The sequence below is a fragment of the Rhizobium sp. RCC_161_2 genome (assembly GCF_041355235.1).
Classification (GTDB): Bacteria; Pseudomonadota; Alphaproteobacteria; order Rhizobiales; family Rhizobiaceae; genus Rhizobium.
Window position 1 is genome coordinate 1 of the sequence record NZ_JBFUPL010000007.1, and the last position, 57671, is coordinate 57671.

The window sequence follows — 57671 nt, forward strand, 5'->3', positions numbered from 1 at the left end:
GACTTCGTCGCTAGCAGCGCCGCCGCCCTCGTTCAGTGAGTGGGCTTATAATCCCCACCCCTCGATCAAGTCAACACCAACTCTGTAAAAATTCTGACATTTTTATAACTAATTGATTTTACAAAGGGATTTGTCGAGGCGATTGAACGGCAGTGAAAATCGTCCTCTTAAGCGGCCTTTTCCGGATTCATTTTACGAGTCACCGGGGAATCCATCTTCCTATGAAGGGTGAAGATCGCGGAATCGGGTTCCCTACCGAGTTCACCGCCGGCCAGCGCCAGCAATTGCCACTTTCTCAGCTAGGACCTAATAGAAGTCTCAAGCAATAGAGGAGCGGACAATGCTGGTCCTTAATGAAGAGCAGACACGTACAGCGCTGGCCTGGCCGGCGCTGATCGAGGCGATCGCCTCCATGTTTACCGGCGACTGCGTTATGCCGGTCAGGCATCACCATGATATGGAGGTGCCGGGCGAAAGCGACGCGACCCTGCTTTTGATGCCAGCCTGGCTGCCGGGACGGTATATGGGCGTGAAGATGGTCTCGGTCTTTCCCGATAATGCCATCCGCGCCCTGCCGGCGATCTTTGGAACCTATCTGCTGTCCTCCGGCAAGACCGGTGAGATGCTGGCGGTAATCGATGGCGGCGAGTTGACGGCACGACGCACAGCGGCCACCTCGGCGCTGGCGGCGCGCTATCTTGCGCGCACGGATGCCGAGGAGCTGCTGGTCTGTGGGTCGGGGCGGCTGTCGCTCAATCTGATCCAGGCGCATGCCGAAGGACGGAGCCTGAAGCGGATCGGCATATGGGGCCGCAATTACGACAAGGCGGCAGACATCGTCGGCCAAGCGCGGGCTCTTGGTCTGGATGTCATCGCTGTCACCGATCTCGAGGCCGCCGCCCGCAGTGCCGACATCATTTCCTGCGGGACATTGTCGAGTACGCCCCTGATCAAGGGCGAATGGCTGAAGCTCGGCGCGCATCTCGATCTCGTCGGCGGCTTCAAGCCGGACATGCGCGAGACCGACGACGCCGCGATCCGACGCGCGGACGTTTTCGTCGATACGCGCGCCGGCGCTATGAAGGAAGCCGGCGATATCGTGCAGCCGTTAAAGAACGGCGTGCTGACGGAGGATGCCATCCGCGCCGAACTCAGCGAGCTCGTTCGCGGAACAAAGCCGGGGCGCAGCAACGACGCCGACGTCACCCTGTTCAAATCGGTGGGCGCGGCACTCGAGGATCTCGCCGGCGCAATTCTGGCCTATGAATATGCGCGGGGCCGGCAGGCGTGACATCCATGACGCCTCCGCTGCCCGAGCTGCCGGTCTCGCATGTGCTTGCCGATATCGGCACGGCGCTTGGCCAAGAGCGGCGAGCGGTGCTGTCTGCGCCTCCCGGCGCCGGTAAGACGACGCTGGTGCCACTTTACCTATTGGGCCAGAGCTGGCGCGGCGACGGCAAGATCATCCTGCTGGAACCACGACGGCTGGCGGCACGGGCGGCGGCGGCGCGCATGGCCTCACTGCTCGGCGAAGAGGTCGGCGGTACCGTCGGCTACCGGATGCGGCTCGACAATCGCATTTCGGCCAAGACGCGCATCGAAGTGGTGACCGAGGGCGTGTTCGCGCGGATGATTCTCGACGATCCCGAACTTGCCGGCGTCTCCACCGTCATCTTCGACGAATTCCACGAGCGATCACTGGATGCGGATTTCGGCCTGGCGCTGGCGCTCGACGTGCAATCGGCCCTGCGCGAGGATCTGCGTATCCTGGTGATGTCGGCGACGCTTGATGTCGAACGGGTAGCAGTGCTGCTTAACCATCCGCCTGTGATCGAAAGCATGGGCCGCGGTTTTCCGATCGACATCCGCCATCAGGACCGGCCGGCCGGCGAGCGCATCGAGGATACGGTGACCCGGGCGATCCTCGACGCCCATGCGACGGAACAGGGCTCGATCCTCGCCTTTCTGCCGGGACAGGCGGAAATCACCCGCACGGTCGAAAGGCTTGAGAACCGATTGCCGCCGGACACGGTCATCGCACCGCTTTACGGCAATCTCGGTCAGAAGGAACAGGACGCGGCGATCCGCCCGGCACCCAAGGGCACCCGCAAGGTGGTGCTGGCGACCTCGATCGCCGAGACCTCCATCACCATCGACGGCGTCAGGATCATCGTCGACAGCGGCCTGCAGCGATTGCCCGTCTTCGAGGCATCGACCGGCATTACCCGTCTGGAGACGGTGCGCGTGTCGCGGGCCTCCGCCGACCAGCGAGCCGGCCGCGCCGGACGAACGGAGCCCGGCATTGCGATCCGGCTGTGGCACCCCGGCCAGACAGCAGCGCTGCCGGCCTTCACGCCGCCGCAGATCCTCTCCAGCGATCTCTCAGGCCTGACGCTCGATCTTGCCCATTGGGGCGTGCAGGACCCCGCCACGCTTGCCTTTGTCGATCAGCCGCCGGCGACAACACTCCATGAGGCGCGTGCGCTGCTGCGGCAGCTGGGGGCGCTGGACGCCGAGAACGGCTTAACGGCGCGCGGGAGGCTGATGCGCGATCTGGCCTTGCCGCCACGGCTGTCGGCCATGGTGATCTCGGCGGCAGACTTCGGCCAGGCGCGGGAGGCAGCAATGCTCGCCGTGCTGCTGACGGAACAGGGGCTGGGTGGGCCGAGCGTCAATCTGGAAGAGCGGCTAAGGCGGTTCAAGACGGAAAAGGGCGAGCGGGCCGAGGCGGCACGGCGGCTGGCCGGAAGGCTGGCGACGGCAGCGGGCGGTGGCAAGACCACGACCGCGGGTGCGCCGATATTGGCCGGTTCCCTGCTGCTGCATGCTTTCCTGGATCGTATTGCCCTGCAACGCGGCGGGCGTGGACGTTTTGTCATGGCGAACGGACGTGGAGCCGAACTGCCGGAGGCGGAGCGGCTTGCAGGCGCGCAGATGCTGGTGATCGCCGATTTGACCGGCCGCGCCGCGCAAGCCCGTATCCTGGCGGCGGCGGAGATTTCGCGGGGGGATATCGAGGAGCATCTGCCGGGCGAAATCCGCACCGAGGACCAGAGCGTCTTCGACAAGGCGAGCCGGCAGGTGCGCGCCCGCCGCGTCACCCGGCTCGGCGCCATCATTTTTGAAGAGATACCCTTGCCGCGTCTATCCGGGGAAAAGGCGGCAAAGGCTTTGGCCGAGGGCATTCGCGAGCTCGGGATCGGTGTGCTGCCGTTTTCCAAGGAGGCGGCGCAATTGCGGGATAGGATCGGCTTCCTGTACCGGACGATCGGCGAGCCCTGGCCCGACATGAGCGACGAGGCTCTTCTTTCACGCCTCGACGACTGGTTCACGCCGTTCCAGACCGAGGCGCGCGGCCTTTCCGATATCTCGGCCGGCGGGCTCTCCAATGGATTGATGTCGCTGGTGCCGCACGAGCTGCAGCGCGACCTTGGCCGGATGGCGCCGACACATTTCGAGGCACCGACCGGCCAGCGCCACCCGATCCAGTATGAGGGCGAGGAGCCGCTGTTGACGATCCGTGTGCAGGAACTTTTCGGGCTGAAACAGCATCCGGCGATCGGCGGCGGTCGCTTGCCGCTGGTGCTGGAACTGACCTCGCCGGCGCACCGGCCAATCCAGACGACGCGCGACCTGCCGGGCTTCTGGGCGGGATCGTGGAAGGACGTACGTGCCGACATGCGCGGGCGCTATCCGCGGCACCCCTGGCCGGAAGATCCGGCGGAGGCTGCGCCGACGACACGAACCAAGCCGAGGGGAACCTGAACATGGCCAGCTTCTTCAAAGGATTGGACAAGATCGCGATCGCGGACGCCAAGCTGCAGGACGACTACCACACCAGCCGGCGGCTGAGATTGCAGACATTGGTGCGCCTGCGCTGGCTCGCGGTCGGCGGCCAGACGGCAACGGTGATGATCGTCGCCTTCTGGCTGAAATTTCCGATGCCGCTATTGGCCTGCTGCGTGCTGATCGCCTGCCTTGCCTGGATTAACTTCTTCCTGACCCTGCGTTACCCGCCGACGCACCGGCTCGAGCCGCCGGCCGCCTTTGCACTGCTCGGCCTTGACCTTCTGCAACTCTGTGGGCTGCTGTTGATTACCGGCGGGCTTGCCAATCCGTTTTCGGCGCTGGTCTGCGTGCCGGTCATCATCTCGTTTGCCTCGCAGCCGATCCGCTACAGCATGGTGCTGATCGTGCTGGCGATGATCTGCATCACCGGCCTTGCCTTTTCGCCCTTTCCCCTGCCCTGGTATGGCGGCGTCGAGGTGAACGTCCATAGCGTCATGCAGCTTGGCGTCTGGTGCTCGATCGCATCGACCATGGCTTTTGCCGCCTTCTATGCCTATCGCGTCTCCATGGAGGCGTCGCAGCTCGCCGATGCGCTGGCGGCGACGGAACTGGTGTTGCAGCGGGAAAAGCATCTGTCGCAGCTCGACGGGCTGGCGGCGGCCGCGGCTCATGAGCTCGGCACGCCGCTTGCGACCATCAGCGTCGTTGCCAAGGAGATGGAGCGAGAGCTCCTGCATGACGACCGCTTCCGCGAGGACGTGGCGCTCCTGCGCAGTCAGAGCGAACGTTGCCGGGATATCCTGCGGCGGCTGACGACGCTGTCGGCCGAAGACGAAGCGCATATGCGGCGGCTGACGCTGTCGTCGATGATGGAGGAGGTCATCGCGCCGCATCGGGAATTCGGCATCAGGCTGGAGCTGATCGAAAAGAGCCCGAGGGCCGGCGAGCCGGTGCTCAACCGCAATGCCGGCATCATGTACGGGCTTGGCAATCTCATTGAAAACGCCGTCGACTATGCCCGCAAGACTGTGACCGTCACGGTGGAATACGACCCGGCCCTGCTCATCATCATCATCGAGGACGACGGCAACGGCTATGCTCCTGATATCCTGACGCGGATCGGCGAGCCCTATGTCACGACGCGTCAGCGCGACGACACGGCCGGCGGCCTCGGGCTTGGCCTGTTCATCGCCAAGACCCTGCTGGAACGTTCAGGCGCTGCCATTTCCTTCGGCAATCGCGATCCGGAGACACCGGGCGCCCGTATCCGCGTCGAATGGCCGCGCGTTTTGATCGACAGTAATTCGACAAAATGAGTTTCACGGCTTAAAACACCGGTCGTTAAAATCAGTAGGACTGTGCAGGCGGGATGCCGCCGAGATTGAAGATGATGACGGATAAAGAGCTTGCCGACCCTCACACTGGGGCCAAGGATATTGCGGACCATATCGGCCCGGATGCGACATTGCTGATCGTCGATGATGACGGACCCTTTCTGCGCCGGCTGGCGCGCGCCATGGAGACGCGTGGCTTCACGGTCGAGACGGCGGAATCAGTGGCGGAAGGCGTCGCCAAATCCAAGGCTACTCCACCGAAATATGCCGTGGTCGACCTTCGCCTCGGCGACGGCACCGGCCTCGAGGTCATCGAGGCGATCCGACAGCGGCGCGACGACACGCATATCGTCGTCCTGACCGGCTACGGCAATATCGCAACGGCGGTGACCGCCGTGAAGCTCGGCGCGCTCGACTATCTCGCCAAGCCCGCAGACGCGGACGATGTCTATGCGGCACTGACGCAGCGGCCAGGCGAAAAAGCCGAAGTGCCGGAAAATCCGATGTCGGCGGATCGGGTGCGCTGGGAGCATATCCAGCGCGTCTATGAAATGTGCGAGCGCAACGTTTCCGAAACGGCCCGCCGCCTCAACATGCATCGCCGCACGCTACAACGCATTCTCGCCAAGCGCGCGCCGAAGTAGAAAACACCTTTGGCTAGGCTCCGACTACTCGGAGTTAAAGCTCCTCGGCCCCCTCATCCGCCCTTTGGGCACTTTCTCCCCTCGGAGAGAAGGCAAAATCCTTGCCCGTCGCCCATTCGGCCAATAGCAGCCGCTGGGCGGCGGCGCGGGAGAAGTTCAGCGTCACCGACTTGCGCGTCGCCGGCGCCAAGCGATGCTCGGGCGCCTCGCGGATCATATGCGCGCCATAGCCGTCCGACAGGAACAGCCCGCAATCTTCCGGGAAGATATCGAGCGGCACGTCCTTATGGGTCGCGAAGAACAGGCGGTCGCAATGCTGGCGGTAGTCCGGCCATTTGCGATCGACGCGAAAGTCCTCGATCGAGGTCTTGATCTCGATGATCCAGATCTCGCCCTTTTCCGACAGGGTGAGGAGATCGGCCCGGCGGCCGCTTGCGAGCGGCAACTCCGGCAAGATAGCGTGACGCATCTCATGCAGTAATAGTTGCACGCCCCGACGTACAAGCATCGCCCGTTCTGACTGGCGGCCATCTATTAACGGATTATTATTGTAAACATTCAAAATCGTCATGAATTGCCTCGGGAACCGGCAAGAAACGTTGCAAAAAAGCCATGTCCCTTTAATTTGCGCAGCGGCGCCATTGAACTAGGAGCGCTGCCGCTTGCAAAGCAAAGTTTAATGGAAAATAAACCATATTCAAAGATGGTGAATACCATCCCATTCCCTGCCACAACGCACCAAGAGACTTCCATGCGCACCCGCAATGCTATCACCGCACTCGGCCTTGTCGCGACGCTCGCTATGGCTGGCTATGCCACCACGGCCGCAGCCACGCCGACCGCCACAGCCAATTCCGCAACCGAGACCGTAAAGTCCTTCGATGGTGATTACGGCGTGATCAGTGACAACGGCTACCAGCTGCCGGCGATCCCGATCCAGAAGGTGAAGCCGCAGTTCCGCCGTCAGATCGTGTCCTACCAGTCCAACGAGGCTGAAGGCACGATCATCGTCAACACGCGCGAGCGCCATCTTTATTATATCCTCGGCAATGGCGAAGCGATGCGTTACGGCATCGGCGTCGGCAAGCAGGGTTTCTCCTGGTCCGGCACCGCCTATGTCGCCTGGAAGCAGGAATGGCCGACCTGGCATCCGCCGAAGGAAATGGCAGTGCGCCGTCCGGAGATCGCGAAATATGTCGACGGCGGCATGAACCCGGGCCTCTCGAACCCGCTCGGTGCCCGCGCCATGTATCTCTACAATGAAAAGGGCCAGGACACGCTGTTCCGCCTGCACGGCACGCCGGAATGGGCTTCGATCGGCACCGCCGCTTCCTCGGGCTGCATCCGCCTGATGAACCAGGACGTCATCGACCTCTACAGCCGCGTTCTGCCGGGCCACAGCACCAAGGTCGTCGTGATCCAGTAATTGCTGGCATTCGGAATTTGAAAAGCCGCCGGATCGATATCCGGCGGCCTTTTTTGTTTGGGGAAGTGGACACTGTCCTCCTTCTCCCCTCGGGGAGAAGGAACCTTGCCAAGTAGCGCCCTCCGCGTCACAAACGGATCGTCACTCCGCCTGCTTCGCCTTCAATTCGATGCGGCGGCGATGCAGGACCGGCTCGGTATAGCCGTTCGGCTGTTCGCGACCCTTGAGCACAAGCTCAAGCGCAGCCTGGAAGGCGACCGAGCCGTCGAAATTGCCGGCCATGGCGATGTAGAGCGGATCGCCGGCATTCTGCTGGTCGACCACGGCCGCCATGCGCTTCATTGTCTCGATGATTTGCGCCTCGGTGATGACCTTATGATGCAGCCAGTTGGCCATGTGCTGCGCCGAGATGCGCAGCGTGGCGCGATCCTCCATCAGGCCGATATTGTTGATATCCGGCACCTTTGAGCAGCCGACGCCCTGATCGACCCAGCGGACGACATAGCCGAGAATGCCCTGGCAATTATTGTCGATCTCACGCTGGATCTCTTCCGGCGTCCAGTTCGGGCGCGAGGCGACCGGCACGGAGAGGATATCGGCAAGCTTGGCGCGAGCGCGGCTCTTCAGAGTCTGCTGGACATTGGCGACGTTGACCTTGTGATAATGCGTAGCATGCAGCGTTGCAGCCGTCGGCGACGGCACCCAGGCAGTGTTGGCGCCGGCCTTGGGGTGGGCGATCTTCTGTTCCAGCATCGCCGCCATCAGGTCGGGCATGGCCCACATGCCCTTGCCGATTTGCGCATGGCCGGAGAGGCCGCATTCGAGGCCGATATCGACGTTCCAGTTCTCGTAAGCAGCGATCCAGGCGGCCTGCTTCATGTCGCCTTTGCGGATCATCGGGCCGGCTTCCATCGAGGTATGGATCTCGTCGCCGGTACGATCAAGGAAGCCGGTGTTGATGAAGACGACGCGCTCGCTGGCGGCGCGGATGGCTTCCTTGAGGTTAACCGTGGTGCGGCGCTCCTCGTCCATGATGCCCATCTTGATGGTGTTGCGCGGCATGCCGAGCACGTCCTCGACCCGCGAGAAGATCTCGACGGCGAAGGCGACTTCCTCCGGCCCGTGCATCTTCGGCTTGACGACATACATCGAGCCGGCGCGGGAGTTCTTGCGGCGGCCGTTCGGGCCGACATCGTAAAGCGCGATCAGGCCGGTGACCATGGCATCCATAATGCCTTCCGGCACTTCGTTTCCGTCACGGTCGAGGATCGCCGGATTGGTCATCAGGTGGCCGACATTGCGTATCAGCATCAGCGAGCGGCAATGCAGCTCGAACTTCGAGCCATCAGGTGCCGTGTAGGTCACATCGGGATTGAGGCGGCGGGTAAAGGTCTTGCCGCCCTTGGCGACGTCCTCCGTCAGGTCGCCCTTCATCAGGCCGAGCCAGTTGCGATAGACTTCCGCCTTGTCCTCGGCGTCGACGGCCGCAATCGAATCTTCGCAGTCCATGATCGTGGTGATCGCCGATTCCAGCCGGACATCGGAAATATGCGCCGGATCGGCCTTGCCGATATCGGTGCCGGCGTCGATGACGATCTCGATGTGGATGCCATTGTTCTTCAGGAGAAGATGCGACGGCGCGGCGACATCGCCGAGATAGCCGGCGAAATGCCTGCCGTCCGCGAGAGCGACAGTGCCGCTCTTCGTCGCAATCGCCAGAGCGCCGTCCTTGACGGCAAAGCCCGCGACATCCTTCCAGCTCGCCCCTGCAAGCGGCGCGGCAGAGTCGAGGAAATCGCGCACCCAGGCGATAACCTTTTCGCCGCGCTTCGGATTGTAGCCTTTGCCCTTTTCGGCGCCATCCGCCTCGGAGATGGCATCCGTGCCGTAGAGCGCGTCATAGAGCGAGCCCCAGCGCGCATTGGCGGCGTTCAGCGCATAGCGGGCGTTCATGACAGGGACGACGAGCTGCGGACCGGCAATGGAGGCGATCTCGGGATCGACATTGGCGGTCGAGACTGTGAAGGCTGGGCCTTCGGGGATGATGTAGCCGATCTCGCGCAGGAAGGCTTCGTAGGCGGCGAGATCCACCGGCGCGCCGTTCTTGCGATACCAATCGTCAATGGCAGCCTGCATCCGGTCGCGCTTGGCAAGCAGCTCGCGGTTCTTCGGAGCGAGATCGTGGACGATCGCCGAGAAACCGGCGAAGAAGGCATCCGCGTCGATGCCGGAGCCCGGCAAGGCTTCCTTGACGAGGAAATCATACAGGACCGGTTCGATCTGCAGCCCATTTTTCTCGATGCGGCTCATACACTCAACTCCTCACGGCCGTTCAACGGCTCAATTCTGACATGGTGCCACTTTGCGGGTGGTTTCGCCTTCCGTCAATTTGGCAATAGTTCGAAAGATTTATGCAATTTTGGAAACAATCAATCTGCGGCAATACGCGGGCGGCCGCTGGCCGTCGCGATAAAGCGGGCCTCGATCAGCTTGCGATTGCCCTCAACCTCCGGCGCATCGACCTGCTCATCCACAGCGATGACGGGATCGACAGCGCCATTCAGCCGCGCCTGCGCCATCGCCATCTCGATCGCCCGCTCCCGTGCCATGGAGAAACTCTTCTCTTCGTCGGTAAACCGCAAGGTCTCGCCGGCGCCGTTCAGCACATAGATGCCGTCCTCGGGCATGGTGACGAAGACGGTGGCGCTGGTGCGGACCTGGCCGACGACAGCACCAATGGCATTGGCGACGTCCGAATCAGCGGGAATGGCGCTCTCGCTCGCCAGCATTTCGGCGATGGCGGGATAATAGACCGGGGCGGAGGCGCCGAGGCCGACCAGGGGACGATCGAGCGAGATGGCGAAACGAGCGATGCCTGGGGCACGACGAAGCGCACGGTCGATCGAGATCGACCTGGCCGGATCGAGATCGGCAACGCCGTCCTCGGCAAGGCAAGCGGCGAGAATGACATCGGCGGACTGCCGGGTCAGGCGATCGACGATCTTTTGCGCCAATTCCTCGACGGATGCCGCGATTGGGCGGCCGGAACCGTCCTTCATCCGCATTGCCAGTGCGAGGCCGAGCCGTGCGGCTTCCCCGTTCCACTGGCTCTGCCGGCCGAGCATATGCATGGCATCCGATGGCGTCAGGCCGCTAAGGTGCACAAGACCGCGCGCCACCAGCCGATCCAGCGTCGCCTTCTGCGATGTCGAGGTCAGAAGCTGGTCAAGCGCCAAGGGTGCGGCACCGATCTTGTCGAACAGCACCTGCTCCAACGGCGTGAGTCCGCTTGCCAGATGATCCGGCACACCGGTACGCACGGCAAAACGGCCAGCGTTGCGGCCAAGATGCGGCGCGCGCAGCTGCTGCTCCAGCACAACGATAATGGTCTCACCATGCGTATGGGCGACAAGGCTGAGCGGCAGTAGCCGGCGCGGTCCAAGCTCAAAGCCGGCGACAAGGCCGCGGTCGTTGATCTTCACCTCGGAATCGCCGCCGAGCCCATAGGTGCGCATGGCAACCGCTTCGACCATGGTGCGATAACCACCGACCACGGCGCCATCGGCATCGAGCCGGGGCCGACCGGCCTCCATGACGGCGACATCGGTGGTGGTGCCGCCGATATCGGACACCACGGCACTGTCGAGACCGGTCAAGTAGCGCGCGCCGACAAGGCTCGCGGCCGGGCCGGAGAGGATGGTCTCGATCGGACGGAGTTTGGCCTCGGCGGCTGAGATCAGCGCACCATCACCCCGCACCACCATCATTGGCGCCGCGATGCCGCGTTCGGCGAGAAACCCTTCGCAGGCGCCGACCAGGCGGTCGATCATCGAGACGAGGCGCGCATTCAGCAGCGTCGTCAGCGCCCGGCGCGGGCCGCCGAGCTTGGAGGAGAGTTCGTGGCTGCAGGTAACCGGCAGATGCGACAGCTCGCGAATGGCGTCACGCACGCGGATTTCATGGGCTGGATTCCGCACGGCGAAATAGCCGGCGATAGCAAAGGACGACACGCTCTTCGAAAGCTCCGGCAGCGCTTCTTCCAAGGCCGTCAGATCGAGCGGGCTCTCATTGCCGTGGACATTATGCCCGCCAGGCAAAAACAGCACGGGATCGGATCCCAGCGCCTCGGCCAAACCATCGCGCTTCAGATCATCCGGCCCGAAGCCGATCATCACCAGCCCGGCGCGGCCACCCTGCCCTTCGACCAGCGCGTTGGTGGCAAGCGTCGTCGACAGCGAAACGAGGCCGATGGCGGAAACCGGGACGCCGGCCTTGGCGATGACCGTATCGACGGCGCCGGCGATGCCGACGGCCAGATCATGCCGCGTGGTCAGCGACTTCGCCTTGGCGACGATGCCATCGGTTTCATGAAGAAGAACGGCATCGGTATAGGTTCCACCCGTGTCGATGCCGAGCAGGAAGTGAGATGTCACGCTGATATCTAACCTTTTGAACGGAAGGTGACCTGTTATTGCACCCTTCCCGCCTGACCCGCTAGCTGCGAAGCGGCAAAAATAATCCTACCGCCTCGACACCCGCATCGGCAGGCCGCCTTGCGGCTGCGTCGTCAGCTTCTGCACCGGCCAGGGATTGGTCTCGTCGGTGAGATCGAAGCGGAAGCGGTGCATCATCACGGCAAGGGCGATGACGGCCTCCTGCAGGGCGAAGGTGGCGCCGATACAGACGCGCGGGCCGGCGCCGAAGGGCAGGTACTGGAAGCGGTTGATCTTGCCGCGATTCTCCGGAAGGAAGCGTTCAGGCATAAAAGCGCGTGGCTTGTCCCAATAGAGCGCGTGGCGATGCAGCGTCCAGGGCATGATCAGCACGGTGACCCCGGCCGGGATCTCGACACGCTCGCCACTGGGGCTTGTCCATTCATCATCGGCGATGGAGGCGCGGTTGATCGAGGGGGCCGGCGGATAAAGCCGCATCGCCTCCTCGAAAGCAGCGCGGACATTCGGCATCAGATCAAGCCAGGCGACGGGCTCGGCACCGGTGGCGAGCACGCCGTCGATTTCCGCTTCCATGGCCTCGCGGATATGCGGACTATTGGCAACACAATAGAGCGTCCAGGCGAGCGCGCGGGCCGTCGTCTCATGGCCGGCGCCGATAAAGGTGAGAATATTGTCCTCGATCTCCTCCATGGTCAGGCCGTCGGGGCCGGTCTTCTCCAGGAGCAGCGTCAGGAAATCGTCGGGTGCGGACGCGCGATCCCGGCGCATCTTGCCGAGGCGCAGGTTCATGGTATCGCGGACGATGCCGCGAAACTTGTCGAGCACCTTCTGGCCGCCGATGCGGGTGACACGCGGCACCCAGGATGGCGCGCGCAGGAGGTCCATCGGATCGACCCGACCCATGCGATGCAGCAGCTGGTTGACGTCATCGGCGAAACTGGCGCCTTCCGTGACGATCTCACCGGAGAACAGCGTCTCGGCGAGAATGGCAAAGGTGAGCTCGGTCATATCGACAGCTATATCGAAGACCTCACCCTCGTTGCCGACATCCTCGTATTTGCGGACGTAATCCTCGCTCTGGCTCAGCATCTGGCCGGCGAAGCCCTGGGCATGGCGCGGCGTGAAGACCGGAGCAACGGCCTTGCGCGAACGCTTCCAGACCGGGCCTTCCGCCGTCAGTAGACCGTCACGCAGGATCGGCCGGAGTATGAGCTGGCGGATATCGGACATGCGGTAGTTGGAAGCATTGTCGACCAGCACATGCTTGATCAGGCCGGGGTCGTTGACGATCAGCGTGCGCTCGCGAATGAAGCGCGTCATGATCCAAGGCAGCGTATAGGAAGGCTCGCCCCAAAGTTCGAGCGGATTGCGCAGGATGGTGCGGATGATCGTCAGCCGCGACGGCGGCACGGTGCGTGGGATCGGGGCCGGCGGAGAAAAGGCTTCCGGGATCATATCCATGAGATCAATTCTCCTCGAAAACCGGCCTGCTTGGCCCGCAGCGCCCTTGGCGGCGTCAGGTATCCGATATGGTGAGCGCCGCCCGCGAAGTCTATAGCAGCGACTTCAGGTCGCTCAGCTTATCATTGATAAGCCAGCCATAGTAATTTTCTTCCGGCCAGACCGGCTGGCTCGCGCCCCGGTTCCTGGCGGCAAGTGCCGCAGCGCGCTGGCGGGAATTCCCGACATTATAGAGCGTCGCCGTGAGGCCGGGATTGCCGGAAATATCCATGCCGGCGATCGAACGATAATCGTCGATCGACTTGCGGATCGAGCCAGCGACGAAGGCGAGCGAGAGATCCGGATCCATGATCGCCTTGTAGACGCCGCTGGCATCCTTCTCATCCAGCTTCGCAATGCCCGAAGTGGAGCTCACGAGATCGGAAAGCTCCAAAGCGGTCAGCGGATTGATCTGGCCGAGGCCGAAGGTCTGACCGGCATAGAAGGGCTGGAAGAACACGGCGCTGAAACGATTGTCGGGGAAAGATTTCCCATCGACCTTCTTGCCCCGGAAAGCACTGTCCCAGACATCCTCGCGGCAGGTCCAGAGGCTGTAGGAATCCTTCTTTGCCTTGCAGACGTCGAATTGCGGCCGGGCAACGAAATCATCGATATTTTCGCCGCTATAGGCAAAGCGGAAGCTCTGGCCGGCATAGGACGCGGCCTTGACGTAGTAGGACTGCAGGCCGTCATAGGCGTCGACATTATAGGTATGCTCGCCGACCAGCGCGCCGACGATGTGGATCGGATCGATGCCATAGGCGCGCGCCGTCGACTTTATCTTCGACATCAGTCGAGTGTCGGTCGCAAGCAGCTCGCGGACCTTCTGGTATTTGCGGTCGAAGGTCGAATTCGTGCCCCTCGTGCGGCGCACGGAGGCGCCGGGGATCGCCGGTTGCTCGGCGTTGCGATTGCCCGGCGGCACCATGGTTGCCGCGTCCGCATAGGCCGGTATCCAGGAAAAGCTGACAATCGCCAGGAGAAGGGGGATCAGTATGCGTCGCACGATGGCTGCCCTATCGAAGTTTTATCCGATGCTTCCATGCGGCTGCCTGACGGACAATCTTGGCCGATTGAAGCCAAGTCACGCAAAGAAACAGGCCCCTAACTAAAAAGTTAACGGCCCGCTGTCGAGTGATTAATATTTCAAAATGCCGATGCCGGCATCCTTCGCACTAAAGAATGAAGCGCGACAGGTCGGTATTGTTGGCGAGATCGCCGACATGTTCACGGACATAGGCGGCATCGATGGTCACCGATACGCCGGCACGGTCCGAGGCATTATAGGAAATCTCGTCCAGTACCCGCTCCATCACCGTCTGCAGGCGACGGGCGCCGATGTTCTCGACGGTGGAGTTCAGATGCACGGCGACATCGGCGAGCGCATCGATGGCATCGTCGGTGAAGTCGAGCTTCAGGTCTTCCGTCTCCATCAGCGCCTTGTACTGGCGGATGAGGCTGGCTTCCGGCTCGGTCAGGATGCGGCGGAAGTCCTCCTTGGTCAGCGGCCGAAGCTCGACGCGGATCGGCAGGCGGCCCTGCAATTCCGGCAGGAGATCCGAAGGCTTCGAGACGTGGAAGGCGCCAGAGGCGATGAAGAGTATATGGTCGGTCTTGACCGGACCATACTTGGTTGAAACCGTCGTGCCTTCGACCAGCGGCAGCAAGTCGCGCTGCACGCCTTCGCGGGAGACGCCGGCGCCCATGCCGCCGTCGCGGGCCGCGATCTTGTCGATCTCGTCGAGGAAGACGATGCCGTCATTCTCGGCGGATTGCACGGCCTCGCGCTGGATCGCCTCATTGTCGATCAGCTTGTCGGATTCGTCGCGCACCAGTTCCTTATAAGAATCCTTGACCGTGGTGCGGACCTTCTTGGTGCGGCCGCCCATGGCCTTGCCGAACATCTCGGAGAGGTTGAGCACGCCGATATTGGCGCCGGGCATGCCGGGAATCTCGAAGCCGCCGGGCATGCCGGAGCCAGTGTCGGCCACTTCGATGTCGATTTCCTTGTCGTCGAGCTGGCCGTCGCGCAGCTTCTTGCGGAAGCTGTCACGCGTCGCCGGCGAGGCGGTCGCGCCGACCAGGGCGTCGAGCACGCGCTCTTCGGCGCTCATATGCGCCTTGGCCTGCACCTCGGCGCGCTTCTTTTCGCGCACCAGGCCGATGCCGACTTCGACGAGATCGCGGACGATCTGTTCGACGTCACGGCCAACATAGCCGACTTCGGTGAACTTGGTGGCTTCGACCTTGATGAAGGGAGCGCCGGCGAGCTTGGCGAGGCGACGGGAGATTTCCGTCTTGCCGACGCCGGTCGGGCCGATCATCAGGATGTTCTTGGGCATGACTTCGTCGCGCAGATCGGGCTCGAGCTGCTGGCGGCGCCAGCGGTTGCGCAGCGCAATCGCCACGGCGCGTTTGGCCTCATGCTGGCCGACGATATAACGGTCGAGTTCGGAAACGATCTCGCGGGGGGAAAAAGTGGTCATTTCGTGTGTTTCCCGTCAGGGCTGGATACGATCAAGATAGGAATTAGGCGTCGGCATCGAGCGTTTCGATCACCACATTATGGTTGGTGTAAACGCAGATGTCGGCGGCGATATCGAGGGCGCGGCGGGCGACCTCCTCGGCGGATTTGTCGGTATCCATCAGCGCACGCGCAGCGGCGAGCGCATAATTGCCGCCAGAGCCGATCGCGAGCGCGCCGTGTTCCGGCTCAAGCACATCGCCGTTGCCCGTAATGGCGAGCGTCACTTGTCTGTCGGCCACCAGCATCATGGCTTCGAGATTGCGCAGATATTTGTCCGTGCGCCAGTCCTTGGCGAGCTCGACGGCCGCACGCATCAACTGGCCGGGATATTGTTCGAGCTTCTTTTCAAGCCGCTCCAGCAGCGTGAAGGCATCGGCGGTCGCGCCGGCGAAACCGGCGATCACGTCGCCCTTGCCGATGCGGCGAACCTTGCGGGCATTGCCCTTCATTACCGTCTGGCCAAGACTGACCTGGCCGTCACCGGCCATCACAACCTTGCCACCTTTGCGAATAGTCACAATTGTCGTCATGTAACACCTGTTTGCCCCCATTCTGGCGGGCGTTCTGCCGGGCCGCGTTTCGGCCCCGTCGTGATCTATGTAAGAGGGCTTTTTGCGATTGCAAATGCCTCCCATTTTGGAATGATGCCTGGAAGCCGGCTAGATAAGTCATTGGAGACTTAACTTCTGGATATTTGCCGATGTGCCTGATAAGGAACGGCCGTCATCCCGATGGAGCAGCCCATGGCAGAGACTGTAGCGAGCCGCACGGCAAGCGTTTCCCGCAAGACCAACGAGACCTCGGTCTCCGTATCCGTCAACATCGACGGCAGCGGCAAGTCGACCATTTCGACGGGCGTCGGTTTCTTCGACCATATGCTGGAACAGCTGTCGCGACATTCGCTGATCGACATGGAGATCGACACCAAGGGCGACCTGCATGTCGACGATCACCATGCGGTTGAAGATACCGGCATCGCCATCGGTCAGGCCATCGCCAAAGCGCTGGGCGACCGGCGCGGCATTACGCGCTATGCCTCGATCGATCTCGCCATGGACGAGACGATGACCAAGGCGGCCGTCGATCTCTCAGGCCGGCCCTTCCTCGTCTGGAACGTTGCCTTCAGCGCCCCGAAGATCGGCACCTTCGATACCGAACTGGTGCGCGAATTCTTCCAGGCCTTGGCGCAGAATGCCGGCATCACGCTGCATATCCTCAACCATTATGGCGCCAACAATCACCATATAGCCGAGACATGCTTCAAGGCCGTTGCCCGCGTGCTGCGCACGGCAACCGAGATCGACCCGCGGCAGGCAGGCCGTGTGCCCTCGACAAAGGGCACCCTCGCCTGAGCCCCATCATGGGGGAAGTGAAGAGATGGCAAGCTATCTGATTTTGACGCCACCCGGCGGGCCGGACGGCAACCAGGACAAGACGCGCTTCATCCGCGACGGCTTTTCCTGGCTAGCCTTTCTGTTTCCGACGCTTTGGATGATTTACCATCGGCTGTGGCTGCATGCCGCCGCCGCCTTTCTGCTGCAGGGCGTCGCGCTGGAGCTGCTCCGCCGGCCGGGATTTTTCGCCGCAGGCATCGCGATTCTCATCGGCGTCCGCATCCTTGCGGCGCTCGAAGGCCCGAATGCCGTCTACCGTCGTCTTGCCGATGGTGGATGGAGGACGGAAGGGCTGGTTTCGGCGCAGAATCTGGCAATGGCGGAAGAAGTCTATTTCTCGGGCATCGAGCCGAAGGTGCAGGAAAATATCCACGTGAACAACTGGGATATCCCTTCCTATCCAAACAATAATTCCGGCCACGGCGGATCGACATTCGGTCTGCCCGGCTATGATGGAGGACGCTGACTATGCGCGTCGCGATTATCGACTACGGCTCGGGCAATCTGCGCTCGGCCACCAAAGCCTTCGAACGCGCCGCTCGCGAAGCCGGCATCGACGCCGAGATTGATCTGACCGATGATGCCGAGCGCGTCGCCACCGCCGACCGCATCGTGCTTCCAGGCGTCGGTGCCTATGCCGATTGCCGCCGCGGGCTCGACGCCGTTTCCGGCATGGCGGAAGCCATCATCGATGTCGTGGAAAACAAGGCCCGCCCCTTTCTCGGGATCTGCGTCGGCATGCAGCTGATGTCGTCGCGCGGGCTGGAAAAGACGATCACGCAAGGCTTCGGCTGGATCAAGGGCGACGTCAAGGAGATGACGCCGAGCGATCCGAGTCTGAAAATCCCGCAAATCGGCTGGAATACGCTGGATCTGAGGCATCCGCACGCGCTCTTCGACGGCATCCCGACCGGCCCGGACGGGCTGCACGCTTATTTTGTGCATTCCTACCATCTGGCCGCCGACCACGCCGACGACGTCATCGCCACGACCGGCTATGGCGGAGCGATGACCGCCTTCGTCGGCCGCGACAACATGGCCGGCTCGCAGTTCCACCCGGAAAAGAGCCAGAAGCTCGGCCTCGCCCTGATTGCCAATTTCCTGCGCTGGAAGCCGTAAGGCTCGCGCTTCAAGGACAGAAACCATGATTCTTTTCCCCGCCATCGATCTGAAAGACGGCCAGTGCGTACGCCTGAAGCTCGGCGATATGAACCAGGCGACCGTCTATAATCCAGACCCCAGCGCCCAGGCCAAGGCCTTCGAGGACCAGGGCTTCGAATGGCTGCATGTGGTCGACCTCAACGGCGCCTTTGCCGGCGAAACCGTCAACGGCGCTGCCGTCGATGCAATTCTCAAGGCTACGAAGAACCCGGTACAGCTCGGCGGCGGCATCCGCACGCTCGACCATATCGAGAACTGGCTGGCGCGCGGGCTCACCCGCGTCATTCTGGGCACGGTTGCCGTGCGCGATCCGGCGCTGGTGATCGAGGCTTGCAAGAGATTTCCGGGCCATGTCGCCGTCGGCATCGACGCCAAGGGCGGCAAGGTGGCAGTCGAAGGCTGGGCGGAAGCCTCCGAACTCGGCATCATCGAGCTGGCGAAGAAATTCGAAGGCGCCGGCGTTGCCGCGATCATCTATACCGACATCGACCGCGACGGCATTCTGACCGGCATCAACTGGGCTTCGACGCTGGAACTGGCCGATGCCGTTTCGATTCCCGTCATCGCCTCCGGCGGGCTGGCCTCGATGGACGATATCCGCCGCATGATCGAGCCGGATGCCCGCAAACTGGAGGGTGCGATTTCCGGCCGTGCGCTTTATGATGGCCGTATCGATCCGCAGGAAGCCCTGGCGCTGATCAAGGCGGCCAAGGAAAAGGAGATCGCGCAATGACCCTGAAAGCCCGCGTTATCCCCTGCCTTGACGTCAAGGACGGCCGTGTCGTCAAGGGCGTCAATTTCCTCAATCTCGTCGATGCAGGCGATCCGGTCGAAGCTGCCAAGGCCTATGATGCCGCCGGCGCCGATGAACTCTGCTTCCTCGACATCACCGCCTCTTCAGACAATCGCGAAACTATTTTCGACGTGGTGGCGCGAACGGCGGAGCAATGCTTCATGCCGGTGACCGTCGGTGGCGGCGTTCGCGCCATCGCCGACATCCGCAAGCTGCTGCTTTGCGGCGCCGACAAGGTGTCGATCAACTCGGCCGCCGTCAATAATCCGGATTTCGTCGCCGAAGCCGCCGACAAGTTCGGCAACCAATGCATCGTCGTCTCGATCGACGCCAAGCGGCGGCGCACCGAGGCTCTGGGCGGCGACAATCAGAGCGCCTGGGAAATCTATACCCATGGCGGCCGCAACGCGACCGGCATCGACGCTGTCGATTTTGCCCGCAGGATGGTCGAGCGCGGCGCCGGCGAGCTTCTCGTCACCTCGATGGACCGCGACGGCACCAAGGTCGGCTACGATCTGGAGCTGACGCGGGCGATCGCGGATGCGGTGCGCGTGCCCGTCATCGCATCGGGCGGCGTCGGCGATCTCGACGATCTCGTCGCAGGTATCAAGGAAGGCCATGCGACCGCCGTGCTCGCAGCCTCGATTTTCCACTTCGGCACCTATTCGGTCGGCGAAGCAAAACGGTATATGTCGGAACATGGCATCGCCATGCGGCTCGACTAGGGAGGACAACGACGGATGAGCGGATTTACCCTTTCCGACCTCGAAAGGATCGTCGACGAGCGCTCCAAGGCACAGCCGGAGGAATCCTGGACGGCAAAGCTTTGCGCCGCCGGCCAGCCGAAAGCGGCAAAGAAGCTGGGCGAGGAAGCGATCGAGGCCGTGATGGCCGCCGTCACCGGCGATCGCGACAACCTCACCTATGAGGCAGCGGATTTGCTTTATCATCTTATGGTCGTATTGAAGATTGCAGGCATTCCGTTGCAGAATGTCATGGGTGAGCTCGAAAGGCGCACCGCTCAATCCGGCCTTCAGGAGAAGGCAAGCCGGTAGAACGCGATGACAATAGCCACCAAAACCCCGACCACACCCGAGACGCTCGATATTTTTCAGGCGAAGGCCTATTCGCCCTATTATTTCTTCTCGACGGAGGAATGGGCGAAATTCCGAGCCGATACGCCGTTGACCCTGACCGCCGACGAAGTGACGCGGCTGCGCTCCATGGGCGACCCGATCGACCTCGACGAAGTCCGGCGCATCTATCTTTCGCTGTCGCGGCTTTTGTCGTCGCATGTCGAATCCTCGCAGATCCTGTTCGAGCAGCGCAACCGCTTCCTCAGCCTCAACGGTGTCGCCAAGACGCCCTTCGTCATCGGCATCGCCGGCTCGGTCGCCGTCGGCAAGTCCACTACGGCCCGTATCCTGAAGGAACTGCTGCGCCGCTGGCCGTCGAGCCCGAAGGTGGACCTGATCACCACCGACGGCTTTCTCTATCCCAATGCCGAATTGCAGCGCCGCAACCTGATGCAGCGCAAGGGGTTTCCTGAGAGTTACGACACCGCCGAACTATTGCGTTTTCTTTCGGCCATCAAGGCCGGGCAGCCGGATGTCAAGGCGCCCTGCTATTCGCATCTCGTCTATGACGTGCTGCCCAACGAATACAAGACCGTAGACCGGCCGGATATCCTGATCTTCGAAGGCATCAACGTGTTGCAATCGCGACACCTGCCGGCCGACGGCAAGATCGTGCCGATGGTCTCGGATTTTTTCGACTTCTCGATCTATATCGATGCCGACGAGCCGCTGATCCACAATTGGTATGTCACCCGCTTCATGCGGCTGCGCGAAACCGCCTTCCGCGACCCGCACTCCTTCTTCCACCGCTATGCCTCGATCACCGAGGAAGAGGCGCTTGGGATCGCTGAGGGACTCTGGAAGAACATCAACCTTAAAAACCTGCGCCAGAATATCCTGCCGACCCGCCCGCGCGCCGACCTGATCCTGCGTAAGGGCAAGAACCATCTGATTGAGCAGGTGGCGCTCAGGAAGCTCTGACGACCGGTTCAGGGATTGACGCGTCGCAGCGTCAAATTAATCCGCCCGCCATTCTTCAAGAGCGTTGAAGTTGCAGGATGGATGCGGTCGACACCGTGGAAGCAGAGCCTGCCCTCGCCGCCAAGCACGACGATGTCGCCGCTGGAAAGCTTGAAGGATAGCGTACGATCATTGCGGTTGAGACCGCCGACACGGAAGAGGCAGGTGTTGCCGAGCGAGATCGACAGCACGGGTGCCTTAAGATCCTGTTCGTCGCGATCCTGATGCAGGCCCATGCGGGCATCGTCATTGTAGAAATTGACGAGACATGCCTCCGGCTGCTTTTCATAGCCGGCTATATTAGCCCAAAGCTCCAACAGCTTCGGTGGAATCGCCGGCCACGGCCTGCCCGTCACCGGATGGGTCGGCTGATAACGATAGCCATGCTGCTTGTCCGTCACCCAGCCAAGCGAGCCGCAATTGGTCATCCGGACCGACATCTCCTTGCCGGTGCCAGGCATGGCGGGCGTGTAGAGTGGTGCTTCAGCGACGACCTTGCGGATGGCTTCGACCAGGGCTTCCTGTTGGGGCCGGTCGAGATAACCAGGAAGATGGCGAATGCCGTTGGGAAGAAGCATCTATGTGTTCCAAGTTTGGCGGTGCCGGTCAGGTTACGCTATCGCTGCCCGAATGGGCTAGGTGGTTTTGCTCTCCCTGCCGCGCCCCCCTCATCCGCCCTATCGGGCACCTTCTCCCCGAGGGGAGAGGGGGTTGGCGTTGGCGGCCCCTTTTGCGAATAAACTGAGACGGCTGCGATAGTCGTCCCCTCTCCCCTCGGGGAGAGGGCTAGGGTGAGGGGGCTGCCGCAGAAACCATCGTCTCCGATAAGCGGAGAGATAACCAAACCAAAACCACAGCCCGAAAGCCTAATCGCCGCCCGGCTTGCCGCGCATCTTCTTCACCTCGGAGCGTCCGGATTTCTCCTTCAGGCGCCGTTCGATCGAGCCTTTGGTCGGTTTGGTCTTCTTGCGTGGCGGCGGCGGTGGGGCGGCGGCTTCGAGGATCAGTTCCTTCAGGCGCTCGCGCGCATCCTCGCGATTGCGGTCCTGGCTGCGGAAACGGCTGGCCTCGATCATCAGCACGCCGTCCTTGGAGACGCGACGGCCGGCGAGCCTGACGGCATTGGCCTTGACGCGATCGTTGAGCGACGGCGAACTCACGAGACCGAAGAAGAGCTGGACGGCGGTTGCGACCTTGTTGACATTCTGCCCACCGGGACCGCCCGCCAGAACGAATTGTTCCGTCAGTTCCCAGCCGGCAATGGTGATCCGGTCGTTGATGTAAAGCGCGTCGCTGGCCATGTTTTTCTCCGCGCCTGTCTATCCCATATTGTTCGGCGGTTGAAAACAGCACGGCGGCAAAATGAAACCCCGGCAGACCAGCTGCCGGGGTTTCACGTGAGTCATCAATGCGATGCGATCGTTTATTCCGCCGCAGCGCGAAATCCCGGGGCCGCGTCGCGGACGTTGCCGTCGACATGGTCCTCGAACTTGGCGAAGTTGGACACGAACATCTGCACCAGCTTGGCCGCCTGCGCGTCATAGGCCTGGCCGTCGGCCCAGGTGGAGCGTGGGTCGAGGATGGCGCTGTCGACGCCATCGACGGCAACCGGCACCGCGAAGCCGAAATTCGGGTCGATGCGGAACTCGGCCTTGTCGAGGTCACCCTTCAAAGCAGCGGCGAGCAAAGCGCGCGTCGCCTTGATCGGCATACGCCGGCCAGTGCCGTAGGCGCCACCGGTCCAGCCGGTGTTGACGAGCCAGCAACCGGCGCCGTGGCGTGCGATCAGCTCCTTGAGCAGATTGCCGTATTCGGTCGGATGACGCGGCATGAAGGGAGCGCCGAAGCAGGTCGAAAAGGTGGCTTCCGGCTCGACGACGCCCTTTTCAGTGCCGGCGACCTTGGCGGTGTAGCCCGAGAGGAAGTGGTACATCGCCTGGTCCGGCGTCAGCTTGGCGATCGGCGGCATGACACCGAAAGCGTCGGCCGTCAGCATGATGATCGTCTCCGGATGGCCGGTCATGCCGGATTCCGAGGCGTTCGGAATGAAGTCCAGCGGATAGGCGCTGCGGGTGTTTTCTGTCAGCGAGCCGTCGTCGAGATCCGGTACGCCATGCTCGTCGAGCACGACATTTTCCAGCACCGTGCCGAAGCGACGGGTGGTCTCATAGATTTCCGGCTCGGCCTCGGCCGACAGGCGGATGGTCTTGGCGTAGCAGCCGCCTTCGAAGTTGAAGATACCGTTTTCGCCCCAGCCGTGTTCGTCGTCACCGATCAGGGTGCGGGTCGGATCGGCCGACAGCGTCGTCTTGCCGGTGCCCGACAGGCCGAAGAAGATCGCCGCATCCCCTTCCGGCCCGACATTGGCCGAGCAGTGCATCGGCATAACGCCGCGTTCCGGCAAGAAGTAGTTCAGCACGGTGAAGACCGACTTCTTCATTTCGCCGGCATAGGACGTGCCGCCGATCAGGACGATGCCGTTGACGAGGTCGCAGGCGATCACCGTTTCCGTGCGGCAGCCATGACGCTCCGGATCGGCGCGGAAGCTCGGCAGGTCGATGATGGTCAGCTTCGGTGCGAAGCTTTCCAGCGCCGAGCGCTCCGGGCGGATCAGAAGGTTGCGGATGAACAGCGAGTGCCAGGCGAATTCGGTGACGACGCGCGTCGGCAGGGCATAGTCATGGTCGGCGCCGCCGATCAGATCCTGAACGAACAGATCCTTGCCGTGCACATGCGCCAGCATGTCCTTATGCAGCAGGGCGAAATGCTCCGGCGACATCGGCTTGTTGTTGTCCCACCAGATCTGGTCTTCGGTCACGGCGTTGCGAACGACGAACTTATCCTTCGGCGAACGGCCAGTATGTTGCCCGGTCAATGCCCTGAGCGCACCGTGAGCGGTCAGATCGGCTTCCCGCCGACGAATCGCTTCCTCGTAAAGATGGGACTCCAGGAGGTTATAGCGCACGCTGGCAGCGGCTCCCAGACCGATCGAGTCGAGTTCGATTGCGGGGTTGCGGACGCCGAATTGCTCCATCGCTTCATTCCTCTAACAAGGCCGTGGCCGTTAAACTAAATGAAACCTAGTGGCGTCTTTTTAAAAGCACAAGAGCAAATAACGAGAAATATCGAATGATATCAGACATTTAATCGATTTAGATAAATATCAATAATTTTAAATCGTTTGAATGAGCGACATCGGGACGATTCGTCGCACAACTCCTGGTCAAGGTTTTTCTGGCTCGACAATCCACCCCTTTATCTTTGCCACAATTTGTTCCACCTTTATCCCCATAAGCGCGCCAGGTTACCGCCAACCGAGCTGGCAAGCCACCTGGGCTGGATTCCAAATCCGGGAGATGCGCACTAATGACGGAGACGAACACCATGTTGACAATCGCGCTCGTAGATGACGACCGCAATATCCTGACTTCCGTGTCGATTGCCCTGGAAGCCGAGGGATATAAGGTCGAAACCTACACCGACGGCGCTTCCGCGCTCGATGGCCTGCTTGCCCGGCCGCCGCAACTGGCGATCTTCGACATCAAGATGCCGCGCATGGACGGCATGGAGCTTCTGCGCCGCCTGCGGCAGAAGTCCGATATACCGGTGATCTTCCTGACCTCGAAGGATGAAGAGATCGACGAGCTCTTCGGCCTGAAGATGGGCGCCGACGACTTCATCACCAAGCCCTTCTCGCAGCGTCTGCTGGTCGAGCGCGTCAAGGCCGTGCTGCGCCGCGCCTCCGCCCGCGAAGCCGCAAACAATGCCGGCGGCAGCGCAGCGCCGAAGCCGGGCGCCACCCAGCAGGCCCGCTCGCTGGAACGCGGCCAGCTCGTCATGGACCAGGAACGCCATACCTGCACCTGGAAGGGCGAACCGGTGACGCTGACCGTCACGGAATTCCTGATCCTGCATTCGCTGGCGCAACGCCCCGGCGTCGTAAAGAGCCGCGACGCCCTGATGGACGCCGCCTATGACGAGCAGGTCTATGTCGACGACCGCACCATCGACAGCCACATCAAGCGGCTGCGCAAGAAATTCAAGATGGTCGATCTCGATTTTGATATGATCGAAACGCTGTATGGCGTCGGCTATCGCTTCCGCGAAGCTGCCTAGAGCCGGATGATTTTAGGTCGAATCGACCTAAAATCCGAATCCGCTCTAGAAAAAAATTGAGCGTGATGTCGTCCGAAAACCGCTTACATTTTTCGGCATCATGCTCGAATAGTTAACTGGACCATGCGGCGGACAATGGAATAAGAGCATGCGGACGGGATCGGCGATCCCGTTCTTCGAAAGGGCCGTTGGCTTGGCGCAGCTGGTGCAGCACAGAGATAGAGATATCGACGACGCGGAAACCCCGAGCGGTGCCAGGATCGCCCGTCGGCGCTGGACGCACCCTTTCACGCTGATCCGCCGCATCTTCGGCAATGCCGTCTTTTCCAGCCTGACGCGGCGCATCCTGTTCTTCAACCTCGCCGCTCTCGTCGTTCTCGTCGGCGGCATCCTCTATCTCAACCAGTTCCGCGAAGGCCTGATCGACGCCCGCGTCGAAAGCCTGCTGACCCAGGGCGAGATCATCGCCGGCGCGGTCTCGGCATCCGCCTCGGTCGACACCAACTCCATCACCATCGATCCGCAGAAGCTGTTGGAGCTCCAGGCCGGCCAGAGCATCACGCCTGTCCCGAACGACGAGGACCTGGAATTCCCGATCGATCCGGAAAAGGTAGCACCCGTGCTGACGCGGCTGATCTCGCCGACGCGCACCCGCGCCCGCATCTTCGATGCCGATGCCAACCTGCTGCTCGACAGCCGTCACCTCTATTCGCGCGGCCAGGTGCTGCGCTACGACCTGCCGCCGGTCGACGACGAGAAACAGAGCTGGTCGGACTGGTTCAGCGGCTTGCTCAACAAGATGCTGCAGCCCGGCAACCTGCCCGTCTATAAGGAAGCCCCCGGCGGCGACGGCTCGATCTATCCGGAAGTGATGAATGCGCTGACCGGCGTGCGCGGCGCGGTCGTGCGTACCACCGAAAAGGGCGAGCTGATCGTCTCTGTCGCAGTCCCCATCCAGCGGTTCCGTGCCGTGCTCGGCGTACTGCTGCTCTCGACCCAGGCCGGCGACATCGACAAGATCGTCCATGCCGAGCGGCTGGCGATCATGCGCGTCTTCGGGGTGGCGACGCTGGTCAACGTCGTCCTGTCGCTGCTTCTATCCTCAACGATCGCCAATCCGCTGCGCCGGCTTTCGGCTGCCGCCATCCGCGTGCGTCGCGGGGGTGCCAAGGAGCGCGAGGAAATCCCGGATTTCTCCGCCCGTCAGGACGAGATCGGCAACCTGTCGATTGCGCTGCGTGATATGACCTCGGCGCTCTACGATCGCATCGATGCGATCGAAAGTTTCGCCGCCGATGTCAGCCATGAATTGAAAAACCCGCTGACATCGCTGCGCAGCGCCGTCGAGACGCTGCCGCTTGCCAAGAGCGACGATTCCAAGAAGCGGCTGATGGACGTGATCCAGCATGACGTGCGCCGCCTCGACCGGTTGATCAGCGACATCTCCGACGCATCGCGCCTCGATGCCGAACTCGCCCGCTCGGACGAGAAATCCCTGGACCTCGAAGTGCTGCTGCGTGACATGATCGACATTTCCCGGCAGGTCGGGCACAGCAAGAAAGCGGTCGAGATAGAGTATATCGTCGAGCGCAAGCCCGGCACGAAAACCAAATTCACCGCCAACGGCCATGATCTGCGCATCGGCCAGATCATCACCAATCTCGTTGAAAATGCCCGCTCTTTCGTTGCGAAGGACACCGGAAAGATCACGGTCCGGCTGACGCGCACGAGAACGCGCTGCGTCATCTATGTCGAGGATAACGGCCCAGGCATTCAGGCGGAAAATATCGACCGCATCTTCGAGCGCTTCTATACCGACCGGCCGGAGGTGGAAGATTTCGGCCAGAATTCGGGTCTCGGCCTGTCGATCAGCCGACAGATCGCCGAGGCGCATGGCGGATCGCTGCGCGCCGAAAACATCATCGACGGCGACGGCACGACGCTGCTCGGCGCCCGCTTCATCCTCTCGCTGCCCGCCGAAACGCCGGCATGAACACCCAGGCGACCAACATCCACGCAACGGCGATCGTCGTCGGCAAGACCGGCCTTCTCTTTCTTGGGGCTTCGGGCAGCGGCAAATCCTCGCTCGCCTTCTCGTGCCTTGCCGCCGCCAAGCCGCTCGGCCTTGCCGCATCCCTGGTTGCCGACGATCAGGTTTTCATTGCGCGGCGGGACGGCGCCGTCATCGCCGAATGTCCGCCTGCGATCGCCGGGCTGATGGAGATCCGCTACACCGGTATCGTGCGGCTCCCGCATGTTTCTGAGGCCGAAATGCATTTCGCCATATGCCCGGTCGATCCGGCAACGGCAGAGCGGCTTCCGCCCGAGGACGAGCAGATCGATGTCACCGGATCCATCCGTCTGCCACTGATCCGGCTCTCGGCAATATCGGTTAATCCGCTCGCTGCAATTATGGCAAAAATCGCTGTGGATTTAGATTAATCGGCCATTCTCGCCGCTATAGCCACGCAATTATCGTATTTTAAGCTTGCACTTCGTCTTTTCATCGCCAAGATGTCCCCCCACTGGTGGACGACATTGCTGCATTGCGATATGGCCCACCTGTTTGCGTGTGCGATGGGAGCAGTAATATCATGATCGGACTTGTGCTTGTCACTCATGGCAAGCTGGCTGAAGAGTTTCGGCATGCGGTCGAGCATGTCGTTGGTCCGCAGAAGTTCATAGAGACGGTATCGATTGGTCCCGAAGACGACATGGACAAGCGGCGGCAGGATATCCTGCAGGCCGTGACCGGCGCTGACGATGGACACGGGGTTATCATCCTGACCGACATGTTCGGCGGTACTCCCTCCAATCTCGCCATCTCCGTCATGAATAGCGGCCACACCGAGGTCATTGCCGGCGTCAATCTGCCGATGCTGATCAAGCTAGCGGGCGTGCGCGGCGACAACAACATGGAGCGCGCCCTGGTCGAAGCTTCCGAGGCCGGGCGCAAATACATCAACGTGGCCAGCCGCGTGCTCAGCGGCAAATGACGAGACAAACATCCTGCCTATGACCGCGCTCTCCCGGGAACTTCTGATCATCAACAAGCGCGGCCTTCATGCCCGCGCCTCCGCCAAATTCGTCCAGACCGTCGAAGCCTACGACGCCACCATCACCGTCTCCAAGGACGGAACCACGGTGGGCGGCAACTCGATCATGGGCCTGATGATGCTTGCGGCGAGCCCCGGCTGCAGCGTGCTGGTGACCGCCAGCGGCAAGCAGGCCACGGAAGCGCTCGAGGCGCTGGACAAGCTTGTCGCCGACAAGTTCGGCGAAGAGATGTAAGCCATCGCCGCTTGGTCTCTCAAATTGGGATATAAAGACATAAAGACTTCTTTATATCATTATTGATTTCCAGCCTGAAGCCTGCTACACGGCATCATCCTACCACGCTGACAGCGTGCAATTTTGTTGCATTCGGCCGAGGCGTTTGCCCAGGCGCGATTGCATCGTTCAGGCTGGAGACCCTTTGATGAGCACTGAAAACGACTACATCGTCGCGGATATCGGCCTTGCCGACTTCGGCCGCAAGGAAATCACGATCGCCGAAACGGAAATGCCGGGCCTGATGGCTTGCCGCGCCGAATTCGGTGAAACCAAGCCGCTCAAGGGCGCGCGCATCACCGGCTCGCTGCATATGACGATCCAGACCGCCGTTCTCATCGAGACGCTGGTCGCGCTTGGCGCCGAGGTTCGCTGGGCCTCGTGCAACATCTTCTCGACGCAGGACCATGCCGCCGCAGCAATCGCCGCTTCGGGCGTTCCGGTCTATGCCATCAAGGGTGAAAGCCTCGAAGACTACTGGATCTACACCGACAAGATCTTCCAGTGGGCCGATGGCGGCTTCTCCAACATGATCCTCGACGATGGCGGCGACGCCACCATGTACATCCTGCTCGGCGCCCGCGCCGAAGCCGGTGAGGATGTCCTCTCCGATCCGCATTCGGAAGAAGAAGAAATCCTCTTCGCACAGATCAAGAAGCGTCTTGCGGCATCGCCGGGCTGGTTCACCAAGCAGCGCGACGCCATCAAGGGCGTTACCGAAGAAACCACCACCGGCGTCAACCGCCTGTACCAGCTCAGCCAGAAGGGCCTGCTGCCCTTCCCGGCGATCAACGTCAACGATTCCGTCACCAAGTCGAAGTTCGACAACAAGTACGGCTGCAAGGAATCGCTGGTTGACGGCATCCGCCGCGCCACCGATGTGATGATGGCCGGCAAGGTCGCCGTCGTCTGCGGCTATGGCGACGTCGGCAAGGGTTCGGCTGCCTCGCTCTCCGGCGCCGGCGCCCGCGTCAAGGTCACGGAAGTCGATCCGATCTGCGCACTCCAGGCTGCGATGGACGGCTATGAAGTGGTCCTGCTCGAAGACGTCGTCTCCAGCGCCGACATCTTCATCTCCACCACCGGCAACAAGGACGTCATCCGCATCGACCATATGCGTGCGATGAAGGACATGGCGATCGTCGGCAACATCGGCCACTTCGATAACGAGATCCAGGTTGCGGCACTGCGTAACCTCAAGTGGACGAACGTCAAGCCGCAGGTCGACCTGATCGAGTTCGCCAAGGGTAACCGCATCATCCTTCTGTCGGAAGGCCGCCTCTTGAACCTCGGCAACGCCACCGGCCATCCGTCCTTCGTCATGTCGGCTTCCTTCACCAACCAGACTCTGGCGCAGATCGAGCTCTTCACCAAGCCCGGCCAGTACCAGAACCAGGTCTATGTGCTGCCGAAGCACCTCGACGAGAAGGTTGCGCGTCTGCATCTCGGCAAGCTCGGCGTGAAATTGACTGAGCTTTCTGGCGAGCAGGCTGCGTATATCGGCGTGACGCCGCAGGGTCCGTTCAAGTCTGACCACTACAGATACTGATCTACCGATCTATATCCACAACATCTTGTGGCCCCGGCATTGACAAATGCCGGGGCTTATTTTTTGGCCGGCTCCCTTCCCGGCGATTCCCTTAGGCAGTATTGTTTTTAGACTTGATTCGTGACGAACCGGGGCTTCCTCGGAGCCATGAAAATGGGATGTCTTGTCGAGATTGCGGCACAGTAGAGTCGGATGATTTTAGGTCGGCTCGACCTAAAATCTGAATCCGCTCTACAAACAAATAAGTAGAGCATGATGTCGTCCGAAAACCGCTTACACTTTTCGGCATCATGCTCTGAAGGACGGAGACAGACCGCTTATGTCTGAAGCGAAAGACAACCTGCTTGAGTCGGCGATGCCCGAAAAGGCATCCACGCGGCGATGGCAGGGCGGCGCATATATGCTTTTACCCTGGATGAAGCGGCGCGGAGATATGCGCCCATTGGCCTCGTTGGCGCGCCTGCTGCGCCTCAGCATTTTCGGCGGCATTGCGACCAGCCTCGCAGGTCCTGTTCTGGCGCAGACCAGTGCCGCCGCTCCAACCGTGGTTCGGCTCTTCACCTCCTCCGAAATGGCAGTCTTCTCCGTCATCATCGGCGTAATTTCCGCGGCGCTGCTGTCGACCGTCTGGATGGTTCGTCAGCGCGGCAACCTGGAAAGCGAGAGCCGCGAAATCCGCACAGCCCTTTCCGATGCCAACCAGCGCATCTCGCAATATCAGGCACTGATCGCCGACAAGAACCGCCGCATTATTATCTGGGACGGCCAGAACGCACGGCCGGAGCTGCTGGGCCAGCTGCCCGTCGAGACCGGCGCACCGCAGGACAACGAATTTCTCGCTTTCGGCCGCTGGATGAAATCCTGGTCGGCCGGCGAGCTGGAAAAGGCGATCGACAAGCTGCGTGGCAGCGGCCAGAGCTTCGACATCGTGGTCGAAACGAACCGCGAAGAGATCCTGGAAGCCCAGGGCCGCATCTCCGGCGGCCGCGCTTTCGTCCGCTTCATCGCGCTCAACAATCTGCGCGCCGAACTGGCCGAGCTGAAGATCGAGCGCGAACGGCTGATGACCTCGATCTCCGCCTTCCAGAATCTGCTCGACGCCATCGACCTGCCGGTCTGGCAACGCGACGCCGACGGCCAGCTCACCTGGGTCAATCATGCCTACGGCGAAGCGGTCGAGGCCGTGTCGCCGGATGAGGCCCTTCGCGAAGGCCGCGAATTTCTGACCACCGTCGCCCGCGAGCGCATTCGCGCCTCCGCCACGCCGGAATCGCCCTTCCACGACAAGATTTCCACCGTCGTTCACGGCAACCGCACCTTCTTCGATGTCATCGACGTTAAATTGCCGAACGGTTCGGTCGGCATGGCTATCGACGTTTCCGAGGCCGAGACCGTACGCGCCGAGCTGGAACGCACGCTGAAGAGCCACGCCGAAACGCTTGATCATCTCGCGACACCCGTTGCGATCTTCGACGGCGACCGGCGGCTGCAATTCTACAACCAGGCCTTCGTTCAACTCTGGGAACTCGACATCGCCTTCCTCGAGAAGAAGCCGGATAATAGCGAACTGCTCGACCGGTTGCGCAGCGCCAAGAAACTGCCGGAACAGCTGAACTGGAAGACCTGGAAAGACGGCGTGCTCTCCGTCTACCGCGCGCTCGATACGCAATCCGACCTCTGGCACCTACCGAACGGCCAGATCCTGCGCGTCTTCGCCACCGCCCATCCGCAGGGTGGCGCCACCTGGGTGTTCGAAAACCTGACCGAACAGGTCGATCTCGAAACGCGCTACAACACGCTGGTCGTGGTGCAGGGCGAGACCATCGACCACCTTTCCGAAGGTGTGGCCGTCTTCGGCCCGGATGGCCGCATTCGCCTCTCCAATCCGGCGTTCCGCATCCTCTGGAACATCACCGAAATCCAGGCAAAACCCGGCACGCATATCCAGACGCTGGCCGAAGCCTGCGCGCCCTCCTATGACCGGCCAGATGGCTGGAAGCGCTTTGCCGAGCAGATCACCAGTTTCGACGATGAACGTCCGTCGTCGCAGGGCACGCTGGAACTCTATTCCAACCTCGTCCTCGACTATGCCGTCATTCCGCTGCCGAACGCGCAGACCATGCTGACCTTCGTCAACAAGACCGACAGCGTACGTGCCGAGCGGGCGCTCACCGAAAAGAACGAAGCGCTACTGAAGGCCGACGAGTTGAAGAACGATTTCGTCCAGCATGTCTCCTACGAGCTGCGTTCGCCGCTCACCAACATCATCGGCTTCACCGATCTCCTGAAAACACCCGGCATCGGCTCGCTGAACGACCGACAGGCGGAATATATCGACCATATCTCCACCTCGTCGGCGGTTCTCTTGACGCTGGTCAACGACATTCTCGATCTGGCGACGGTCGACGCCGGCATCATGCGGCTGAACTATTCCGAAATCGCGCTCGACGACCTTCTCGATGAAGTGTCGATGCAGATCGCCGATCGGCTGCAGGAAAGCGGCGTGACGCTGGAAATCACCGTGCCCGCACATCTTGGCTCCGTCGTTGCCGACCAGCAGCGGCTGAAGCAGATCCTGCTCAAGCTTCTGACCAACGCCGCCAATTTCGCGCCTGAGGGATCGACCATCGCGCTCACATGCGGACGCGACGGCACGGATTTCGTCTTCTCGGTCGCCGACAAGGGTCCGGGGATTTCGGAAGAGATCATGCGAACGGTGTTCAACCGCTTCGCCTCGAGCGGAAAAGGCGGCAAGCGCAGCGGCGCGGGCCTTGGCCTCTCCATCGTCGAAAGCTTCGTCAGCCTGCATGAGGGCCAGGTCTCGATCGAAAGCCAGCCGGGCAAGGGAACCACGGTCAACTGCCGGATCCCTTCCGCCGAATCGCCGCACTCCGTCGCAGCAGAATGACAGCAGCAAACACCAGCATCTCCCTTTTCCTGGCAGACGACGCGGCGACCACACGGCTCGGCGAGGATCTGGCACTGGCATTGAGGGCCGGCGACTGCGTGGCGCTATCAGGCGATCTCGGCGCGGGCAAATCCTCACTGGCCCGCGCCTTGCTGCGCGCCATGGCGGACGATACCGATCTCGACGTTCCAAGCCCGACCTTCACGCTGGTGCAATCCTACGAGCTGCGCATCCCGGTTTCGCATTTCGACCTCTATCGCTTGGGCGATCCGAGCGAACTCGCCGAACTTGGCTTCGACGAAGCGCTGCAGACCGGCATCTGCCTGGTGGAATGGCCTGAGATGGCCGAAAGCGAGCTGCCGAAAGAGCGCATCGACCTCAAGCTGGAGCACGAGGGCGAAGGGCGCCGGGCGACGATCACGGCGCCTGCCAAGCAATTCGCCCGCATCCAGCGCGTTTTGGCGATCCGCGCCTTTCTCGATGCCAACGGCTATGCAGGCGCAGAGCGCCGGTTCCTAACGGGCGATGCGTCACTGCGCGCCTATGAATCGATCTATCCGCAGGGCGGCGGCGGCCAAGTGATCCTGATGGACTGGCCGCGCCTCCCGGAGGGACCGGCAGTGCTCGACGGCAAACCCTATCCCAAGGTCGCGCATCTCGCCGAAGACGCCTATCCTTTCGTGGCGATCGCCAATGAGCTGCGTAAAAACGGCTTTGCCGCGCCGGAGATCTTCGCGGTCGATTACAGCCAGGGCATCCTGCTGATCGAGGATCTCGGCACCGACGGCGTGCTGGACGACGAGGGCAGACCGATTGCCGAGCGCTATCGTGCCAGCGTCGCCTGTCTCGCGCATCTGCACGGCCTGACCATCCCGCGGAATATTCCCGTCACGCCGGGCCATATCCATCACATCCCGGATTTCGACCGCACGGCCATGACGATGGAAGCACGGTTGCTCATCGACTGGCACCTGCCCTGGAAACGCGGCACGCCGGCCAGCGACGAAGAGCGCGCCGACTATCTGGCAATCTGGGACGCTCTGATCGACCAACTGAACGGCGCTGAAAAGAGCCTGCTGCTGCGCGACTTCCACTCGCCGAATATTATCTGGCAGGCGAAGGAAAAAGGCATCCAGCGCGTCGGCCTTATCGATTTCCAGGACGCGATGATCGGGCCAACGGCCTATGACCTCGCCTCCATCGTCCAGGATGCGCGCGTCACCATCGAACGGCCTCTGCATGACCAGCTGATGGATGATTACCTGTCGCTCCGGCGTGCGCAGGGCAATTTCGACGAAGCCAAGTTCCTGAAGAGCTGGGCGATCATGTCGGCGCAGCGCAATTGCAAGCTCGCCGGCCTCTGGGTGCGGCTGCTGCAGCGCGACGGTAAGCCCGGCTATCTGAAGCATACGCCGCGCACGCTCAGCTATCTCGCCATCGCTTTCGAGCATGAAACGCTCGCTCCCTTGCGCGACTGGTGCGCGAAGGCCGGAATAGGCGAGGCATAACGCCCCGAGACCGGGCGACGGTTTTCCGGCGTTATGCTAAAGGAAGACAGCAGCCGAATCACGAGTTCGAGACGAGATGACCATCAGACAAGCCATGGTGCTGGCCGCGGGGCTCGGAACCCGCATGCGCCCGATCACCGACACCATCCCGAAGCCGCTGGTGAAAATCGCCGGCAAGCCGATGATCGACTATGCGCTGGATGCGCTGGCGGACGCCGGCGTTGAGCAAGTTGTGGTCAATGTCCATCACCATGCCGACCAGATGGAGGCGCATCTGCGCAACTACCGCAAGCTCGAAATCCTGATCTCGGACGAGCGCGATGCACTGATGAACAATGGTGGCGGGCTGGCCAAGGGGTTGAAGCTTCTGGGCCGTGACCCGGTTTTCGTCATGAATTCGGATCTCTTCTGGATCGGTGAAACACAGGGTCGCCCCACCAATCTGCAACGCCTAGCCGGATTCTTCGATGCCGAGCGCATGGACATGGCCATGCTCTGTGTAGCGCTCGAAAAGACCACCGGTCATAATGGCAAGAACGATTTCGGCCTTGCTGAAGACGGCCGGCTTTCGCGCTATCGCGATGTCGCTCAGAATGGCGTCGTCTATGCAGGTACGCTGGTCATGACCCCAGCCTTTCTCGACGATGCGCCTGATGATGCCTTCAACGTCAACACCTATTACGACAAGTCGATTGCCACGGGCCGGCTTTACGGCACCATGCTCGACGGCCATTGGCTGACGGTCGGCACGCCGGAAGCGGTCGGCGAGGCGGAGGAAACGATCCGGACTTTCCGGGCGTTTGCGTGAGAGGATGACGGGCGGCCACCGGCAACGCATCCTGACGATCCCGGCGGGCCTGCCTTTCCTGAAGACTCTTGCCAGCGCCCTTTGTGACGGCCGGCTGACCGAGCATTTCCGTCATGATCCGAGCGATCCGCTGTCGCTCGCGAAGGTCACCATCTTCCTGCCGACACGGCGCGCGGCGCGCGTGCTGCGCTCGGAATTCGTCGATCTGCTCGGCGGTCGCTCCGCCATCCTGCCGGTGATCCGTCCGCTCGGAGAAACCGATGACGACAGCGGTTATTTCGAGGAAACGCTGTCGGCAACCGTGGATCTGGCACAGCCTCTCGCCAATACCGCCCGCCTGCTGGAACTGGCGCGGCTGATCCTTGCCTGGCGCAACAAACTGCCGCAGATCGTCCGCGACATTCATTCGGATTCGCCGCTGGTTGCGCCCGCAAGCCCGGCCGATGCGATCTGGCTTGCCCGCAACCTTGCAGAACTGATCGATTCCATCGAAACCGAGGATCGCGATTGGGCGGCCCTTGCCGATCTCAGCGCCGAGGATCATGCGCTCTGGTGGCAGTTGACCGCCGAATTCCTGCAGATCGCCAGCGCCTTCTGGCCGGCGCGGCTGGAGGAACTCGGCAAATCCTCGCCCGCCCGGCACCGCAACGCCATTCTGCGTGCCGAGGCGCAGCGGATCGCCACCATGCAGCATGCCGGTCCGATCATCATCGCCGGCTCGACCGGTTCGGTGCCGGCAACGGCTGAGCTGATCGCCGCCGTCGCCTCCCTGCCGCAGGGGGTTATCGTCCTGCCGGGGCTCGATCTGTCGATGCCGGAAGCGGATTGGCAGCTTGTGGCGCCGGAAACCGGTGTCGGCGAAAGGGTCGATCCGACCACGCGCAGCCATTCGCAATATGGCCTGTCGCTGCTGTTGAAGCGGCTGCACACGCCCCGGAGCGATGTCGAAACCGTTGCTGAGGCGACCGAGGACATGCAGATGCGCGCTGAGATCCTGTCGCGTGCCCTGGCGCCCGCGAAAGCGACGAGCGGCTGGGGGGCGTGGCAGCAAACGCTTGCCCCTGACGCAATCAGCAAATCCTTTGCCGATGTCGCCCTGATCGAGGCAGCCAACGAGCGCGAGGAGGCGACGGCGATTGCGATCGCCTTGCGTCTGGCGCTGGAAAAGCCCGGGCGGGATGGCGGCGAAAGCCAGGCGGCGTTGATCACGCCAGACCGTAATCTGGCGCGACGGGTGACGGCGGAGCTGGCGCGCTTCGGCATCACCGCCGACGATTCGGCAGGCACGCCACTGACCGCGACGCCGCAGGGCGCGCTCTTGCAATTGCTGCTCGAAGCGACGCTTCGCCCCGGCGATCCAGTCGCCATCGTATCGCTGCTCAAGCATCCCCTCGCCCGCTTCGGCCTTCCGCAGGATGTATTGCAGCTCGGCGTCGACGCGCTGGAAATCCTGGCGCTCAGAGGCGGCATCGCCGATGTCGACATCGGTGCGCTGGAACCCCTGCTCGACCGGCAGCTTGCCGAGCAGGCGAAGAACCGCCACGCGCCACAATGGCGCAAGTCCCTGCCCCCAGAGGCGGTGGACCGGGCGCGAGACCTGGCACGCCAAGTCACCAGGGCATGCGAGCCGTTGGCATCCGCGCTTTCGCAGCAATCACCTGACGGCCTCCCCACCCTTTCCGAATGGGCAGAACGCACCGGCCGGGCGCTGGAAGCCGTCGCCACGGACGAGCGCGGCAGTCTGGCAGCACTCTGGTCCGGCGAGGCCGGCGATACGCTCGCCAGCCTGCTGAAGGAAATCATCGATACTGACGGGCAGCTCGAAGCGGACGGACCGCAATGGATCGATATAATGGCAGCGCTTTGTGCGGGCCAAGCGGTCAAGCCACGCGCCTTGAGCCATCCGCGCCTGTTCATCTTCGGCACGCTGGAAGCCCGTCTGCAAAGCGTCGATACACTGATCCTCGGCGGCCTGAACGAGGGATCCTGGCCGGGGCAGACGGCCAACAACCCCTTTATTTCCCGCACCATGAAGACCGAGATCGGCCTGGAGCCGCCCGAGCGGCGCATTGGCCAACTCGCCCACGATTTCGAAATGGCAAACGGCACGCGCGACCTGATCTATTCGCGGGCATTGCGCCAAGGCTCGACGCCGACCGTGGCCTCGCGCTGGCTGCAGCGGCTGATGGCGCTGGGCGGCAAGGCTTTTGCCAGCGAATTGAAGACGCGCGGCGATCAATATCGTCATTGGGCCGGGATGATCGATCAGGGCGAGAACCAGGCCCCGGCGCAAAGACCAGCACCAAGACCACCCGCCGAGTTGCAGCCGAAGAGCTATTCCTTCAGCGAGGTCGGCCGTCTGCGTCGCGACCCCTATGCGATCTACGCCCGGCGCGTGCTGCGGCTCGACCCGATCGACCCCTTCAACCGCGATCCCGGCCCAGCCGAGCGCGGTACGCTCTATCACAAGATCATCGACCGCTTTATCCGCGAAGGCCATGTCGCCGGGACGCCGGATGCATCGCTGGCTATGGACCGTATCGTCACCGAGCTTTTCGACGCCGAACAACTGCCCGTGCATATCGACAGCGTCTGGCGGCCGCGTTTTCGCGAAGTGGCGCGTGCCTTCCTCGTTTGGGAAGCGGAGCGGCGGCCTGAGATCCGCAAGACGGCAACGGAAGTGCCGGCTGGCGTCCAGATCGAGCCGATCGGCATCCGGCTGACCGGTGTCGCCGACCGCATCGACTTCAAGGGTGGCAAGGCCGCTGATATCATCGACTACAAGACCGGCTACAATCCCTCGCCGGCGCAAGCCCGCACGCTGCTCGATCCGCAATTGGCGCTGGAAGCCTATGCGCTGAAAGCCGGTGCCTTCCGCGATATCGACGCGCTCGTCCCGGAAAATCTGCTTTATGTGCGGTTGAGGCCCGGCGACCGCTTCAAGGTCGATCAGGTCAACAACGAGCTTTCCAGCCGTGGCGGCAAGACCGAAACAAAATCGGCTCTGGACCTGGCGCAGGAGTCGATGGACCAACTCGTCAAATTCGTCGCCCTGCTGCAATCCGGCGAAAAGGGCTTCTCCTCGCGGCTGATCCCGGCGCAACAGTTCGAATATGGCGGCGATTACGATCACCTCGCCCGCGTCTCGGAATGGTCGACGGCGGAGACCGAACAGGAGGGCGGCGGCGATGAGTGACCTTCCCGTAAGCGAAATGGCCGCCCTGCCCGAGAGCAACGATGCCGGTGCCTGGATCGGCTGGACGACGGTGCAGCAATCGATCGCCTCCGACCCCGAGCGTTCCGCCTGGGTCTCGGCCAATGCCGGTTCCGGCAAGACGCATGTGCTGACGCAGCGCGTCATCCGCCTGCTGCTCGCCAGCGCGCGTCCCTCGGCCATTCTCTGCCTGACCTATACCAAGGCCGCCGCTTCCGAAATGTCGAACCGCGTCTTCGACCGGCTGGCCGCCTGGGCAACCTTGTCGGATGAGGAGCTGAAAGCGCGGATTACCGAGATCGAAGGCGCTGAACCGGATCTTTTCAAGCTCGCCGAGGCGCGTCGGCTCTTCGCCAAGGCGCTGGAAACGCCGGGCGGGCTGAAGATCCAGACGATCCACGCCTTCTGCGAGGCGCTGCTGCATCAATTTCCGCTGGAGGCCAATGTCGCCGGGCATTTCTCCGTTCTCGACGACCGCGCCGCCGCGACCCTGCTGGAGGATGCCCGCCGGTCGTTGCTGGCGGCGACCACGCCGCAGCGGGATGCCGAACTTGCGGACGCCTTTTCCTACGTGCTGGATCTCGGGGACGAATCCGGCCTGGAGACGCTGCTTGGCGATATCGTCGCCAACCGCAACGCCATCCGCCGCTTTACCACGGATGCCGAGCGGAAAGGCGGCATCGACGCCGCGCTGCTCGCCCGGCTCGGTCTTTCCGCCGATGACACGGAAGCCGGCATCGCGGAGCAATATTGGCCGCTGCCTGGCCTTTCCGGCGCGACGCTGGAGCTTTATCTCACGCTTGCCGACCAGAAGGGCGGCGCGAAGGCGCAAGAGGTTGCCTACGGGCTGCGCCTCGCCAAACGGGAAGAAAACCCGGTCGCCCGCGCGGAAATCCTCGAAAGGGTGATGCTGACGGGCAAGGGCGAGCCGAAATCCGACAGCCAGTTCTTCGTCAAGGCGATGCTGGCGGATGCGCCCGCGCTTGCCGAAGCGGTAGCCGCCGCCCGCGCCCATGTTGTCGCCTGCCGCGACAGGTTGAAGCTGATGCGGATGTACCGCGCCACCCGCGCAGCACTTGTTCTGGCCGATCGGCTGAACCGCGACTATGAAGAGCTGAAGAAACGCCGCAGCCAGCTCGACTTCGAAGATCTGATCACCCGCACCGCCGATCTTCTGACCAAGAAGGATGTCGGCCCCTGGATTCACTACAAGCTGGACCAGGGCATCGACCATATTCTCGTCGACGAGGCGCAGGATACCAGCCCGATCCAATGGAGCGTTATCCGGTCGCTGGCGGAGGATTTCTTCTCAGGCGAAAGCGCGCGGCAGACGCTCAGGACCATCTTCGCGGTCGGCGATGAGAAACAGTCGATCTATTCCTTCCAGGGCGCGCGGCCCGAACGCTTCTCCGAGGAGAGTGACCGGACGCGACGGCGGGTGGCGACTAGCGGCCAGCAGTTTTCCTCGATCCGCCTGCCGCTCTCCTTCCGCTCGACCGCCGATGTGCTTGCCGCCGTCGACCATGTCTTCACTGCGCCGGAGAATGCCCGGGGGCTGAGCGCTGTCGACGAACCTGTCGTGCACCGCTCCAGCCGCATCGGCCATCCCGGCGCCGTCGATCTCTGGGAGATGATCGCACCGGAGCCGGCGGCGAAGGAAGAGGACTGGACCGCCCCCTTCGATTCGACACCGGAAAGCGCGCCGGCCGCGATCCTGGCGCGGCGCATGGCGCAGACGATCGGCAATCTCATCGGCCGCGAGACGATCATCGACAAGGGCAAGGCCCGTTTCATCGAGGCAGGCGACATCCTCGTCCTGGTGCGCAAGCGCGACAGCTTCGTCAATGCGCTGACGCGGGCGCTGAAGCGGCGCAACAATATCCCCGTCGCCGGCGCCGATCGGCTGGTGCTGACCAGCCATATCGCCATTCAGGATCTTCTGGCACTCGGCCGTTTCCTGCTGCTGCCGGAAGACGACCTGTCGCTGTCGGCTCTTTTGAAAAGCCCGCTGTTCGATCTCGGCGAAGACGACGTCTTTGCTGTCGCGGCCCTTCGCGACAGCAATGAAAGCGTATGGAGCCACCTGCAGAAATTCGCCGATGATGGCAATGAGCGGTTCCGATATGCGGTCGACCGGCTGAAAACCTTTCTCGCCTTTTCGAAAAGCCTGTCCGTGCATGATTTCTACGCCCGCGTGCTCGGCAGTTTCGGCGGCCGGCGGCAGTTTCTGGCGCGGCTCGGCACCGAGGTCAGCGATATTCTCGACGAATTCCTGACCTTCACGCTCGACCACGAGACCTCCGGCCTGCCGGGCCTGCAATCCTTCGTCTCGACGCTGGAGCTGGAAGCGCCGACGGTGAAGCGCGAGCAGGACAAGGGCCGCAACGAGGTGCGGATCATGACCGTGCACGCCTCCAAGGGCCTGGAGGCGCCAATCGTCTTCCTCGTCGACGGCGGCGGCAAGGCCTTTACCCATACGCATCTGCCGAAGATGCGGCTGATCGAGACCGGCAAACAAGACATCCCGCTACCGGTCTGGGTGCCGGTCTCGGCACTGGCCAATTCATTGACGCAGACCGATACCGCCAGGCTGCAATCGCTGACGGAAGAGGAATATCGCCGCCTGCTCTATGTCGGCATGACCCGCGCCGCCGACCGGTTGATCATCTGCGGCTATCGTGGCATCCGTGAGAATGCCGATACATGGCACGCCATGATTTCCGCGGCGCTGCGGCAGGACGGCGAACGCTGCACACCCGTCAGCTTCTCGGGGCCGGATGGCGAGTGGCAGGGGTTGAGCTGGCGCGTTTCCCAGGTCGAGCGCAGTTTCGAGCGCATGGAACAGGCGGAAACGACCGTCGATCGCGGAGCGCTGCCTGCCGGGCTCAGCCGGCCGCTGCCACCGCTGCGAAACCTGCCCCGGCCGCTCAGCCCTTCCGGCGCCGGCACCGTCATCGACGACGAGGCCGACAATCTGCTGGTCGCCTCGCCGCTGTTCACCGAGAAGGCGAAATCGGATCGCTCACTGGAAAAGGGCCGCTTCATCCACCGCATGTTGCAGACATTGCCCGAGATCGCGTCGGCGGATCGCGCCGAGGCAGCACGGCGCTATGCCGAACGGGCCGCACGCTTCTGGCCGCAGGTCGAGCGCGATGCGCTGATCGGCTCCGTCCTGGCGCTGCTGTCACACCCGGAACTACAGGGCGTTTTCAGCGCCCATGCCCAGGCCGAAGTCTCGATCATGGGCACGCTGACGCTCGATGATCAGGCCTATGCCGTCTCCGGCCGCATCGACCGGCTGACCGTACTCGACGACCGCGTCGTCATCCTCGACTATAAGACCAACCGCGTGCCGCCGCGCTCAGCCGAGCAGATTCCTTTTGCCCACCGAGCGCAGCTTGCCATCTATCGTGAGATCCTCTCGCCACTCTATCCAGGCAAGCGCATCGATTGCGTGCTCGTTTATACCGAGAATGCCTCGATCTATACGCTCTCCGGCGGGGCGCTTGCATTGACGCTTGCAGAGCTCAAGACAAAGTGAAATACCACATATTGAAATTAAAGGGCGACACGCTCACATATCTAGCAACCGCAAATCCTGATAAAGGAGCAGCCTATGGCTACCGTAAAAGTCGATAACGCCAACTTCGCCTCCGAAGTTCTTCAGTCCGCAGAGCCTGTCATCGTTGATTTCTGGGCCGAATGGTGTGGCCCGTGCAAGATGATCGCCCCCTCTCTCGAAGAGCTCTCCGAGCAGTTCGAAGGCAAGGTAAAGGTCGCCAAGCTCAACATCGATGAGAACCCGGAACTGGCTGCCCAGTTCGGCGTTCGCTCGATCCCGACGCTTGCCATGTTCAAGGCTGGCGAAGTCGCCGACATCAAGGTTGGCGCCGCTCCGAAATCGGCTCTGGAAAGCTGGATTAAAGGCGCTGCCGCTGCCTGATCAGGTATCGACTGAATGATTCAAAAAGCCCGGCTCGTCCGGGCTTTTTGATTGGGAATATTCGTTACTTCGGCGGCGTGCCATTGTCGGCAAGGACATCGCCGACGAGATAGAGCGAGCCGCCGATCAGGATGCGCGGAGCCGGCATGTTGGGCACGGCCAGTTCCCTGATTTCGTCCAACGCCTGGCGGACCGTGGACATCGGCTCGGCCACAAGACCGGCGTCATAGGCCGAATTGGCCAGGATAACCGGGTCGATCATCGACTCGCTGCCGCGGATCGGTACGCAATAGACCTTTTCCGCCAGACCGGTGAAGGCCTTGAAATAGCCGACGGGATCCTTGGTGTTGATCATGCCGATGATCAGGAACAGCGGACGCGGCTGACGCTCCTCGAAACTGGCCATGGCTTCGGCGATAACCTCGCCGGCACCGGGATTGTGACCACCATCGACCCAGATTTCCGCACCTTCCGGAGCATGCTGTAACAGCTCGCCCTCCGTCAGGCGCTGCAGGCGGCCCGGCCATTCGACCGAGATCATCGCCTTTTCCATCATCGCCTCGGTGACGGTAAAGCCCGCGGCCTTGACGGCGCGGATGGCGGCGGCGGCGTTGCCATATTGATGCCGGCCCGGCAGGCGCGGCAGCGGCAGATCGCCAAGGCCGAATTCGTCCTGATAGACGAGCCGGCCATATTCCTCATGGGCCGAAAAATCCTGGCCGAAGACGGCGGTCGGGCAGCGCAGGCGCTCGGCCGTCGATATCAGCACGTCGAGCGCCGCATCATAGTCCTGATGGCCGATAACGACAGGTCGGCCGACCTTCATGATCCCCGCCTTTTCGGCGGCGATCAGCTCGACCCGGTCTCCGAGATAGGGCTGGTGATCGAGCGAGATCGGCATGATTACCGAAACAGCCGGATCGGAAATGACATTGGTAGCGTCGAAACGGCCGCCGAGGCCGACTTCGATGACGGCGGCATCGGCCGGATGCTCGGCAAACAGGGTGAAGGTGGCCGCCGTCAGGATTTCGAAAACCGTGATCTTCTCGCCGCCATTGGCATCGGCGATGCGCCGCAGCACTTCGGCAAAGACCGCGTCATCAACCAGCTCGCCACGGCCGCCCTTGACGCCGATGCGGTAGCGCTCATGCCAGTTGACGAGATGCGGCGAGGTATGGACATGCACGCTGTAGCCGCCCGCTTCAAGAAGCGCGCGGCAGAAGGCCGTCACCGAGCCCTTGCCGTTGGTGCCGGCGACATGGATCACCGGCGGCAACTTGTTTTGCGGATTGCCGAGGATGTCGAGAAGGCGAGTGATCCTGTCCAGCGAGAGATCGTAGCCCTTGGGGTGCAGCCCCATCAGCTTGTCGATCTCCTGCGCTGCCTCGCTTACCGCGGATTGATCCATCGCCGTCATCCCGCACCTCCGCCTTTCGGCCGTATGTTCAGGTCAGCCGTTCGCCACCAGCGGCACAGCCGCACCGTTCAGGCTCTTCGCGGACACGTCATTTGCCGGAGCCTTGGTCAGGATCTTCAGAAGCGTCGCCAGGGTATCGGGGATATCATGGCGCTTGACGACCATGTCGACCATGCCGTGCTCGAGCAGATATTCCGAGGTCTGGAAGCCTTCCGGCAGCTTTTCGCGGATCGTCTGTTCGATGACGCGCTTGCCAGCAAAGCAGATTTCCGCGCCCGGCTCCGCCAGGTGGACATCGCCGAGCATGGCGTAGGAGGCGGTGACGCCCCCCGTGGTCGGGTTGGTCAGGACGACGATATAGGGCTGGCCGGCTTCCTTCATCATGTCGACGGCAACCGTGGTGCGCGGCAGCTGCATCAGCGACAGAATGCCTTCCTGCATACGGGCGCCGCCCGAAGCCGGGAACATCACCAGCGGGCACTTCTCGGCAATGGCGCGTTCGAACGCCTTGACGATAGCTTCACCTGCGGCAATGCCGAGCGAGCCGCCCATGAAATTGAACTCATGCACCACTGCCACGAGCTTCAAGCCGCGAACCTTGCCGACGCCGGCGACGATCGTGTCTTCCTGATCGGTCTTGACGCGGCTGTCCTTAAGGCGGTCGGTGTATTTCTTCGAGTCGCGGAACTTCAGCGGGTCCTGCGCGACCTTCGGCTGCTGCAGGGCTTCGTATTCGCCCTTGTCGAAAAGATCGGCAAGACGAGCCTTGGCCGGCATCTTCATATGGAAGCCGGAGGCGGGAATGACCCACTTATTGTCTTCCAGATCCTTGTGGAAGACCATCTCGCCGGTCTCCGGGCACTTGATCCAGAGATTTTCCGGCACTTCGCGGCGGCCCAGCATGGAATTGATCCGCGGGCGGACGTAATTGGTGATCCAGTTCAATTCGCAAACTCCTGATCGACTGAATTAATCGATATCGTAGTCGACACCTACTGCGCATAAGCCATTTCTTCAATCTCTTCCGATTGAAGGCCTGTGCTTATGTGGGAAACTATTCGGCGGCAACAAGGCGCGAGGAGCGCGTTCCCGTCGACAGGCCGCGCACCAACGTCGCAACGGCCTGAATGGTGTCGGCGCTGGCCTTTCCGTCCTTGGTCAGGCTGGTGGCGATCTGGTTGACGATCGCTGTGCCGACGACGACGCCATCCGCGGAGGCGCCAATGACCTTCGCATGCTCGGCCGTCTTGACGCCGAAGCCGACGCAGACCGGCAGATCGGTATGCTGCTTGATGCGCTTGACGGCACCGGAGACCAGCGACGGATCCGGCAGGGCCGAACCGGTGATGCCGTTCATCGAGACATAATAGACGAAACCGGATGTATTTTTCAGCACGGTCGGCAGGCGCTTGTCATCGGTGGTCGGTGTCGCCAGGCGGATGAAATTGATGTCCTTGCGGATCGCCGGGATGCAAAGCTCGTCATCCATTTCCGGCGGCAGATCGACGACGATCAGGCCGTCGATACCGGCGGCGATCGCGTCATCAAGGAAGGTCTCGACGCCATAGATATAGATGGGATTGTAGTAGCCCATCAGCACGATCGGCGTATCGACGTCCGTCTTGCGGAAATCGGCGGCGAGTTGCAGCGTCTTCTTCAGCGTCTGGCCGGCCTTCAGCGCGCGCTGGCCGGCGAGCTGGATCGCCGGGCCGTCGGCCATGGGATCGGAAAAGGGCATGCCGAGCTCGATGACGTCGGCGCCGGCTTCGGGCAGCGCCTTCATGATGCCGAGCGAGGTGTCGTAGTCGGGATCGCCACCCATGAAATAGGTGACGAGCGCCGGGCGGCCTTCAGCCTTCAGAGCGGCGAAGCGTTTGTCCATACGTGCGGTCATGATGTCTAACTCACATTCCCAAAATCTTGCCGACGGTGAAGATGTCCTTGTCGCCGCGACCGGAGAGATTCATCAGGATGATCTCGTCCTTGCCCATCTTCGGCGCGCGCTTGATAACCTCGGCGAGCGCGTGGCTCGGCTCCAGCGCCGGAATGATGCCTTCAAGCCGCGTCAGCGTCTGGAAAGCTTCCAGCGCTTCATGGTCCATGATCGGCACATATTCGGCGCGGCCGATATCGTTCAGCCAGGAATGTTCCGGGCCGATGCCGGGATAGTCGAGGCCAGCCGAAATCGAATGTCCCTCCTTGATCTGGCCATCGCCGTCCTGCAGCAGGTAGGTGCGGTTGCCGTGCAGCACGCCGGGCGAACCGGCGGTGATCGAGGCGCAATGCTCGTCGCCCTGCAGGCCCTTGCCTCCGGCTTCGACGCCGACGATCTTGACGCTCTCATCATCGAGGAAGGGATGGAAGATGCCGATCGCGTTCGAACCGCCGCCAACCGCAGCGATGACGAGATCCGGCAGGCGTCCCTCGGCTTCCAGCATCTGCTGCTTGGCTTCCGTGCCGATCACGGCCTGAAAATCGCGAACCATTTCCGGATAGGGATGCGGGCCGGCGGCCGTGCCGATCAGGTAATAGGTATCATCGACATTGGTGACCCAATCGCGAAGGGCCTCGTTCATGGCGTCCTTCAGCGTGCCGCTGCCGGCCGTTACCGGAATGACCTCGGCGCCAAGGAGCTTCATGCGGAAAACGTTCGGAGCCTGACGCTCGACATCGGTCGCGCCCATGTAGACGACGCAGGGCAGTCCGAAACGGGCGGCAACGGTCGCCGAGGCAACACCATGCTGGCCGGCGCCGGTCTCGGCGATGATGCGGGTCTTGCCCATGCGCTTGGCAAGCAGGATCTGGCCGATGCAATTGTTGATCTTGTGCGAGCCGGTATGGTTCAGCTCTTCACGCTTGAAATAGATCTTGGCGCCGCCAAGCTCGGCCGTCAGGCGCTCGGCGAAATAAAGCGGGCTCGGGCGGCCGATATAATGGGTGCCAAGCGACTTCAGCTCCGCCTGGAAGGCCGGATCATTCTTCGCCTTTTCCCATTCTTCCTGCAGGTCCAGGATCAGCGGCATCAACGTCTCAGCGACGAAGCGGCCACCATAAATACCGAAACGGCCATCCTCATCGGGACCGGCGCGGAAGGAATTCAGCTTTGGCGTCTGGTTCACTCTTAACTCCCTGCTGCCGGTTCCGGCAGGCATGCTTCTGCAACAGCGTCGAAAAATTCGTCGATCTTCTTCGGATCCTTCACACCCGGCGCGCTTTCGACGCCAGAGGAGAGATCGATGCCCGTGGCCCTGGTGGATGCCAGTGCCTGGGCGAAATTGTCCTTGTTCACGCCGCCGGACAGCATGTAGTCGACGCGATCGTCGAGCCAGCTCATCAGGCTCCAGTCGAAGGACACGCCGTTTCCGCCCGGCAACTCCGAACCAGCCGGCGGCTTGGCGTCGAACAGGAAGCGGTCGGCAATACCGATATAGGCTTCGACCCGCTTCAGATCGTCGGCGTCACGCACCGACATGGCCTTCATGACCGGCAGATTATAGACCGCTTTGATCGTCAGCACACGCTCCGGGCTTTCATTGCCATGAAGCTGGAGAATATCCGGACGCACCAGCGAGATGATCTCATCGAGATCGTCATTGGTCGGATTGACAGTTACCGCGACGATCTTCGCCTTGCCGCGAGCGCGCTCGGCAAGCTTTCCGGCACGATCGGGCTCTATATAGCGGGGGCTTTTTTCAAAGAAGATAAAACCGACATGCGTGGCGCCGCGCTCAAGCGCACGATCCATAGCTTCCGGTGTTTTCAGACCGCAAATTTTGATATCGGGGTTCATGGCAGCGGAGTGACACGAAATCGCAAAAGAGTCGAGCCTAAAGGCGACGTTGGCGGGATTTTTGCTACCAAGCGACCCCGGCGCGTATTGGGATCTCACGCATGCCGTGCGGTCGCAATCTGCGATGTTTGTGCTCTAAGTCCAGCGAGTCTCTCGAGAAGCTTTTTCCTATGAATATCTGAATGGGGCTGCTTCAGATCTCGTTCAGTCTCACGAAGTTTCTTGAGCTGGCGATTGGGAACCAAAAGCTGTTCACGATGTACGATTACTCCCGTAATCTCCGCGGGTCGATCCACAAAGTGCCGTTCTTTATGATATTGCAGACCAGCGCCATGGATCGCGCGTTTGACATCCCAGAGCACGCTTGGAGATAGCGACGCACCGGAGATTGTGACATCATCTATATAAATTGTAAGGCGATAGCCATGTACCTCGCAGTAGCCCGCAATAATTTCCCAAACGTCGGAATACGCAAAAAATGCCATTATAGGACTCAGCGGACTGCCGGTCGGCAAGTGCCCTTGATAGGTTGCTAGGTTGGCTAGAATACTCGCGACATCTTTTTCGCACTGCATGATACTAAAGAAAAACCAATAAATGCGGCGTGAAGGAGTACTTGGGAAATACTTCCTAATATCGAGGCAATGCACGACACGTTGCCCCAGGTGTTCAGCAGCATTTTTCACATAACAACGCCCCTTTACGGGGCAAAACAGATAGTCCGGTGGGGCAATCCGACTCAAGAGATTGGCAATTCTCGCCTGAACCGTCTTAAGCCGATGATGTGGGCTCTCCACTCCTCGTACACCGCCTGATTTTTTCAGTACATCAAATTCCGAGTAGAGCGCATTGGCATCTTTTGCTAGCAACTGCATCTCGCCAATAGAAAGCGCTAGAAGCGCAGCTAGTCGCTTCTTGGTCGTTAGTTTGAACAACGGCGACTGGTCAAGCGGGTAAACCTTATGATCACTGCTCATTGGTCCGCTCCGAGCGCTCTTCCATAAATTTCATTATGCTAATGATCTTCGACGCGACGAGCGTCCGGGCTTTCTCCTTAACCGCTGATTTTCCAAGATTTTCAGAAAAGAACATGATGGATGAGGCCGGAATGTCGAAAGTTGCCTCATATTTTCTCAGTAAGTCGAGAGAGGGCGCTTTGCGACCCTTTTCAATCTCCGACAAATAGGATTTCGAGATTCCAAGCTTGTATGCTGCCTCGCTCTGCTTAATGTCATGAAAAACACGGATCAGCCGAAGGGCTTCATTTAACATTGTAGCCTCCTGTTGATACAAAGCAGGGCGGCGGGCTATTCCCGTAAGATCTTGATTATCATGAGATAAACCCAAACCACATATGTGATGAGTCTTCCCAAGATTATCAAGCACGTCACCGTCTTCGGAACAATCAAGCTTTTAAGCCAACTCTTCCGAGTCTTCAGTTTCATCCGCCGTCGTTCTCGATCGATATGCTTCGATGTTTCCATCGTTTAGATCCTTTCCAAGCCACCCCAGCGGAATTGCTGGAGCGCCATCAAGGCTTGGAAACGGGGCGAGAACGGGAGACCCTGCAAGTACTCGTGCCCCGCCATCGGGGCACGTCCCTGCCGTTATGTACGAGGCACCTACCGGCGGGAAATCAGAAGGTTCTTTCCTTCCACAAGGTCCCTTGCGGGACCTCAAAGAATGATGGCTATCCCCTTTTCAGCATACGATAATCCAATATAATAAATTTCTTTTATTAGATCAACAAAATATTTGCATATAGTAAATATTTTTCGCTACTGGCGAACTCTCCGATCGAAGCGCTTGAGGGCTATGACAACGCAACAATGTTGACGCCAGCTCAATCCAAACAAGCGGACTTGCTATTTAAAAACTCCGATTTAAGCATTCAAATGCAGCGGATCGGCTCACTCAATCGAAGTCGATCGCATGCAGGTGGCTGCCGTGGCGTTTCAGCCAGGCCTTGGCCTCGTCCATCTCCGGGCAGAGCTTGCGGCAGAGCGCCCAGAAGCGCGGGCCATGGTTCATTTCGCGCAAGTGCGCGACCTCGTGGGCGGCGAGATAGTCGATGACCAGCGGCGGCGCCATGACGATGCGCCAGGAGAAGCTCAGATTTCCCTCGGACGAGCAGGAGCCCCAGCGGCTGCGGGTATCCTTCATGCTGATCGAGGAGACAGGCGCGCGGATCGCACCGGCATGCACCTTTACCAGCCTTTCCAGATCGGCCCGGGCCTCCTTCTTGAGGAAAGTGGCGATGCGCCGGCCGGCATGTTCCGGCATGCCGCTGACGCGCAGGACCGGCACGCCGTCGATAACAGTCGCCTCGGTCAAGCCGCGTAGGGTGCCGGTGTGCTCAATGCGATGGCGGATGCCGCGCAGAAGGATTTCGCCGCCGCTCCTGAGGCTGCTTTCGGTGGAGAATTTCGCGAGCTTGGTCAGCAACCAGCCCTGATGCCGGTCGAGGAAGGCGTTGACCTCACGCGCCGCAAGACCGCGCGGAATGGTCATCTTCAGCGCCCGTCCGCCCGGCTCGATGCGGAGCGTGATCCGCGTCGCCCGTTCATTCTGGCGGATCGTCAGGGGCATCAGCCGGCCGGCCACCTCCAGCGTGCGCGTTTCCGGCGCAGGCGGCTGGGGAGCGGATCGGCGGGATCTGGACAGAAGCGGAAACATGGACAGCAGTTTTATACGATTCGCTCGGGTTTCTGGCAAAGAAAAACCGGCATCGTCGGATGCCGGTTTTATTGGGAAGTTGGCTATCGATTACGGCGTCTGAAATTCCGGCGCCGGGCCGTTATCGTCATTGCGCTTGACGTTGTTGCGGTCGCGCATGAAGCGGTCGAATTCGTCCTGATCCTTGGCGCGGCGAAGCTCGCGGACATAGGTGTCGAACTCAGCACGCATTTCATCGAGCTTGCGGCGTTCTTCTTCAAGGCGCTCCAGCTCTGCACGGCGCCAATCGTCGAAGGCGACGTTGCCGGTGGTGAAATGGGCGCGGTGACGGCCGCGGTGGCGACCACAACCGGAGAAGCCGCTAAACACGCCGTCGGCCTTTTCGTTCACATCCCGTTTGAAATCCCTCAGGCGTTCGCCGAAGAGAATATAGGCTAGCATGGCGAGACCGAGCGGCCAGAAGACCACGAAGCCAAGCACCATCAGAGCAATGGTGGCCGGAGTCCAATCCGGACGAAGCAATGCTGACTGGTTCATCGTGAGGTATCCTCGCAGTAAAAAGCCGGTCCGGCCACATACCGAACCGCTGGAATCGAGATGGTAACCTCTTCGTGAGCCTTCAATGGTATTTGCCAGGGAAATCGGACAAGTGCTTGAATCCGGCCCGATAATTCAACAAAAGCTAATTCTTTGCCATCTCAGGCGGATTTGCCGCCCTTGATCACGCGCTTGATGACAGGCTTGGCTGTGCGGGCGTGCTCGCGGGTGAAGGCGATAATGCGCGGCGCGATCTCGCGGCGGAAGCGTGAACCGTTGAAGACGCCGTAATGGCCGACATCGGGCTGCAGGTAATGCATCCGCATGTCGTCGGGAATATTCGTGCAGATGGTCTGCGCCGCCCCGGTCTGGCCGACGCCGGAGATATCGTCGTTCTCTCCCTCGACCGTCAGCAGCGCCACGTTGCGGATCGCTGCGGGATCGACGCGCTGGCCGCGATGCATCAGCTCACCCTTCGGCAGCGCGTGCTTGATGAAGACCTCCTCGACCGTCTGCAGATAGAACTCCGCCGTCAGGTCCATGACCGCCAGATATTCGTCGTAGAAATCGCGGTGCTTCTCCGCCGGCTCGCCATCATTCTTGACGAGGTGCACGAAGAAGTCCTTGTGAGCGATCATGTGCCGGTCGAGGTTCATCGACATGAAGCCGGAGAGCTGCAGGAAGCCGGGATAGACCGGCCGCATGAAGCCCGGCTGCGGCCAGGGCACATTCATGACGACATTGTCGGCGAACCATTCCAGCGGCTTGTCCTTGGCGAGTTGATTGACGGCCGTCGGATTGATGCGCGTGTCGATCGGCCCGCCCATCAGCGTCATGGAGGAGGGCGACAGCGGATCGCCGGCCGCTTCCATCACCGCGGCAGCGGCCAGAACCGGCACGGAGGGCTGACAGACGGCGACGACATGGGTGTCAGGGCCGAGATGGTGCAGCATCTCGATGACATAATCGATGTAATCCTCAAGATCGAAGGTGCCTTCAGTCATCGGCACCATGCGGGCATCGATCCAGTCGGTGATGTAGATGTCGGCGCTCGGCAGCAGCGCTTCGACGGTGCCGCGCAGCAGCGTCGCATAGTGGCCAGACATCGGCGCGACGATCAGGATACGCGGATCGCTGCCATGACCGGCGGGCAGGCTGCGCTCAAAATGGATCAGATTGCAAAAGGGCTTCTTCCAGACGACCTTTTCATGGACCGAAACCGGCTTGCCGTCGATCAAAGTTTCAGGGAGCCCGAATTCCGGCTTACCATATCGCCTCGTCGTGCGCTCGAAGATCTCCAGGCTTGCCGTCATCGTGCGGCCAAGCATCGTATGGGAGAGCGGATTGAGCGGATTGGCATAGGCCAGGCGCATCATGTCGGCGGCGGCGCGGAACGGCGCCAAGGCGGCATGATTGAGTTCATAGAACTGATAAAACATCGGAAAGCGTCTCCTCTCGAGAAGCGGGTGCAAAGCCTCGAAAATCAGCGATTTCCAGAAAGCTTAAATGCGCCTTTAAGCGTTACTGCGTCCTCCGCAACGTGCTCCCCAACACGCTGCACAATCGGATAAAGACCGCTCCCCACGCGTGGCCCTCATCCCTCAAGCTAAGATAGCATTTTTTGCTGCAAGGCAACATTAATTTTGCATCGCACCAACCAGCAAAAATGCCGGGGAACGGGCTCCCCGGCATCCAGAATGGTCTCAAAACCTTAACGCACCGACTATCAGGCGTCAGCGAGGAAGGTCTGGCGCTGCGAGCCGAGGCCTTCCATGCCGAGTTCGACGACATCGCCGGCCTTCAGGAACTGCGGCGGTTTCATGCCCATGCCGACGCCCGGAGGCGTGCCGGTGGAGATGACGTCGCCCGGATGCAGCGACATGAACTGGCTGAGGTAGGAGACGAGATAGGCAACGCCATAGACCATGGTCTTGGTCGAGCCGTCCTGCATCGTCTTGCCGTTCACCTTCAGCCACATGCCGAGATTCTGCGGATCGGCGACTTCGTCCTTGGTGACGAGCCAGGGGCCGATCGGACCGAAGGTGTCGCAGGACTTGCCCTTGGTCCACTGTCCGGAACGCTCCGTCTGGAAGGCGCGTTCGGAAACGTCATGCGAGACGCAATAGCCGGCGACATAATCCAGCGCGTCGGCTTCGCTGACATATTTGGCGGTCTTGCCGATGACGACGCCAAGCTCGACTTCCCAGTCGGTCTTCTGCGAGCCGCGCGGGATCAGCACATTGTCGTTCGGGCCGACGATGGCCGAGGTCGCTTTCATGAAGATGATCGGCTCCGGCGGCACCGTAGCGCCGGTTTCGGCGGCGTGGTCGGAGAAATTCAGGCCGATGCAGATGAACTTGCCGGTGCCGGCAACGCAGGCGCCGATGCGGCCTTCAGCCAATTCCGGCAGGCTCTTCGGATCGAGCGCAGCGATTTTCGCGAGTCCGGCAGGCGAAATCGCCTCGCCGCCGATATCGGCGACATGCGCGGAAAGATCGCGGATCTTGCCATCGCTATCCAGAAGCGCCGGCTTTTCCTTGCCGGCCGCGCCAACACGCAACAATTTCATAGGTCTTCCTTCCCTGCATTTTAAAAGACGAGACTGATTTCACCATATATGAACGACTTATTCACCAGTGTCATCAATCGATTTCGGAACATAGCACGTCCTGTTTGTCCGCGCCGGAACAACAGCCTTTCCTATGTGGACGGCAAAGATCGCGCAATCTCAACAATCGTCGCAAAGGCCACATCGATGTCCTCCGCCGTCGTCTCGAACTGACCGGCCTGAAAACGGATGACCAGCCGGCCGCCGACCCGCGTCTGCGTCAGATAGATGCGGCCGTCATTGTTGATCGCAGCGACCAGGCGCTGGGTATGGCTCTCCTGAGCGACGCCGTCAGGTGCCTTATGGTCGAAAGAAAACAGCGACAGGAACGGCTCCGTGACGATCTCGAAATCCGGCTCCGCCGCCAGGCGCTTTGCCAAATCCTGCGACCAGGCGACATGATTGCGGATCATCGTCCGCAAGCCTTCAAGCCCATGATAACGCAGCAGGAACCAAAGTTTCAACGCCCGGAAACGGCGCCCAAGCGGCACCGACCATTCGGAATAATTGGTGATGCCGTCATGACCGTGGGTGCGGAGAAACTCCGGATGGATCGCCAGCGTCCGCACCAGCGATTCCGGCTCGCGGATGAACTGCACCGAACAATCGAACTGGGCGCCGAGCCATTTATGCGGATTGAAGACGATGGAATCGGCCTGCTCGACGCCCTGCCATAGCGGGCGGAATTCCGGGCAGATCATCGCCGAACCGGCCCAGGCGGCGTCGACATGCACATAAAGACCATGAGCATGCGCGACATCGACAACAGCGGCGATATCGTCGCAGGCACCGATGCTGGTGCCACCGACACAGGCGATTACGCCGGCCGGCAGCAGGCCCGCGACGCGATCCCGCTCGATTGCCGCCGCCAGTGCCTGCGGATCCATGGCGCTATTCGGGCCGCTGGAGGGGATGCGAACGAGATTGTCCGCACCGATGCCGGATATCCAGATGGCGCGATCGATCGAGGTGTGGACCTGATCGGTGGAATAGATCCGCACGGTCTTGTTGGCCGTTAGACCCTTGCTGTTACCCTGCCAGTCGAGCGCCCTTTCGCGCATCACCAGCACGGCGGCAAGCGTCGCCGTCGAGGCGGAATCCTGGATGACGCCCGTAAAACTGTCAGGCAGGCCGAGCGCCTGCCGCAGCCAGTCGACCACCTTGGTTTCGAGTTCTGTGGCCGACGGCGAGGTCTGCCAAAGCATGCATTGAGCGGCGATGGCGCTGACCAGATATTCGGCGACAACCGAGACCGGCGCCGCATTGGCTGGGAAATAGGCGAAGAAGCGCGGATGCTGCCAATGGGTCATGCCGGGCACGAGGATATCCTCAAAATCCTTGAAGATATCCTCCATGGATTCGCCGGATTCAGGTGGGGAATCAGCGATATGCGCTGCGATCTCGCCAGGTGCCGTCTGTGCCCTGACCGGCCGGTCGCGGAGCGATGCACGATAATCCGCGCCCCAATCCGCCGCCTTTTCCGACCAGCGCCGAAACTCCTCCCAGTCCATGACGGCCTCCGTTCCACCGAAACGAGGCGGACCTTAGACCGGTTTTGGGAGATGGTCGAGTATCAGAAAAGCGCGATCGCTGGCCACCGCCGAGATCGGCTCTCTCTAAAATAACGGAATGTTGAAGCAGACTGTCTACCTGGCAGAGCCGGATGCGACTATGTAGGAAAACCTGTCGTTCAAATTCCAGTTATTGGAGTGCCGCATGCCCACCTCCGTTTCATCCGTGAAAACCGATCATGCCAGCCGCTACCTGCAGCAGCTCTGCAAGCATTGGAGCCACAAATTCACCATTGAATTCAACGAGACCGCCGGCACGGTTCCCTTCAACCCCGAGACCTCGCTTGAATTGGCGGCGGATGCCTCCTCACTGCTGATGACCCTGCATGTCGAAAATCCGCAGGACCTCGACCGCATGCAGAACGTCGTGGCCGATCACCTCAAGCGCTTCGCCTTCCGCGAAGAGCTCGACGTGGTCTGGACGGCGGATACGAGCAAGGTATAGGTTTCACGCGTATCCCCCAGGGCTTGTCGTCGACCCTCCCCACAGCTCAGCGACAGCCTCCTTCAGATGAAAGACCCTTTATGACGTCCAGCAACAACCGCGAATCGCAATATCCGATCGACAAGCTCTTCCTCGACCGTTGGTCGCCGCGCGCCTATTCCAACGAAACCATGCCGGAAGCCGACCTGTTGACCATTCTGGAAGCCGCCCATTGGGCGCCGTCCGCGTCGAATCTACAGCCCTGGCGCTTCGTCTACGCACTGCGCGGCTCGGAGAACTGGGACAAGTTCTTGAGCCTGCTGATCGAATTCAACCAGGGTTGGGCGAAGTCGGCCTCCGCCTTGCTTTTCGTCGTCTCGCGCACGCATAGCGGCGAGCTTGGTTCGGCCGAACAGAAGCCCAGCTACAGCCACTCCTTCGATGCCGGCACGGCCTGGGGTTTCCTGGCGCTGCAAGCGCACCTGGCCGGTTACGCAGCCCATGGCATGGGCGGTTTCCATGTCGAGAAATCCTATGAAGTTCTCGGTATTCCCGAAGGCTTCCGCGTCGAGACGGCGGTTGCAATCGGCAAGATCGGCGACAAGAACCAGCTTCCGGAAAAGCTCCGGGAACGCGAAACCCCGAACGACCGCAAGCCGCTTTCCGAAGTTGCTTTCAACGGTATTTTCATCGCCAAGTAATTGATCTCGAAATGAAAAGGCCCGCCTGAAAACCAGGTGGGCCTTTTTCTTTCGTCGGTATTGCGACGATCAGATATCGAGGTTTGCGACGTTCAGCGCATTGTCCTGGATGAATTCGCGCCGCGGCTCAACCTCGTCGCCCATGAGGCGCGCAAACAGGCCATCGGCATCGGTCGCGTCGGGAACCCTCACCTGCAGCAGCGAGCGTGCGTTCGGATCGAGCGTCGTTTCCCAGAGCTGTTCGGCATTCATCTCGCCGAGACCCTTGTAGCGCTGCATGGTGAGGCCCTTGCGGCCGGCGGCAAAGACGGTTTCCAATAGCATGCCCGGGCCGGAAATCTCAGTCTCGCCATCCCGGCGCGCGAGCTTCGGCGGCTGGTCATAGACGTCCTTAAGGCGCGAGCCGACCTGATCGATCAGACGCGCATCCTGTGAACCGATCAGCGCCATGTCGAGAACGACGACTTCCTTGACGCCGCGCACCATGCGCTCGAAACGCAGGCCGCCTTCGCCGGTCACGGCACCGGTCCAACCACGTTCGGTTTCCTCGGCAATAATATCAAGCCGTCTCGCGACATCCTTCACCAGACCTTCGGCACGCGCCGGGTCGCTGACGAGTTCGGCGTTGAGAGCGCCGGCGATTGCCGCCTGTTCGACGACAGCGCGATTGTAGCGCGAATGCAGGTTGCCGAGCAGCGTGCGCAGGCGCAGGGCATCGAAGATGAGTTCGCGCAGATCCTCGCCGGCGCGGACTTCACCGGTGCCGAGCTTCAGGCTGGCATCGTCCAGACCCTGGCCGATCAGATATTCCTCGAATGCTTTCTCATCCTTCACGTACTGCACCGACTTGCCGCGCGTCACCTTATAGAGCGGCGGCTGGGCGATGTAGAGATGGCCGCGCTCGATGAGGTCGGGCATCTGGCGGAAGAAGAAGGTGAGTAGCAGCGTGCGAATATGGGCGCCGTCGACGTCGGCGTCCGTCATGATGATGATCTTGTGATAGCGCAGCTTGTCGGCGTTGAACTCGTCCTTGCCGATACCGGTGCCGAGCGCCGTGATCAGCGTGCCGATTTCCTGGCTCGACAGCATCTTGTCAAAACGGGCGCGCTCGACATTGAGGATCTTGCCGCGCAGCGGCAGGATCGCCTGGTTTTCGCGCGAGCGGCCCTGTTTGGCCGAACCGCCTGCCGAGTCGCCCTCGACGAGGAAGACTTCGGACTTGGCCGGATCGCGTTCGGAGCAATCAGCGAGCTTGCCGGGCAGCGAGGCGATATCGAGGGCGCCCTTGCGCCGCGTCAGTTCACGCGCCTTGCGGGCGGCTTCGCGGGCAGCGGCGGCTTCGACAACCTTGCCGACCAGCACCTTCGCATCGGCCGGATGTTCTTCCAGCCAGGTGCCGAGCGCTTCGTTGACGAGACTTTCGACCACAGGGCGTACTTCGGAGGAAACCAGC

50 protein-coding genes (1 of these 50 running past the window's edge) are annotated in these 57671 nt (G+C 61.4%); 26 read left to right on the forward strand and 24 right to left on the reverse strand.

From position 1 onward, the window contains the following. Positions 1-340: 340 nt before the first annotated feature. The 4 genes from AB6803_RS18455 (at position 341) to AB6803_RS18470 (ending at position 5767) form a co-directional block, all read left to right on the forward strand. Entirely contained in the window at positions 341-1291 is a 951-nt protein-coding gene (locus AB6803_RS18455) for an ornithine cyclodeaminase family protein (RefSeq protein WP_371110266.1), read from the forward strand. 5 nt (positions 1292-1296) lie between these two features. After that, positions 1297-3765, forward strand: coding sequence for an ATP-dependent helicase HrpB (hrpB, locus tag AB6803_RS18460; protein ID WP_371110267.1), 2469 nt, complete (start codon positions 1297-1299; stop codon positions 3763-3765). 2 nt (positions 3766-3767) lie between these two features. After that, entirely contained in the window at positions 3768-5105 is a 1338-nt protein-coding gene (locus tag AB6803_RS18465) for an ActS/PrrB/RegB family redox-sensitive histidine kinase (RefSeq protein WP_371110268.1), read from the forward strand. 74 nt (positions 5106-5179) lie between these two features. Further along, a complete protein-coding gene (locus AB6803_RS18470) occupies positions 5180-5767 on the forward strand; it encodes an ActR/PrrA/RegA family redox response regulator transcription factor (RefSeq protein ID WP_371110527.1) in 588 nt (195 codons plus the stop codon). A 34-nt stretch (positions 5768-5801) separates the two neighbouring features. Here the strand turns inward: AB6803_RS18470 and AB6803_RS18475 are convergent, their stop codons facing one another. Both AB6803_RS18475 and AB6803_RS18480 read right to left on the reverse strand, forming a co-directional pair. Next, complete coding sequence (locus AB6803_RS18475) at positions 5802-6338, reverse strand: MmcB family DNA repair protein (protein ID WP_371110269.1); 537 nt, start codon at positions 6336-6338, stop codon at positions 5802-5804. After that, entirely contained in the window at positions 6335-6484 is a 150-nt protein-coding gene (locus tag AB6803_RS18480) for a hypothetical protein (protein WP_155293944.1), read from the reverse strand. The genes AB6803_RS18475 and AB6803_RS18480 overlap by 4 nt, the downstream gene beginning before the upstream one ends. Positions 6485-6518: 34 nt before the next feature. Between AB6803_RS18480 and AB6803_RS18485 the strand changes: the two genes are divergently transcribed. Beyond that, entirely contained in the window at positions 6519-7193 is a 675-nt protein-coding gene (locus AB6803_RS18485; protein WP_371110270.1) for a L,D-transpeptidase, read from the forward strand. Between the two features lie 141 nt (positions 7194-7334). Here the strand turns inward: AB6803_RS18485 and AB6803_RS18490 are convergent, their stop codons facing one another. The 6 genes from AB6803_RS18490 to hslV form a co-directional block, all read right to left on the reverse strand. Next, a complete protein-coding gene (locus AB6803_RS18490; RefSeq protein WP_371110271.1) occupies positions 7335-9503 on the reverse strand; it encodes a malate synthase G in 2169 nt (722 codons plus the stop codon). Between the two features lie 119 nt (positions 9504-9622). Continuing rightward, positions 9623-11626 (reverse strand): hydantoinase/oxoprolinase N-terminal domain-containing protein, encoded by a 2004-nt coding sequence (locus AB6803_RS18495; protein WP_371110272.1) that lies wholly within the window; start codon positions 11624-11626, stop codon positions 9623-9625. Positions 11627-11713: 87 nt separating this feature from the next. Further along, positions 11714-13108 carry a cytochrome P450 gene (locus AB6803_RS18500; RefSeq protein ID WP_371110273.1) on the reverse strand — a complete coding sequence of 465 codons (1395 nt, stop codon included), beginning with the start codon at positions 13106-13108 and terminating at the stop codon, positions 11714-11716. A 91-nt stretch (positions 13109-13199) separates the two neighbouring features. After that, positions 13200-14153, reverse strand: coding sequence for a DUF1402 family protein (locus AB6803_RS18505; RefSeq protein WP_371110274.1), 954 nt, complete (start codon positions 14151-14153; stop codon positions 13200-13202). Positions 14154-14322: 169 nt separating this feature from the next. After that, positions 14323-15633: an ATP-dependent protease ATPase subunit HslU gene (hslU, locus tag AB6803_RS18510; RefSeq protein ID WP_371110275.1), complete on the reverse strand. Its 1311-nt coding sequence runs from the start codon at positions 15631-15633 to the stop codon at positions 14323-14325. Positions 15634-15676: 43 nt separating this feature from the next. Continuing rightward, positions 15677-16204, reverse strand: coding sequence for an ATP-dependent protease subunit HslV (gene hslV, locus AB6803_RS18515; RefSeq protein WP_371110276.1), 528 nt, complete (start codon positions 16202-16204; stop codon positions 15677-15679). A gap of 213 nt (positions 16205-16417) precedes the next feature. Here hslV and hisB point away from each other — a divergent pair, with 213 nt between their 5' ends. From hisB to coaA, 7 genes are read left to right on the forward strand one after another with little or no spacing between them, the layout of a single operon-like run. Further along, on the forward strand, positions 16418-17026 hold the full coding sequence (gene hisB, locus AB6803_RS18520; RefSeq protein WP_007698539.1) for an imidazoleglycerol-phosphate dehydratase HisB: 609 nt from the start codon (positions 16418-16420) through the stop codon (positions 17024-17026). A gap of 25 nt (positions 17027-17051) precedes the next feature. Then, positions 17052-17534, forward strand: coding sequence for a DUF2628 domain-containing protein (locus tag AB6803_RS18525; protein ID WP_371110277.1), 483 nt, complete (start codon positions 17052-17054; stop codon positions 17532-17534). Positions 17535-17536: 2 nt separating this feature from the next. Further along, positions 17537-18187 carry an imidazole glycerol phosphate synthase subunit HisH gene (gene hisH, locus AB6803_RS18530; RefSeq protein ID WP_371110278.1) on the forward strand — a complete coding sequence of 217 codons (651 nt, stop codon included), beginning with the start codon at positions 17537-17539 and terminating at the stop codon, positions 18185-18187. A gap of 25 nt (positions 18188-18212) precedes the next feature. Beyond that, on the forward strand, positions 18213-18962 hold the full coding sequence (gene hisA / locus AB6803_RS18535; RefSeq protein WP_371110279.1) for a 1-(5-phosphoribosyl)-5-[(5-phosphoribosylamino)methylideneamino]imidazole-4-carboxamide isomerase: 750 nt from the start codon (positions 18213-18215) through the stop codon (positions 18960-18962). Continuing rightward, on the forward strand, positions 18959-19747 hold the full coding sequence (gene hisF / locus AB6803_RS18540) for an imidazole glycerol phosphate synthase subunit HisF (protein ID WP_007698552.1): 789 nt from the start codon (positions 18959-18961) through the stop codon (positions 19745-19747). The genes hisA and hisF overlap by 4 nt, the downstream gene beginning before the upstream one ends. A gap of 15 nt (positions 19748-19762) precedes the next feature. Further along, positions 19763-20077 (forward strand): phosphoribosyl-ATP diphosphatase, encoded by a 315-nt coding sequence (locus AB6803_RS18545; RefSeq protein ID WP_371110280.1) that lies wholly within the window; start codon positions 19763-19765, stop codon positions 20075-20077. 6 nt (positions 20078-20083) lie between these two features. Then, on the forward strand, positions 20084-21079 hold the full coding sequence (gene coaA, locus AB6803_RS18550) for a type I pantothenate kinase (RefSeq protein WP_371110281.1): 996 nt from the start codon (positions 20084-20086) through the stop codon (positions 21077-21079). An 8-nt stretch (positions 21080-21087) separates the two neighbouring features. On the opposite strand, the gene AB6803_RS18555 is transcribed toward coaA, so the two are convergent. From AB6803_RS18555 to AB6803_RS18565, 3 genes are all read right to left on the reverse strand, one after another. After that, positions 21088-21696, reverse strand: coding sequence for an alpha-ketoglutarate-dependent dioxygenase AlkB (locus AB6803_RS18555; protein WP_371110282.1), 609 nt, complete (start codon positions 21694-21696; stop codon positions 21088-21090). Between the two features lie 288 nt (positions 21697-21984). Further along, a complete protein-coding gene (gene arfB, locus AB6803_RS18560) occupies positions 21985-22419 on the reverse strand; it encodes an alternative ribosome rescue aminoacyl-tRNA hydrolase ArfB (protein ID WP_034520619.1) in 435 nt (144 codons plus the stop codon). A gap of 122 nt (positions 22420-22541) precedes the next feature. Continuing rightward, positions 22542-24152 carry a phosphoenolpyruvate carboxykinase gene (locus AB6803_RS18565; RefSeq protein WP_371110283.1) on the reverse strand — a complete coding sequence of 537 codons (1611 nt, stop codon included), beginning with the start codon at positions 24150-24152 and terminating at the stop codon, positions 22542-22544. Positions 24153-24502: 350 nt separating this feature from the next. On the opposite strand from AB6803_RS18565, the gene AB6803_RS18570 reads away from it, so the two are divergent. From AB6803_RS18570 to trxA, 12 genes are all read left to right on the forward strand, one after another. After that, complete coding sequence (locus AB6803_RS18570; protein WP_193561730.1) at positions 24503-25234, forward strand: response regulator transcription factor; 732 nt, start codon at positions 24503-24505, stop codon at positions 25232-25234. 193 nt (positions 25235-25427) lie between these two features. Continuing rightward, positions 25428-27227 carry a stimulus-sensing domain-containing protein gene (locus tag AB6803_RS18575; protein ID WP_371110528.1) on the forward strand — a complete coding sequence of 600 codons (1800 nt, stop codon included), beginning with the start codon at positions 25428-25430 and terminating at the stop codon, positions 27225-27227. After that, positions 27224-27676: an HPr kinase/phosphorylase gene (locus tag AB6803_RS18580; protein WP_371110284.1), complete on the forward strand. Its 453-nt coding sequence runs from the start codon at positions 27224-27226 to the stop codon at positions 27674-27676. The genes AB6803_RS18575 and AB6803_RS18580 overlap by 4 nt, the downstream gene beginning before the upstream one ends. 152 nt (positions 27677-27828) lie before the next feature. Beyond that, a complete protein-coding gene (locus tag AB6803_RS18585) occupies positions 27829-28230 on the forward strand; it encodes a PTS sugar transporter subunit IIA (protein ID WP_007698585.1) in 402 nt (133 codons plus the stop codon). Between the two features lie 19 nt (positions 28231-28249). Further along, positions 28250-28525, forward strand: coding sequence for an HPr family phosphocarrier protein (locus AB6803_RS18590; protein WP_007698588.1), 276 nt, complete (start codon positions 28250-28252; stop codon positions 28523-28525). A 187-nt stretch (positions 28526-28712) separates the two neighbouring features. Then, the gene (gene ahcY / locus AB6803_RS18595; RefSeq protein WP_371110285.1) at positions 28713-30113 is read left to right on the forward strand and encodes an adenosylhomocysteinase; all 1401 of its coding nucleotides are present in this window, start codon (positions 28713-28715) and stop codon (positions 30111-30113) included. Between the two features lie 433 nt (positions 30114-30546). Further along, a complete protein-coding gene (locus AB6803_RS18600; RefSeq protein ID WP_371110529.1) occupies positions 30547-33021 on the forward strand; it encodes an ATP-binding protein in 2475 nt (824 codons plus the stop codon). Further along, on the forward strand, positions 33018-34529 hold the full coding sequence (tsaE, locus tag AB6803_RS18605) for a tRNA (adenosine(37)-N6)-threonylcarbamoyltransferase complex ATPase subunit type 1 TsaE (protein WP_371110286.1): 1512 nt from the start codon (positions 33018-33020) through the stop codon (positions 34527-34529). Before AB6803_RS18600 ends, tsaE begins: the two co-directional genes overlap by 4 nt. Before the next feature lie 76 nt (positions 34530-34605). After that, positions 34606-35337: a nucleotidyltransferase family protein gene (locus tag AB6803_RS18610; protein WP_371110287.1), complete on the forward strand. Its 732-nt coding sequence runs from the start codon at positions 34606-34608 to the stop codon at positions 35335-35337. Between the two features lie 4 nt (positions 35338-35341). After that, positions 35342-38533 (forward strand): double-strand break repair protein AddB, encoded by a 3192-nt coding sequence (gene addB, locus AB6803_RS18615; protein WP_371110288.1) that lies wholly within the window; start codon positions 35342-35344, stop codon positions 38531-38533. Then, positions 38526-42092, forward strand: coding sequence for a double-strand break repair helicase AddA (addA, locus tag AB6803_RS18620; protein ID WP_371110289.1), 3567 nt, complete (start codon positions 38526-38528; stop codon positions 42090-42092). Before addB ends, addA begins: the two co-directional genes overlap by 8 nt. A gap of 75 nt (positions 42093-42167) precedes the next feature. Then, the gene (trxA, locus tag AB6803_RS18625) at positions 42168-42494 is read left to right on the forward strand and encodes a thioredoxin (protein ID WP_007698608.1); all 327 of its coding nucleotides are present in this window, start codon (positions 42168-42170) and stop codon (positions 42492-42494) included. A gap of 64 nt (positions 42495-42558) precedes the next feature. On the opposite strand, the gene AB6803_RS18630 is transcribed toward trxA, so the two are convergent. The 12 genes from AB6803_RS18630 to AB6803_RS18685 form a co-directional block, all read right to left on the reverse strand. Then, a complete protein-coding gene (locus AB6803_RS18630; RefSeq protein ID WP_371110290.1) occupies positions 42559-43911 on the reverse strand; it encodes a folylpolyglutamate synthase/dihydrofolate synthase family protein in 1353 nt (450 codons plus the stop codon). 33 nt (positions 43912-43944) lie between these two features. Next, on the reverse strand, positions 43945-44856 hold the full coding sequence (accD, locus tag AB6803_RS18635; protein WP_371110291.1) for an acetyl-CoA carboxylase, carboxyltransferase subunit beta: 912 nt from the start codon (positions 44854-44856) through the stop codon (positions 43945-43947). A 109-nt stretch (positions 44857-44965) separates the two neighbouring features. Continuing rightward, positions 44966-45805 (reverse strand): tryptophan synthase subunit alpha, encoded by an 840-nt coding sequence (gene trpA / locus AB6803_RS18640; protein WP_371110292.1) that lies wholly within the window; start codon positions 45803-45805, stop codon positions 44966-44968. Positions 45806-45815: 10 nt separating this feature from the next. Further along, positions 45816-47030, reverse strand: coding sequence for a tryptophan synthase subunit beta (gene trpB, locus AB6803_RS18645; RefSeq protein WP_065663689.1), 1215 nt, complete (start codon positions 47028-47030; stop codon positions 45816-45818). 2 nt (positions 47031-47032) lie between these two features. Further along, on the reverse strand, positions 47033-47701 hold the full coding sequence (locus tag AB6803_RS18650; RefSeq protein WP_371110293.1) for a phosphoribosylanthranilate isomerase: 669 nt from the start codon (positions 47699-47701) through the stop codon (positions 47033-47035). A 95-nt stretch (positions 47702-47796) separates the two neighbouring features. Next, positions 47797-48678, reverse strand: a complete 882-nt coding sequence (locus AB6803_RS18655) for a reverse transcriptase family protein (protein WP_371110294.1) — start codon at positions 48676-48678, stop codon at positions 47797-47799. Then, positions 48668-49087 (reverse strand): helix-turn-helix transcriptional regulator, encoded by a 420-nt coding sequence (locus AB6803_RS18660; protein WP_371110295.1) that lies wholly within the window; start codon positions 49085-49087, stop codon positions 48668-48670. The genes AB6803_RS18655 and AB6803_RS18660 overlap by 11 nt, the downstream gene beginning before the upstream one ends. A 528-nt stretch (positions 49088-49615) precedes the next feature. Continuing rightward, the gene (locus AB6803_RS18665) at positions 49616-50377 is read right to left on the reverse strand and encodes a M48 family metallopeptidase (protein WP_371110296.1); all 762 of its coding nucleotides are present in this window, start codon (positions 50375-50377) and stop codon (positions 49616-49618) included. 90 nt (positions 50378-50467) lie between these two features. Continuing rightward, on the reverse strand, positions 50468-50914 hold the full coding sequence (locus tag AB6803_RS18670; protein WP_371110297.1) for a DUF2852 domain-containing protein: 447 nt from the start codon (positions 50912-50914) through the stop codon (positions 50468-50470). 161 nt (positions 50915-51075) lie between these two features. After that, the gene (locus tag AB6803_RS18675; protein WP_371110298.1) at positions 51076-52353 is read right to left on the reverse strand and encodes a polyhydroxyalkanoate depolymerase; all 1278 of its coding nucleotides are present in this window, start codon (positions 52351-52353) and stop codon (positions 51076-51078) included. A gap of 287 nt (positions 52354-52640) precedes the next feature. Beyond that, positions 52641-53483 carry a fumarylacetoacetate hydrolase family protein gene (locus tag AB6803_RS18680; RefSeq protein ID WP_153369381.1) on the reverse strand — a complete coding sequence of 281 codons (843 nt, stop codon included), beginning with the start codon at positions 53481-53483 and terminating at the stop codon, positions 52641-52643. Between the two features lie 131 nt (positions 53484-53614). Next, positions 53615-55033 carry an aspartate aminotransferase family protein gene (locus AB6803_RS18685; protein ID WP_371110299.1) on the reverse strand — a complete coding sequence of 473 codons (1419 nt, stop codon included), beginning with the start codon at positions 55031-55033 and terminating at the stop codon, positions 53615-53617. Between the two features lie 205 nt (positions 55034-55238). Between AB6803_RS18685 and AB6803_RS18690 the strand changes: the two genes are divergently transcribed. Together AB6803_RS18690 and AB6803_RS18695 are read left to right on the forward strand one after the other, a co-directional pair. After that, complete coding sequence (locus tag AB6803_RS18690; protein ID WP_371110300.1) at positions 55239-55538, forward strand: DUF2218 domain-containing protein; 300 nt, start codon at positions 55239-55241, stop codon at positions 55536-55538. An 80-nt stretch (positions 55539-55618) separates the two neighbouring features. Further along, positions 55619-56218: a nitroreductase family protein gene (locus tag AB6803_RS18695; RefSeq protein WP_371110301.1), complete on the forward strand. Its 600-nt coding sequence runs from the start codon at positions 55619-55621 to the stop codon at positions 56216-56218. Positions 56219-56287: 69 nt separating this feature from the next. Here AB6803_RS18695 and gyrB read toward each other — a convergent pair whose 3' ends face one another. After that, on the reverse strand, positions 56288-57671 hold the 3' portion of the coding sequence (gyrB, locus tag AB6803_RS18700; RefSeq protein WP_371110302.1) for a DNA topoisomerase (ATP-hydrolyzing) subunit B. The gene runs 1052 nt beyond the window's last position; 1384 of the gene's 2436 nt are visible here — the last part of the coding sequence; the start codon falls outside the window, past its right edge; its stop codon occupies positions 56288-56290.

Bases quoted from the DNA above. Each gene is read 5' to 3' on its own strand.
- AB6803_RS18455 (WP_371110266.1), top strand. From the start codon at position 341: ATGCTGGTCCTTAATGAAGAGCAGACACGTACAGCGCTGGCCTGGCCG.
- AB6803_RS18600 (WP_371110529.1), top strand. From the start codon at position 30,547: ATGCGCCCATTGGCCTCGTTGGCGCGCCTGCTGCGCCTCAGCATTTTC.
- AB6803_RS18480 (WP_155293944.1), bottom strand. From the start codon at position 6,484: ATGGTATTCACCATCTTTGAATATGGTTTATTTTCCATTAAACTTTGC.
- AB6803_RS18655 (WP_371110294.1), bottom strand. From the start codon at position 48,678: ATGAGCAGTGATCATAAGGTTTACCCGCTTGACCAGTCGCCGTTGTTC.
- AB6803_RS18500 (WP_371110273.1), bottom strand. From the start codon at position 13,108: ATGGATATGATCCCGGAAGCCTTTTCTCCGCCGGCCCCGATCCCACGC.
- arfB (WP_034520619.1), bottom strand. From the start codon at position 22,419: ATGGCCAGCGACGCGCTTTACATCAACGACCGGATCACCATTGCCGGC.
- AB6803_RS18570 (WP_193561730.1), top strand. From the start codon at position 24,503: ATGTTGACAATCGCGCTCGTAGATGACGACCGCAATATCCTGACTTCC.
- AB6803_RS18680 (WP_153369381.1), bottom strand. From the start codon at position 53,483: ATGAAATTGTTGCGTGTTGGCGCGGCCGGCAAGGAAAAGCCGGCGCTT.
- trpA (WP_371110292.1), bottom strand. From the start codon at position 45,805: ATGACCGCACGTATGGACAAACGCTTCGCCGCTCTGAAGGCTGAAGGC.
- AB6803_RS18485 (WP_371110270.1), top strand. From the start codon at position 6,519: ATGCGCACCCGCAATGCTATCACCGCACTCGGCCTTGTCGCGACGCTC.
- hslV (WP_371110276.1), bottom strand. From the start codon at position 16,204: ATGACGACAATTGTGACTATTCGCAAAGGTGGCAAGGTTGTGATGGCC.
- AB6803_RS18610 (WP_371110287.1), top strand. From the start codon at position 34,606: ATGACCATCAGACAAGCCATGGTGCTGGCCGCGGGGCTCGGAACCCGC.
- AB6803_RS18525 (WP_371110277.1), top strand. From the start codon at position 17,052: ATGGCAAGCTATCTGATTTTGACGCCACCCGGCGGGCCGGACGGCAAC.
- AB6803_RS18545 (WP_371110280.1), top strand. From the start codon at position 19,763: ATGAGCGGATTTACCCTTTCCGACCTCGAAAGGATCGTCGACGAGCGC.
- addB (WP_371110288.1), top strand. From the start codon at position 35,342: ATGACGGGCGGCCACCGGCAACGCATCCTGACGATCCCGGCGGGCCTG.
- AB6803_RS18690 (WP_371110300.1), top strand. From the start codon at position 55,239: ATGCCCACCTCCGTTTCATCCGTGAAAACCGATCATGCCAGCCGCTAC.
- AB6803_RS18685 (WP_371110299.1), bottom strand. From the start codon at position 55,033: ATGGACTGGGAGGAGTTTCGGCGCTGGTCGGAAAAGGCGGCGGATTGG.
- AB6803_RS18590 (WP_007698588.1), top strand. From the start codon at position 28,250: ATGACCGCGCTCTCCCGGGAACTTCTGATCATCAACAAGCGCGGCCTT.
- AB6803_RS18470 (WP_371110527.1), top strand. From the start codon at position 5,180: ATGACGGATAAAGAGCTTGCCGACCCTCACACTGGGGCCAAGGATATT.
- hisA (WP_371110279.1), top strand. From the start codon at position 18,213: ATGATTCTTTTCCCCGCCATCGATCTGAAAGACGGCCAGTGCGTACGC.
- AB6803_RS18490 (WP_371110271.1), bottom strand. From the start codon at position 9,503: ATGAGCCGCATCGAGAAAAATGGGCTGCAGATCGAACCGGTCCTGTAT.
- ahcY (WP_371110285.1), top strand. From the start codon at position 28,713: ATGAGCACTGAAAACGACTACATCGTCGCGGATATCGGCCTTGCCGAC.
- AB6803_RS18585 (WP_007698585.1), top strand. From the start codon at position 27,829: ATGATCGGACTTGTGCTTGTCACTCATGGCAAGCTGGCTGAAGAGTTT.
- hisF (WP_007698552.1), top strand. From the start codon at position 18,959: ATGACCCTGAAAGCCCGCGTTATCCCCTGCCTTGACGTCAAGGACGGC.
- AB6803_RS18630 (WP_371110290.1), bottom strand. From the start codon at position 43,911: ATGACGGCGATGGATCAATCCGCGGTAAGCGAGGCAGCGCAGGAGATC.
- AB6803_RS18565 (WP_371110283.1), bottom strand. From the start codon at position 24,152: ATGGAGCAATTCGGCGTCCGCAACCCCGCAATCGAACTCGACTCGATC.
- AB6803_RS18475 (WP_371110269.1), bottom strand. From the start codon at position 6,338: ATGACGATTTTGAATGTTTACAATAATAATCCGTTAATAGATGGCCGC.
- AB6803_RS18670 (WP_371110297.1), bottom strand. From the start codon at position 50,914: ATGAACCAGTCAGCATTGCTTCGTCCGGATTGGACTCCGGCCACCATT.
- AB6803_RS18665 (WP_371110296.1), bottom strand. From the start codon at position 50,377: ATGTTTCCGCTTCTGTCCAGATCCCGCCGATCCGCTCCCCAGCCGCCT.
- AB6803_RS18675 (WP_371110298.1), bottom strand. From the start codon at position 52,353: ATGTTTTATCAGTTCTATGAACTCAATCATGCCGCCTTGGCGCCGTTC.
- AB6803_RS18465 (WP_371110268.1), top strand. From the start codon at position 3,768: ATGGCCAGCTTCTTCAAAGGATTGGACAAGATCGCGATCGCGGACGCC.
- AB6803_RS18650 (WP_371110293.1), bottom strand. From the start codon at position 47,701: ATGAACCCCGATATCAAAATTTGCGGTCTGAAAACACCGGAAGCTATG.
- coaA (WP_371110281.1), top strand. From the start codon at position 20,084: ATGACAATAGCCACCAAAACCCCGACCACACCCGAGACGCTCGATATT.
- hisH (WP_371110278.1), top strand. From the start codon at position 17,537: ATGCGCGTCGCGATTATCGACTACGGCTCGGGCAATCTGCGCTCGGCC.
- AB6803_RS18695 (WP_371110301.1), top strand. From the start codon at position 55,619: ATGACGTCCAGCAACAACCGCGAATCGCAATATCCGATCGACAAGCTC.
- AB6803_RS18580 (WP_371110284.1), top strand. From the start codon at position 27,224: ATGAACACCCAGGCGACCAACATCCACGCAACGGCGATCGTCGTCGGC.
- addA (WP_371110289.1), top strand. From the start codon at position 38,526: ATGAGTGACCTTCCCGTAAGCGAAATGGCCGCCCTGCCCGAGAGCAAC.
- hisB (WP_007698539.1), top strand. From the start codon at position 16,418: ATGGCAGAGACTGTAGCGAGCCGCACGGCAAGCGTTTCCCGCAAGACC.
- hrpB (WP_371110267.1), top strand. From the start codon at position 1,297: ATGACGCCTCCGCTGCCCGAGCTGCCGGTCTCGCATGTGCTTGCCGAT.
- tsaE (WP_371110286.1), top strand. From the start codon at position 33,018: ATGACAGCAGCAAACACCAGCATCTCCCTTTTCCTGGCAGACGACGCG.
- trxA (WP_007698608.1), top strand. From the start codon at position 42,168: ATGGCTACCGTAAAAGTCGATAACGCCAACTTCGCCTCCGAAGTTCTT.
- AB6803_RS18555 (WP_371110282.1), bottom strand. From the start codon at position 21,696: ATGCTTCTTCCCAACGGCATTCGCCATCTTCCTGGTTATCTCGACCGG.
- hslU (WP_371110275.1), bottom strand. From the start codon at position 15,633: ATGACCACTTTTTCCCCCCGCGAGATCGTTTCCGAACTCGACCGTTAT.